Origin of the sequence: Histophilus somni (assembly GCF_014202395.1) — a bacterium.
In the GTDB taxonomy this organism is placed as follows: domain Bacteria; phylum Pseudomonadota; class Gammaproteobacteria; order Enterobacterales; family Pasteurellaceae; genus Histophilus; species Histophilus somni.
Window position 1 is genome coordinate 1 of record NZ_JACHGQ010000009.1, and the last position, 57671, is coordinate 57671.

The 57671-nt window shown below is 38.0% G+C and carries 47 protein-coding genes (1 of these 47 running past the window's edge); 25 read left to right on the forward strand and 22 right to left on the reverse strand.

The annotated features are described in order from the left end of the window. Nucleotides 1-48 precede the first annotated feature (48 nt). Nucleotides 49-12150, forward strand: coding sequence for a YadA-like family protein (locus HNR69_RS06870; RefSeq protein ID WP_183405659.1), 12102 nt, complete (start codon nucleotides 49-51; stop codon nucleotides 12148-12150). Nucleotides 12151-12271: 121 nt separating this feature from the next. Here HNR69_RS06870 and miaB read toward each other — a convergent pair whose 3' ends face one another. Further along, a complete protein-coding gene (gene miaB / locus HNR69_RS06875) occupies nucleotides 12272-13696 on the reverse strand; it encodes a tRNA (N6-isopentenyl adenosine(37)-C2)-methylthiotransferase MiaB (RefSeq protein WP_011609310.1) in 1425 nt (474 codons plus the stop codon). Between the two features lie 151 nt (nucleotides 13697-13847). On the opposite strand from miaB, the gene HNR69_RS06880 reads away from it, so the two are divergent. The 5 genes from HNR69_RS06880 (at nucleotide 13848) to HNR69_RS06900 (ending at nucleotide 19151) form a co-directional block, all read left to right on the forward strand. Then, nucleotides 13848-15014: an FAD-dependent monooxygenase gene (locus HNR69_RS06880; protein WP_075294515.1), complete on the forward strand. Its 1167-nt coding sequence runs from the start codon at nucleotides 13848-13850 to the stop codon at nucleotides 15012-15014. 158 nt (nucleotides 15015-15172) lie between these two features. Continuing rightward, the gene (gene potA / locus HNR69_RS06885) at nucleotides 15173-16291 is read left to right on the forward strand and encodes a spermidine/putrescine ABC transporter ATP-binding protein PotA (RefSeq protein ID WP_011609312.1); all 1119 of its coding nucleotides are present in this window, start codon (nucleotides 15173-15175) and stop codon (nucleotides 16289-16291) included. Further along, nucleotides 16275-17135, forward strand: a complete 861-nt coding sequence (gene potB, locus HNR69_RS06890) for a spermidine/putrescine ABC transporter permease PotB (protein WP_011609313.1) — start codon at nucleotides 16275-16277, stop codon at nucleotides 17133-17135. The genes potA and potB overlap by 17 nt, the downstream gene beginning before the upstream one ends. Then, complete coding sequence (gene potC, locus HNR69_RS06895) at nucleotides 17135-17902, forward strand: spermidine/putrescine ABC transporter permease PotC (protein ID WP_075294514.1); 768 nt, start codon at nucleotides 17135-17137, stop codon at nucleotides 17900-17902. Before potB ends, potC begins: the two co-directional genes overlap by 1 nt. 163 nt (nucleotides 17903-18065) lie before the next feature. Next, nucleotides 18066-19151: an extracellular solute-binding protein gene (locus tag HNR69_RS06900; protein WP_075294513.1), complete on the forward strand. Its 1086-nt coding sequence runs from the start codon at nucleotides 18066-18068 to the stop codon at nucleotides 19149-19151. 55 nt (nucleotides 19152-19206) lie between these two features. On the opposite strand, the gene mfd is transcribed toward HNR69_RS06900, so the two are convergent. Together mfd and ubiG are read right to left on the reverse strand one after the other, a co-directional pair. Continuing rightward, nucleotides 19207-22641, reverse strand: coding sequence for a transcription-repair coupling factor (gene mfd / locus HNR69_RS06905; RefSeq protein WP_075294512.1), 3435 nt, complete (start codon nucleotides 22639-22641; stop codon nucleotides 19207-19209). A gap of 2 nt (nucleotides 22642-22643) precedes the next feature. Continuing rightward, nucleotides 22644-23360 carry a bifunctional 2-polyprenyl-6-hydroxyphenol methylase/3-demethylubiquinol 3-O-methyltransferase UbiG gene (ubiG, locus tag HNR69_RS06910; RefSeq protein ID WP_012340716.1) on the reverse strand — a complete coding sequence of 239 codons (717 nt, stop codon included), beginning with the start codon at nucleotides 23358-23360 and terminating at the stop codon, nucleotides 22644-22646. A gap of 139 nt (nucleotides 23361-23499) precedes the next feature. On the opposite strand from ubiG, the gene gyrA reads away from it, so the two are divergent. The 3 genes from gyrA (at nucleotide 23500) to HNR69_RS06925 (ending at nucleotide 28087) form a co-directional block, all read left to right on the forward strand. Beyond that, nucleotides 23500-26145 (forward strand): DNA topoisomerase (ATP-hydrolyzing) subunit A, encoded by a 2646-nt coding sequence (gene gyrA / locus HNR69_RS06915; protein WP_075294511.1) that lies wholly within the window; start codon nucleotides 23500-23502, stop codon nucleotides 26143-26145. Between the two features lie 361 nt (nucleotides 26146-26506). Beyond that, nucleotides 26507-26833 (forward strand): zinc ribbon domain-containing protein YjdM, encoded by a 327-nt coding sequence (locus HNR69_RS06920; RefSeq protein ID WP_075294510.1) that lies wholly within the window; start codon nucleotides 26507-26509, stop codon nucleotides 26831-26833. 36 nt (nucleotides 26834-26869) lie between these two features. Next, nucleotides 26870-28087: an aromatic amino acid transport family protein gene (locus HNR69_RS06925; protein ID WP_012340720.1), complete on the forward strand. Its 1218-nt coding sequence runs from the start codon at nucleotides 26870-26872 to the stop codon at nucleotides 28085-28087. Between the two features lie 110 nt (nucleotides 28088-28197). On the opposite strand, the gene murA is transcribed toward HNR69_RS06925, so the two are convergent. Genes murA through mlaF form a run of 7 tightly spaced genes read right to left on the reverse strand, consistent with a single transcriptional unit; the run spans nucleotide 28198 to nucleotide 32871 of the window. Then, a complete protein-coding gene (gene murA / locus HNR69_RS06930) occupies nucleotides 28198-29472 on the reverse strand; it encodes a UDP-N-acetylglucosamine 1-carboxyvinyltransferase (protein ID WP_075294509.1) in 1275 nt (424 codons plus the stop codon). A 19-nt stretch (nucleotides 29473-29491) separates the two neighbouring features. After that, nucleotides 29492-29743, reverse strand: coding sequence for a BolA family protein (locus HNR69_RS06935; RefSeq protein ID WP_075294508.1), 252 nt, complete (start codon nucleotides 29741-29743; stop codon nucleotides 29492-29494). A gap of 12 nt (nucleotides 29744-29755) precedes the next feature. Further along, nucleotides 29756-30088, reverse strand: a complete 333-nt coding sequence (locus HNR69_RS06940) for an STAS domain-containing protein (RefSeq protein ID WP_075294507.1) — start codon at nucleotides 30086-30088, stop codon at nucleotides 29756-29758. A 3-nt stretch (nucleotides 30089-30091) separates the two neighbouring features. Then, nucleotides 30092-30721, reverse strand: coding sequence for a phospholipid-binding protein MlaC (gene mlaC / locus HNR69_RS06945; RefSeq protein ID WP_012340723.1), 630 nt, complete (start codon nucleotides 30719-30721; stop codon nucleotides 30092-30094). 35 nt (nucleotides 30722-30756) lie between these two features. Continuing rightward, nucleotides 30757-31263: an outer membrane lipid asymmetry maintenance protein MlaD gene (gene mlaD, locus HNR69_RS06950; protein ID WP_075294506.1), complete on the reverse strand. Its 507-nt coding sequence runs from the start codon at nucleotides 31261-31263 to the stop codon at nucleotides 30757-30759. Between the two features lie 31 nt (nucleotides 31264-31294). Further along, nucleotides 31295-32080, reverse strand: a complete 786-nt coding sequence (gene mlaE, locus HNR69_RS06955; RefSeq protein ID WP_075294505.1) for a lipid asymmetry maintenance ABC transporter permease subunit MlaE — start codon at nucleotides 32078-32080, stop codon at nucleotides 31295-31297. Further along, nucleotides 32077-32871, reverse strand: coding sequence for a phospholipid ABC transporter ATP-binding protein MlaF (gene mlaF, locus HNR69_RS06960; protein WP_011609328.1), 795 nt, complete (start codon nucleotides 32869-32871; stop codon nucleotides 32077-32079). Before mlaF ends, mlaE begins: the two co-directional genes overlap by 4 nt. A 231-nt stretch (nucleotides 32872-33102) precedes the next feature. Here mlaF and lptC point away from each other — a divergent pair, with 231 nt between their 5' ends. From lptC to rapZ, 5 genes are read left to right on the forward strand one after another with little or no spacing between them, the layout of a single operon-like run. Next, entirely contained in the window at nucleotides 33103-33678 is a 576-nt protein-coding gene (lptC, locus tag HNR69_RS06965) for an LPS export ABC transporter periplasmic protein LptC (RefSeq protein ID WP_075294504.1), read from the forward strand. After that, on the forward strand, nucleotides 33659-34177 hold the full coding sequence (gene lptA / locus HNR69_RS06970) for a lipopolysaccharide transport periplasmic protein LptA (protein WP_011609330.1): 519 nt from the start codon (nucleotides 33659-33661) through the stop codon (nucleotides 34175-34177). The genes lptC and lptA overlap by 20 nt, the downstream gene beginning before the upstream one ends. A 14-nt stretch (nucleotides 34178-34191) precedes the next feature. Further along, nucleotides 34192-34917 carry an LPS export ABC transporter ATP-binding protein gene (gene lptB / locus HNR69_RS06975; protein ID WP_012340728.1) on the forward strand — a complete coding sequence of 242 codons (726 nt, stop codon included), beginning with the start codon at nucleotides 34192-34194 and terminating at the stop codon, nucleotides 34915-34917. Between the two features lie 2 nt (nucleotides 34918-34919). Next, nucleotides 34920-35444: a PTS sugar transporter subunit IIA gene (locus HNR69_RS06980; RefSeq protein WP_075294503.1), complete on the forward strand. Its 525-nt coding sequence runs from the start codon at nucleotides 34920-34922 to the stop codon at nucleotides 35442-35444. Nucleotides 35445-35482: 38 nt separating this feature from the next. Next, nucleotides 35483-36343 carry an RNase adapter RapZ gene (gene rapZ / locus HNR69_RS06985; protein ID WP_075294502.1) on the forward strand — a complete coding sequence of 287 codons (861 nt, stop codon included), beginning with the start codon at nucleotides 35483-35485 and terminating at the stop codon, nucleotides 36341-36343. Nucleotides 36344-36378: 35 nt separating this feature from the next. Here the strand turns inward: rapZ and metG are convergent, their stop codons facing one another. Further along, on the reverse strand, nucleotides 36379-38430 hold the full coding sequence (metG, locus tag HNR69_RS06990) for a methionine--tRNA ligase (RefSeq protein WP_075294501.1): 2052 nt from the start codon (nucleotides 38428-38430) through the stop codon (nucleotides 36379-36381). Nucleotides 38431-38570: 140 nt separating this feature from the next. Between metG and apbC the strand changes: the two genes are divergently transcribed. Then, nucleotides 38571-39692, forward strand: a complete 1122-nt coding sequence (gene apbC, locus HNR69_RS06995; protein WP_012340731.1) for an iron-sulfur cluster carrier protein ApbC — start codon at nucleotides 38571-38573, stop codon at nucleotides 39690-39692. Here the strand turns inward: apbC and HNR69_RS09775 are convergent. From HNR69_RS09775 to HNR69_RS07030, 7 genes are all read right to left on the reverse strand, one after another. Further along, nucleotides 39676-39912: a recombinase family protein gene (locus HNR69_RS09775; protein ID WP_080514392.1), complete on the reverse strand. Its 237-nt coding sequence runs from the start codon at nucleotides 39910-39912 to the stop codon at nucleotides 39676-39678. The two genes, apbC and HNR69_RS09775, sit on opposite strands and share 17 nt — an antisense overlap. 220 nt (nucleotides 39913-40132) lie before the next feature. Continuing rightward, nucleotides 40133-40438, reverse strand: coding sequence for a YafQ family addiction module toxin (locus HNR69_RS07005; RefSeq protein WP_012340732.1), 306 nt, complete (start codon nucleotides 40436-40438; stop codon nucleotides 40133-40135). A gap of 3 nt (nucleotides 40439-40441) precedes the next feature. After that, the gene (locus tag HNR69_RS07010) at nucleotides 40442-40732 is read right to left on the reverse strand and encodes a type II toxin-antitoxin system RelB/DinJ family antitoxin (RefSeq protein ID WP_012340733.1); all 291 of its coding nucleotides are present in this window, start codon (nucleotides 40730-40732) and stop codon (nucleotides 40442-40444) included. Between the two features lie 171 nt (nucleotides 40733-40903). Beyond that, nucleotides 40904-41452: a TorD/DmsD family molecular chaperone gene (locus HNR69_RS07015; RefSeq protein WP_011608732.1), complete on the reverse strand. Its 549-nt coding sequence runs from the start codon at nucleotides 41450-41452 to the stop codon at nucleotides 40904-40906. Nucleotides 41453-41463: 11 nt separating this feature from the next. After that, nucleotides 41464-42084, reverse strand: a complete 621-nt coding sequence (locus HNR69_RS07020; RefSeq protein WP_011608731.1) for an NAD(P)H-dependent oxidoreductase — start codon at nucleotides 42082-42084, stop codon at nucleotides 41464-41466. A 9-nt stretch (nucleotides 42085-42093) separates the two neighbouring features. Further along, nucleotides 42094-42537 (reverse strand): NfeD family protein, encoded by a 444-nt coding sequence (locus tag HNR69_RS07025; protein WP_012340735.1) that lies wholly within the window; start codon nucleotides 42535-42537, stop codon nucleotides 42094-42096. A gap of 46 nt (nucleotides 42538-42583) precedes the next feature. Next, entirely contained in the window at nucleotides 42584-43504 is a 921-nt protein-coding gene (locus tag HNR69_RS07030; protein ID WP_011608729.1) for an SPFH domain-containing protein, read from the reverse strand. Between the two features lie 282 nt (nucleotides 43505-43786). On the opposite strand from HNR69_RS07030, the gene aroQ reads away from it, so the two are divergent. The 8 genes from aroQ to fis all read left to right on the forward strand — a co-directional run bounded on the left by aroQ (nucleotide 43787) and on the right by fis (nucleotide 50394). Beyond that, entirely contained in the window at nucleotides 43787-44239 is a 453-nt protein-coding gene (gene aroQ / locus HNR69_RS07035) for a type II 3-dehydroquinate dehydratase (RefSeq protein WP_011608728.1), read from the forward strand. Nucleotides 44240-44427: 188 nt separating this feature from the next. After that, on the forward strand, nucleotides 44428-44889 hold the full coding sequence (gene accB / locus HNR69_RS07040) for an acetyl-CoA carboxylase biotin carboxyl carrier protein (protein WP_012340736.1): 462 nt from the start codon (nucleotides 44428-44430) through the stop codon (nucleotides 44887-44889). Nucleotides 44890-44949: 60 nt separating this feature from the next. Beyond that, nucleotides 44950-46296: an acetyl-CoA carboxylase biotin carboxylase subunit gene (gene accC, locus HNR69_RS07045; RefSeq protein WP_012340737.1), complete on the forward strand. Its 1347-nt coding sequence runs from the start codon at nucleotides 44950-44952 to the stop codon at nucleotides 46294-46296. Between the two features lie 71 nt (nucleotides 46297-46367). Further along, entirely contained in the window at nucleotides 46368-46604 is a 237-nt protein-coding gene (locus HNR69_RS07050; RefSeq protein WP_041605123.1) for a YhdT family protein, read from the forward strand. Continuing rightward, nucleotides 46601-48043 (forward strand): sodium/pantothenate symporter, encoded by a 1443-nt coding sequence (panF, locus tag HNR69_RS07055; RefSeq protein ID WP_075294499.1) that lies wholly within the window; start codon nucleotides 46601-46603, stop codon nucleotides 48041-48043. Before HNR69_RS07050 ends, panF begins: the two co-directional genes overlap by 4 nt. Next, a complete protein-coding gene (gene prmA, locus HNR69_RS07060; RefSeq protein ID WP_075294498.1) occupies nucleotides 48044-48934 on the forward strand; it encodes a 50S ribosomal protein L11 methyltransferase in 891 nt (296 codons plus the stop codon). It begins immediately after the preceding gene. Nucleotides 48935-49120: 186 nt separating this feature from the next. Next, entirely contained in the window at nucleotides 49121-50104 is a 984-nt protein-coding gene (gene dusB / locus HNR69_RS07065; RefSeq protein WP_012340739.1) for a tRNA dihydrouridine synthase DusB, read from the forward strand. Further along, nucleotides 50098-50394: a DNA-binding transcriptional regulator Fis gene (gene fis / locus HNR69_RS07070; RefSeq protein ID WP_011608721.1), complete on the forward strand. Its 297-nt coding sequence runs from the start codon at nucleotides 50098-50100 to the stop codon at nucleotides 50392-50394. Before dusB ends, fis begins: the two co-directional genes overlap by 7 nt. A gap of 48 nt (nucleotides 50395-50442) precedes the next feature. On the opposite strand, the gene menC is transcribed toward fis, so the two are convergent. The 4 genes from menC to eno all read right to left on the reverse strand — a co-directional run bounded on the left by menC (nucleotide 50443) and on the right by eno (nucleotide 53968). Next, the gene (menC, locus tag HNR69_RS07075) at nucleotides 50443-51441 is read right to left on the reverse strand and encodes an o-succinylbenzoate synthase (RefSeq protein ID WP_075294497.1); all 999 of its coding nucleotides are present in this window, start codon (nucleotides 51439-51441) and stop codon (nucleotides 50443-50445) included. Further along, entirely contained in the window at nucleotides 51441-51581 is a 141-nt protein-coding gene (locus HNR69_RS07080) for a hypothetical protein (RefSeq protein ID WP_157665522.1), read from the reverse strand. The genes menC and HNR69_RS07080 overlap by 1 nt, the downstream gene beginning before the upstream one ends. A gap of 73 nt (nucleotides 51582-51654) precedes the next feature. After that, nucleotides 51655-52512 carry a 1,4-dihydroxy-2-naphthoyl-CoA synthase gene (menB, locus tag HNR69_RS07085; protein ID WP_075294496.1) on the reverse strand — a complete coding sequence of 286 codons (858 nt, stop codon included), beginning with the start codon at nucleotides 52510-52512 and terminating at the stop codon, nucleotides 51655-51657. Between the two features lie 154 nt (nucleotides 52513-52666). Then, on the reverse strand, nucleotides 52667-53968 hold the full coding sequence (eno, locus tag HNR69_RS07090; protein ID WP_011608718.1) for a phosphopyruvate hydratase: 1302 nt from the start codon (nucleotides 53966-53968) through the stop codon (nucleotides 52667-52669). A 239-nt stretch (nucleotides 53969-54207) separates the two neighbouring features. Between eno and HNR69_RS07095 the strand changes: the two genes are divergently transcribed. Both HNR69_RS07095 and HNR69_RS07100 read left to right on the forward strand, forming a co-directional pair. After that, nucleotides 54208-54786, forward strand: coding sequence for a restriction endonuclease subunit S (locus HNR69_RS07095; RefSeq protein WP_075294495.1), 579 nt, complete (start codon nucleotides 54208-54210; stop codon nucleotides 54784-54786). Next, on the forward strand, nucleotides 54779-57671 hold the 5' portion of the coding sequence (locus HNR69_RS07100) for a type I restriction endonuclease subunit R (RefSeq protein ID WP_081376606.1). Its footprint extends 308 nt past the window's final position; only the first 2893 of its 3201 coding nucleotides appear in the window; it begins with the start codon at nucleotides 54779-54781; its stop codon lies beyond the right edge, outside the window. The genes HNR69_RS07095 and HNR69_RS07100 overlap by 8 nt, the downstream gene beginning before the upstream one ends.

Here is a 57671-nt window from a genome sequence, read left to right on the forward strand (position 1 = left end):
ATAAATCAATAAAAAACCTAATTTTAAAAGCTTAAAGAGAGTGAATTTATGAACAAAATCTTCAAAACCAAATACGATGTAACAACCGGTCAAACCAAAGTTGTGTCTGAATTAGCGAATAACCGTCAGGTGGCGAGCCGTGTTGAGGGGTCGTCGGTCGGTGTGGGTCAACCGAAGTGCGGTGTGTTTTTAGGCGGTATGTTAGGGGCGTTTAAGGTCCTGCCGTTGGCGTTGGTGATGGCGGGGATTTTTGGGGTGTGCAGTGTTTCATATGCTGAGATAACATATATTGATATGGATCACAAAACTGGATCAGCAGGTGTGCAAGAAAAATGGAGTGAATCAGGTCAGTGGAAAAATGGCGGTAGAGAAAATATTTTGTTCGCACCAGTTGCCGGAGATGAAGCTACAAAACATGGCGGGGTAAATACTGATGTACAAAAATCCGTCATTATTGGACCTAAGGCGGCGGGTAGAAATAGAAAAAACAATGATGGTAGTATTGGCGTAGGGATGACTGTACTTGGACATAATGCCATTGGTTGGAATTCTCAAGCAACTGCAATCGGTAATAATGTCTATGCCGGCGAGCAAGGGACAGCCATTGGATCTGATATCATGGCGGCAGGGTATGGGTCAATTGCCCTCGGTAATGATGATATATACAAAAATGGTCAAGGATTTGATGATGCATTACCGGAAAATATCATTATGGAAATCTATGGGTATAGAGGTAATCATCAAGGAAAAACAACTTACAAGGATATCTTGGATGAAACTAGCTTTAAGCAAAAATATGGAATATATAACTTTACAGATAATAGACACTATTCTCCAACTTATTCAGCAGGAATGGGAGCAATCGCTATCGGGTCAAGATCTGTTGCCTATGGTGATACTTCACTTGCTTTAGGAACCTTATCATTTGCTTTGGCTAAAGGCTCAACCGCTGTTGGCGTTCGTGCATTTGTTGAAAAAGATGCAGAAGGCGGTGTTGCGATAGGGGACGCATCTAGGGTATTTGCTGCGAATTCATTTGCTGTAGGTAATTATGCAGAGGCAGCAAATAAAGGGGCTGTATCTTATGGCTCAAACGCAAAAGCAGTGGGTGACGGCTCGATCGCATTCGGTTCGAGTTCAACATCTAATGCGAAATTAACACAAAGGTCAGCTAGTAAATTCAGAGAAAAACTGATGTCTGAGTTAGGTATTGGTCAAATTACTGAAAGAGAGGATAACTCGCATGGTGTAACTCTAACATCAGCCGAAGTGAATAATCTTAAAGTTGGAGATGAAAATGCAGTTGTTCAATCCGGATTTTCTGCTCATTTAAAAGACGACATAATTAATAAAAAAATTGCAAACGTTATTAAAGATTTAAGTTTGGAATATGAGTATGAGAATAATACCTACTTAACAGTAGGTGGAAAAGACATAAAAAAAATTCAAAAAGAAGGAAATCATGCCGTAACTATAGGTTATTACACTGCAAATAGTGGAGATAATACTGTAGCCATAGGGACTGCTTCCTATGTCAAAGGTAAAAATGCAGTGGTTTTAGGTGCGTTAAATAACGTCGGACAATATGCGAGTAATACGGTAGCGATTGGGGTTGGGACAAATGTGCATAAAGAAAACTCAATCGCTATAGGAACGGGAACAACTGTAGCAGGAGCGGGTGTTGTCGCTATGGGTTTAGGCGTGGGAGTTACTAAAGATAACACAGTAGCTATAGGTTATGGAGCATTGGGAAAATCAAGCGAAAGTATCATTTTAGGAAATAGTGCAACAGTAACAGATCAAGCAAAAAAATCTATAGCTATTGGTAACGGTGCAAAAGTTGAAAACAAAAATATAACAACAAGTCTTACAGAACAGGAAATGTCCGCTATTGCTATAGGAACTAGTGCAACAGCTAACGCTCAAAATAGTGTAGCGTTCGGAAATGAAGCTCAAGTAAGCATGGAAAATTCGGTAGCATTAGGGAATAAATCACATACAAAATATTTCTATCAAAATGGTAACAAAAACACAGCCACGCTCATCGGAAACGGCACAAATGATGCGATTAATTTAGATCCCTATGTTCCAGAAGGTTCTAGCTATAACTTAAAAACCGATAAAGCGGCGGGTATTGTGTCCGTCGGTTGGACAAAAAATGGCAACGGCAAAACACAAGAACTGGGCTTAAGACGGATTGTCGGGGTGGCACCGGGTGCGTTGGACTCTGACGTGGCGACGATTGGACAATTAAAAGCCTTAGAATATGTAAAAAGAGAAGGCTTAGTCGTTTATTATACGCAAGAGGGTAATCAACTATATAAATTAGTTAAAAGTGCGGAGGATGGCAACTTCTATAAGGTAGATACAAAATATGGAACACCAATAAAAGAATTAGGTTCAGTATCACAAGACAAAGTATTAGTTGGTGCAAAAGGTGCTTTAGAAAAAGAATTTCAACTTAACGGACGTAAATTTGTAAATATCGGTCAAAAAATCCGCTTCGGGCATTTGAAAGATGGCGAGATTAAATCAGATTCCGATCAGGCGATTACGGGGAATCAGCTTAAAAATGTGGGTGATATTTTAGGGATATCTGTAAACACTGGTAATACAAAATTTGATAACCCTAGTTTTACCGCTGTGGAATCTATCGGTAGTGGAGCTGGTGGTCAAAATACTTTTAAAGGGGCAATAGATGCTCTTATTACTGCTGTAAATAAAGGGTATAAGTTTAGCGATGGCACAGCTAACCACCCGAATAAAGACACGCCATTCTATCTCGGTTCAACCATTGAAATTAAAGCGGGGGATATTAGCAAAAGTAATAAAAAAACACATTTAGGTAAGAACCTAAAAACCCAATTTAAACCGAAAGACAAAAAAAATGAAGTCGCTGAATTTACCATCGGTTTAACCGATACCCCAGAATTTACGAGTGTAAAACTTACAGCTGCACCTACAGAGAACACTCACGCCGTTAATAAAAAATACGTTGATGACAAACTCAAAGACGTGGCTTCAAATATCCACTTTATGTCAGTAAAAGCCCCGACAGACGCAAAATCAAAAGGCAACTATAGCAACGACGGTGCAAAAGCTGAGGGGGCGATTGCGATTGGTGTGGACGCAAGTGCCGCTTCTGAAAACTCCATCGCTATGGGTAAAGGCTCGAAAATTGAGGCGGAAATATCGAACGCCGTCGCTATCGGGGCGAATAATCATCTCAGAGCAAAGGCAGGAGATCAAAAGATTGATAATACGGTGGCTATTGGTTCAGACAATATCATCACCGGACGAAAAATCGTGAATTTAGGTTCGGGGAATAAGATAGGTAATACTGATAATAATTATCAACAAGTTAAAGGAGCAGGTGCGGTCAGCATACGAGTGATCGGGGACGATAATAAGGTTCATGGGGTATGGAATACCGTCATCGGCGAAGGGAATAAATTTACAGATTCCTCAGTCTATGTTCATTTGATGGGTGATAAAAATACCGTCACAGATTCCAAAAATACCATCATATTAGGCGATAACAATACTGTCTCAAAATTAGCAAACTCTATCATTATTGGTAAAAACATAACTGCTAAATCTAATGTTAAAAACAATAATAATTTAATCGTCATGGGTAACCAAGCCCAAGCAACAAATGCGAATAACAGTGTGGTGATCGGAGCGTCTGCAAAATCTACAGCAGTAAGTGCGGTCGTGATTGGACAAGGTTCCGAATCCAAAGCCGAAAGTGCGGTAGTTTTAGGTAAAGGGGCGACTGTTCAAGCTAACGCCGCAGGTGCGGTAGCGATTGGTGAAGGGGCGTCTGTATCTACAAATGCTGGTAATTCGATTGCGTTAGGGAAAGGATCGCAAGCGACGGCTAAAGCGAATGCAAAGGCAAATGCTACTGTAGAGGGCGTGAATTTTGCCTTTGCAGGTGGGACTGGAAATAATAAGACAGTATTAAGCATAGGTAAAGCTGGAACAGAGCGTGTCATTAAACACGTGGCAGCGGGCGAAGTGAGCAAAACCTCAACAGATGCTATTAACGGAAGTCAATTGTTCAGTGTGACAACGGAATTTGCAAAACTGGCAAAAGATGTCCTTGGGGCGGAGTTAGGCACAACTAATCAATTCAAAAAATCAAAATTTAAGACATTAAAAGCAAGTAGTAGTGGTGCGGATACACCATCAGAAAAAACATTTAGAGAAGCGATTAATGCAAATATAGACCAAATTAATAAAGGCTTGGTATTTAGCGACGGCACAACTACTAATGGCACTGGCACAAGACAGCTGGGCGAAAAGATCACCATACAAGCCGGCAATATTGACAGCGGTGATTTTGTCAGTGACAACATAAAGACGAATTACGGACCGAACACAGGAAAATTCCTGATTGGGATTAAAAAAGAGCCAACATTTGACAAAGTAAAAATTAACAATGCACCTACTGATGATAAAGATGCTGTCAACAAATCCTATTTAGATACGCAATTAGCCGGCAAAGCCGCAAGCTTCCAAAAAGGGAATATTACTGCTAATGGAGATATATCGGTTACTGGTTCTACAACAGGGGCTGTCATTGGTTCTGGAATTACGATTGATTTAAAAACAGAGACGAAGAATAAAATCAATAAAATCGGTACAGGGAAAATAGAAGCCGGCAATGAGGGTACTGTCACGGGTAAAACTGTACACGATTATATGAATAACTTCTCAAGTACACTGCGTTTATCGACGGACGGAAACGCTGACAGCGGAAGCGTGAATTTAAAAACCGGTAAATTACAGGTGACAGGCAATAATCCGATTTCTGTTGATATTGCAAATAGCAAAATCACGGTGAGTATGACTAAGGAGTATAAGGACAAAATAGACAATGCCTTAAGTAAAACCGATGCAGGGACAGCTTATGCGAAAGTAGATGCTTCTAATATTACAGATGAGACTAATAAGGGTAAATGGAGAACGGCACTAGACGTCTATTCTAAAACCGAAGCCAACGCTGAAATCGCCAAAGCGAAAGAAACAGTCACAAATGGTGAGGGAATTACGGTTAGTGCAACGCCGGACGGCACAGACGGACCGAAAACCTTTAAGGTAGCATTGGCAGACGAGTACAAAACCAAAATCAACAGTATCGGCTCGGGTTCTGTCGCAGATAACGATAAAAACACCGTCACCGGCGGCAAGGTGTATACAGCCATTGAAGAAGCAAAAACTGCTTTAACCTCTAAAATTAATGGTAAAGCGGACAAAAATTTAAGCAATATCGATGAAACGGGTAAAGCAAAAATTAAAACGCTTGCTACAGAAGCGATTGATGTACAAGGTAAAGATGGCGAGTTAACAGTTACCTCTAGCACGAGTAACAATAAAAAGTCATTTACGGTTGCATTAAATGATGACATTAAAACCAAAATTGATGGCATTGGTACTGGAACTGTATCAGATAAAAATGACAAAACCGTAACGGGCGGTGCTGTACATACTGCTATTGAGGCGGCAAAAACTGCATTGAAAGGGGATCTTTATGACAAGAATGCAACATTTGGCTTAAAAGGTAATGATAGTCAAGAAGTTAAAAAGACACTAAATAATAGTATAGAAATCAAAGGAAGTGAAACGGCTAGAACTAGTGGCACAAATATTTATGTATCAAAAAATGATGAAAACGGTCTAAAAATCGAATTGGGTGAAACGTTAAAAGGAATAACTTCGATTACTAAGGGCGATAATAAGTCTAAAATCGACTTTAAAGATGACAGTATTGATTTAATGCCAGTTAATGGAAAAACTGTCTCTATAACAAAAGACGGTAAAATCAGCGGCTTATCAGATGGTCAAATTGAGAACGCCTCAAAAGACGTGGTCACAGGAAATCAATTGCATGATCTAGCGGGTAAATTAGGCGTTAGTGTGGATACAAATTCTAAAACCGGTTTTACCGCACCGTCGTTTGTCGCCGTCAATTATCAAGGGCAAACAGAAACTAACGGAAAAACCACCTTTAAAGAAGCAATCAATGATTTGATCGTGGCTGTGAATAAGGGGTTTGTAATTAGTGATGGAACCGATAATGGAACGCTTAATCTAGGAGATACATTACAAATTAAAGCGGGTAATATCGATAAACCTGATGCACAAACCTTAGGATTTACCAGCGATAACATTAAAACAAAATATTTATCAAATAAAAAAGAAGTGTTAATCGGGATTAAAGAAAATCCGAATTTCAAAACGGTAACAGTAACTGACACAATTGATGAAAAAACGCCGGAAAATACGTTGATCACGAAAAAATATGTTGATGAAAAATTAGCCACTAAAGCAGGGACATTTAACGTGAGTTCGGATAAAGGTGACACAAACAATATCACCGGCACTTTATCTGTCAAAGGTAAAGAAGATGATGCTAATGGCAAACATCAAAATATTAAAACAGAAGCGACAGGATCGAATTTAACGATAGCACTTAATAGCGACTTAAAAGGTATATCGGCTATCGGTAAAGACGATAAGGCTAAGATTAGTTTTAATAAAGATACTGCTAAAAATGAGATCGAGTTTAGTTTGGGAGATAACACGAAATATAAATTCGATGAGAATGGATTAGACTTAGGAGGTAAAAAAATCACCACACTTGCGAGCGGTTTAGGGTTGACAGAGGCTAGCAATACTGACATAGGTAATAGCACCAATAAAGGCATTATTGATAAAGTTCTTGATGGGACGATTGTTACCCAAAATGGCACTAAAAACAACGCCATCAATGTCAAAGACCTGTCCGAAGTCGCTAAAGCCCTTGTGAAAAAAGGACTTTCATTTGAGGGGAACGGTGGCGATAAGGATAAAGTTACTCGCAAACTCGGTGAGACGTTGAAAATTGTGGGTAAAGGTGATCAGGCTAAAAATATCACTGTAGCGGATAACAATATTAAAGTGTCGAAGAAAGCGGAAACTAATGGAAGTACAACCGACACATTAGAAATTGGTTTGTCTGATACTTTAACAGCCATTAAATCTATTGCCAATGGCGAGAATGCGAAAATTACTTTAAGCGGAAGTAATGGAAGCAAGGACAAAATTACCTTCAAAGCAGGTAGTTCAGAGGTTACCCTAGCCGATGGTAAATTTAGCGGCGTGTCTGAAATTAATAAAGAATCAGGCAAAGCTGCGTTGAAACTTGAAGCCGACAAAGCGACCTTAGAAAGTGCTAGCGGTAATTCCAAAGTGGAATTAAAAGATAAAGCAGTAACAATTACAGCTAAAGAGGATAAAGGATCGTTAAAACTCACCGAAAACACTGCAACCTTAGAAAGTGCGAAAGACGGTTCAAACCTGGCATTGGATAATACCAGTGCAACGTTAAGTGCGGGTAAAAATAAGGGCAGTATTAAAGTTACCAATGGAGCGGATAACAAAATTGAGTTAAGTCCGGAAAACGGCTCAACCGTTACGTTGAAAAAAGACATGACAAATGGCGGAGTGCAAGCCACCGGCTTGTCTACCATCGGTAAAGATGAGAATAACGCTTTAGTGTTTAAAAACGGTACGAGTGGCACAAACACGGCAGAGTTAAAAGTGGGTGGTGCGACGTTAAAATTCACGCCAACGAATGGAACTGGAAATGCTAAGACCGTGAAAATCTCAAATGTGGCGGTTGGTAATATAACGACTGATTCAAAAGAAGCTATTACCGGCGGACAACTTCATGATTTAGCAGGTAAATTAGGGGTTGAGGTTGATAGCTCAGGTAAAACTGCGTTTACAGCACCATCATTTAATCCGATAAAAGGTGGTACAACTAATAGCAATACAGGTCCTACAACCTTTAAAGATGCTATTACTCAGTTAATCACCGCTGTGAATGGCGGCTTGACCTTTACAGGAAATGATACTTCCCAAAGTAAAACCACATTACAATTAGGTGGAACATTGACCATTGATAGCTCAGAAAGTAAAACAAAATTAGAGAACTCTAAAGAAACTAAAGAGAAAGACATCACTACAAAACTAGAACCATCGAATGGTAGCGACTCTAAAGCAGGTACACTCACGCTGACTTTAAATAAAGCAACATCTGTCGATGAAAATGATGAAAGGGTTGTTACATCTAGTGCGGTAGCAAATAAATTAAAAAACTATACAACAACAGCTGATTTAACCACAGGCTATCTCAAAGTTGATGGTTCGAACATAGGTGATAACAAATCTAAGTTTGGTAATAATGTCGGTATTGCTGAAATCAAACTCGGCGAAACTGACAAGAGCGACACTGAATTGGTACAAGCTAAAGCCTTAATCAACTATCTAAAAGGTACAGGTCAAAAATCCGTTAAAGTATCCGATAATCCAGAAACTAAGGCTGAAGGAGACTATTCTATTGCTCTTGGCGATAAAGCGGTAGCACAAAATGAAGGTGCAATTGCTATCGGTTATGGTGCTAATGCTAAAAATAGAAACGCACTTGCCATAGGGAGAGATAGTGATGTATTAGGCGAGCATGCTACGGCTATTGGTTACAAAAATAATGTATCGGGCAATCATTCCGGTGCATTCGGGAAACAAAACACGGTTAGCGGAAAGCATTCCTATGCTGTGGGTGCTTATAATGACATCAAAGGCGAACACACTTATGTCTTGGGTTCAAGTGTCACGACAGATGACAAGGTAAAAAATGCCGTCATTTTAGGCAACAAATCAACAGGAGAAGCAAATGCGGTATCTGTAGGTAGCAAAGATGAACAAAGAAGAATTGTTTATGTTGCTACACCAGAACACGAATTTGATGCCGTCAATAAGAAATATGTGGACGACTTGACGTTATCGTATAAAGCGAATAGCACAGAACCTGCGAAATCTATCAACCTCAAAACAGGGGCGTTGGACTTCGTGAAGTCGGAAAATATTTCTGTTGCTGTGGAAGCTGATGGAAAAATTACGCATACGTTGAATAATGAGCTTAAAGAGATTGGAAGTATTAGTGCTACCAAAGATGAAAAAGGTGCAAAAATCACTTTATCAAAACCTGATACAAGCCCTGATACAAGTAAAACATATGAAAAATATGTAAGTTTTAATGAGGCTAAAATAAAAGATATATTAGATGGTACAATATCAAGTGATTCAAAAGACGCCGTAACGGGTAAACAACTGGCGGATTTAGCGAAGCAATTAGGCATTGAGGTTGACGACAATAAAACCACCTTTAAAGCTCCAACATTTGATGACTTCAAATTAAAAGGGGTTGATGGAAAAGATGGAACTGCACCACAAAATATCGTGGGTGGTTTGAAAAATGTCGTAACCAAACTTAACGAGGGCTTGAAATTCGGCGGTGATGTTCCAACAGGTACAAATAACGGCACCCACTATCTCGGTTCGACCATTAATATTGTGCGTTTGGCAACGCCTGCGAACACTGGCACAACGACTACACAGCCAGCTACAACTACGCCAGCCATCACAGCGTATAGTGGGGAGAATTTAATCACGCAATATAGCAATACTGGTGGCAACGCCAAAATCGAAATCGGCTTTAAAGACGAACCGACATTTAGCAAAGTGACTTTATCAAAAGCACAAACGTATGGTAATAGTAGCAATGTTGGCGACAACGACCTGATTAGCAAATCCTACCTTGATGCCGCATTAAAAGACTTTAAGTTTAATGTGGAATATGGTGGTAAGAAAGTCCAAATCGGTCGCGGCGACACCTTGAAATTTAATGCCGGTTTGAATATTAAAGTAGAGTTAGCTCAAAATGGTACTACACAACCAAGTGCGGGTAGTTCTGCACTCGCAAGTGGTGCAAGTAGTTCAAATAGCGGAGATAGTACCGCCGGCGGTGGAAATGCTACAGCTTCGGTAGGTACGTCCGGTTCGTCAAATATGGCTTCACAAGGAACGGGGGCAACTGGCGGAAGCAGTGTACCACCGACAACAACCATATCAAATGGCGGTGCAGGGGCAGATAGTGCGGTCGCTTCAAGTACGACTTCGTCAAGTGGTGCAGGTACAAATGGCAAAAGTGGTACAAGCAGTACAGCTTCGTCAGGAGCTACTCCAAGTACGACAACAGCCGGCACAGCAAGCAGTACAACATCGAACACTACAGCGGTGGTGACGATTGGTACGACTGAGGACTTGACAGGTTTGAAATCTGCTGAGTTTAACGGCGAAAGCGGTAACACGACTAACATTACCGGCAATGAAATTGTGTTGAAAGATCAGGCAGGTAACGCTCATACACAAACGGCGACATCGCAAATCATCACGGATAATACAGATCCCGATAAGGAAAAAGCGGTTGTGACAACGGCTGAGGGCGTGACAATGTCTGTGGTCAGCGATGATCAGGTTTTGGTCAATGATCAAACAGCAGAAGCGAATGTTTTAAGCAATGGCAAGCACACGACAGAGGTGAAAGCCGGCGAGGTCGCTATTAAAGACAAGAGTGGTCAAGAAATCGTGAGCTTGAAAGTGGCAGAGGGTGAAAACGGTCAAGATGGCAAGGGAGCTACGCTGGCGTTTGCTAAAGGCACTGACGGTAAATCGGGCACTGGCGTAATCACGGGCTTGAAAGACCTAGATGCCACGGCTGACGGTTCAAGTGCGGCGAATAAAAACTATGTGGATGAAAAAGTGTCCGATTTGGACAGCAATCGACCGTTTGACTTCTATATCCAAGAGGGCGATGACTATACCAAAGTTGTCAAAGGACGTGATGGTAAGTTCTATGATCCTAAAGAGTTAGAGGGGGCGAAGTATGATGCAGAAAGTAAAAAATATACTTCTCAAGATGGACAAGAAGTTACACCGGAATCGGATAAAGTCATTATTCGTGCCGAACCGACTGCCGCACCTATCGGGATGAATAACGTGGCGAGTGGTTTGGGACTGGCAGATCCTGAAACTGATCCGGTTAAAGCAAAAGAGGCTCAAGAGAAAGCGACTGCACTCACCAAAGCTGTTGAGGAAAAAGTGAAAGCAATAGGCGATAAAGCGAAAGAACTTTCAACTACAGCCCAAAAAGTAACCGATTTAACTTTAGCCGTGAGCGGTTTAGAAATGGCGATGAGTGCCATGCCTGAGGGTGAGGATAAAAAGAAACTTCAAACTCAATTGGAGGAAAACAAGAAACAGCTTGAAAAAGCTAAAGAAGATCTAGGGAAAGCAAAAACTGCTTTAACCGAGGCTCAGACAGAATTAACAAAAGCCAATGCTGACTATGAAGCCAACTACAAGGGTTATGAAAAAGTTGCTGACTTAGTGAAACCTGATAGCCAAGCGGATTTAACCAACGTAGCCACCATTGCTGACGTGCAGGCGGTAGCGAAATCCGGCTTGAAGTTTAAGGGCAATGATGGTGTTGAAGTGCGTAAACAACTCAGCGAAACCTTAGCAATTAAAGGTGAAGGTGATACGTTTAACAGCAACCTCACCGCCGCCGGCAATATCAAGGTGGAAACAGACGGCAAGGGCTTAGTCGTCAAACTGTCCGACCAGTTGAAAAACATGACTTCGTTTGAAACTCGTGAAGTGGACGGTAAGAAATCCCGCTTGGACAGCAACGGTTTACAAGCGAGCAGTCTAGACAGCGAAACTTTTGTAAATGCACAGGGTACCCGTATTACGGGTAAAGGAAATCATGCCGGTCAATCGGCAAGTTACACCCTCGATGGCATGGCGATCACCGGTAATAATGGAAGCGTGCAGTTGAATACGACCGCTCTTTCCTTTGCAACCACTCGAGACCAAGCGGGTAAACCTGTCGGTACAGGGGTTATCCGAGGTCTGAAAGACTTGGACGCACAGGCTACCGGTGATATGGCGGCAAATAAAAACTATGTGGACGAAAAAGTGGGTGCTGCCGTCAATCGCTTGGATAATGTCATCAGTACCAACAACCGAACCTTACAGGCAGGTATTGCCGGTGCGAATGCGGCGGCGGCATTGCCTACAGTAACGATGCCGGGTAAATCGACCATTGCGTTGTCCGCAGGGACTTACAAAGGCAGAAATGCGGTAGCGATAGGCTATTCACGTCTAAGCGATAATGGTAAGATAACGCTGAAATTACAGGGCAACAGCAACTCTGCCGGCGATTTCGGCGGTGGCGTAGGTGTTGGTTGGACATGGTAGTCTAGTTTAACCGCTATAAAAAAGCAGTGAGTAATCACTGCTTTTTTTATGATAAAAGTTTCACCGCTCTTTTTAGTTTTTGACGTTCGACAAAATCGAAAAGAAAATCCTGTTAAATTAATTACCCTTGATAATGTCCGACGCCCAGCTCGTCTTCTTTACGAGTGCGGTTAATAACGACTTGCGGAGATTGAACAATACGTAACCCCATTTCATCTTCGGTACGAACTACCTCACCTCGCAGAGAATTGGTATAGACATCAGTAATTTTAATATCTACAAACTTACCGATCATGTTAGGCGTTCCTGCAAAATTAACTATACGATTTGTTTCCGTACGACCTGTTAATTCCATAATATCTTTTTTCGATGGACCTTCAACCAATACACGTTGCTCTGTCCCTAACATTGCTCGACTAAATTGTGCTGCTTGATTGTTAATGCGTTGTTGTAGCAAATATAGGCGTTGTTTTTTCTCTTCTTCCGTTACATCATCAGGCATATCTGCTGCCGGCGTTCCGGGACGAGCAGAATAAATAAAGCTAAAGCTCATATCAAAATTCACTTGAGCAATTAAATTCATCGTGTCTTCAAAATCCTGATCCGTTTCCCCCGGAAACCCAACAATAAAATCTGAACTAATCTGAATATTCGGCCGCACTTTTTTCAATTTGCGAATAATTGATTTATATTCAAGTGCGGTATGATTTCGCTTCATTAAATTCAATACACGATCTGAACCGCTTTGCACGGGTAAATGTAAGAAACTCACCAATTCAGGCGTATCCGCATATACATCAATAATATCATCAGTAAATTCAATTGGGTGGCTGGTGGTAAAACGTAATCGATCAATTCCATCAATAGAAGCGACTAAACGTAATAACTCAGCAAATGAACAAATACCGCCATCATGTGTTGGTCCACGATAAGCGTTCACATTCTGCCCCAATAAATTGACTTCACGCACCCCTTGCTCTGCAAGTTGTGCGATTTCGAATAAGACATCATCTACGGGACGACTTACCTCTTCACCTCGAGTATAAGGCACTACACAGAATGAACAATATTTATTACAGCCCTCCATGATAGAAACGAACGCTGTCGGTCCTTCCGCTCTCGGTTCCGGTAGGCGATCAAATTTCTCAATTTCAGGAAAACTTACATCAACCACCGCACTTTTTCCACCACGAATTTGATTAATCATTTCAGGTAGGCGATGCAATGTTTGTGGTCCAAATACAATATCAACATAAGGTGCACGTGAACGAATATGCTCCCCTTCCTGTGAAGCAACACAACCGCCCACACCAATTACCAAGCTCGGATTTTGTTTCTTTAATTCTTTCCAACGACCTAACTGATGAAACACTTTTTCTTGTGCTTTTTCACGAATAGAACAGGTATTTAATAACAATACGTCCGCCTCTTCAGGCACATCAGTCAGTTCTAAACCATGGGTATTTAAAAGCAAATCTGCCATTTTTGAACTATCATATTCGTTCATTTGACAGCCCCAAGTTTTAATATGCAATTTTTGTGTCATGTCAGTATTTAAAATTCATTCATAAGTAAAAAATCAGTCGGTCATTTTACAGAGTTGTTGCACCTGTTACCAGCTAAAAATCAGATTTTATTTTTTAAATTTAGCCAACAGAGCTAAAATAGAGAGAAATTAGTTTGTGGAGAAAATAAATATGCAAAAAGACATTATTGTTGTTGGCGGCGGCATGATTGGTGCGGCTTGTGCGACAGGATTAGCTCAATTAGGATTACAGATCCACGTCATTGAACATCATTCTCTACCTGAATTTGATCCGACATCGGATTATGACATTCGCATTTCTGCAATTAGTGTTGCATCAGTTAATTTATTAAAAACCCTTAACGCATGGCAACATATCGAAAAAATGCGTATTTGTCCTTATCGAGGACTGGAAACTTGGGAAATTGAGGGATTTGCCACAAAATTTCATAGTCAAGATTTACAACTGCCGGAGCTTGGATTTATGGTAGAAAATAATCTTATTCAACTGGGATTATGGCAAACATTTTCTTCATACCCCAATATTACTACCAGTGTGCAAAATTCTATTGAACATGTTGAAAAGTGCGGTAAAAATTGGCGTATTTTTTTATCTAACGGAGAAAGTTATCAAGCAACTCTCATCATTGCAGCTGATGGTGCCAATTCACAATTACGCCAAATTGCAGGTATAGGTTTGACAGGCTGGCAATATCGGCAAGATTGTATGCTTATTTTAGTGAACACAGAACAAGATCAACAAGATATTACTTGGCAACAATTTTATCCCAGCGGACCTAGAGCCTTGTTGCCGTTACAAAATAAGCAAGCTTGTTTAGTTTGGTATGACAGCCCACAAAAAATACGTGAATTAAAACAGCTACCAAATGAAAAACTTGCGGAAGAAATTCATCAATCGTTTACCCCTAGACTGGGCAAAATAAACGTACAAAAATTTGCGACTTTTGCACTAACACGTCGTCATGCACAAGATTATTTCAAACAAGGTATTGTTTTAGTTGGCGATGCCGCACACACGATTAATCCTCTTGCCGGACAAGGTGTCAATTTAGGTTTTAAAGACGTCAAAGTCCTGCTTAGTGTAATTGAAAGTGCGGTAAAAAATAATGAAGATTTTTCAGCGGATCATGTTTTACAACGTTATCAAAACCGACGGAAGCCTGATAATTTACTGATGCAATCGGGTATGGATCTGTTTTATAAAGCCTTCAAAGAAGATAGCATGCCATTAAAAATAGCTCGTAACTTGGCATTACTGGGTGCAAACAAAATAACGCCTCTTAAAAAACAAGCGTTGAAATACGCACTTGGTTTGTAAAAAATCACCTAAAAATGAAATCATCACTTTCAATTATGAGCTAATCGCTATATCATTAGCCATTCAAAACTAAGGGCGCTTGCAATTTTATTGTGGGCTTTTTATTTCTACTCAATACCTGAACAAACGCAGGTTCATTAGGGAGAAAACCAAAGCTAGTGGAAAATACAGTTCAAAACAAGCCTATTATTGAGCTTCGTTCTCTTACTAAGTCTTATGATACAAAAACCATTATCAATAACTTCAATTTAACTATTAATAACGGTGAATTTTTAACAATTCTAGGTCCGTCAGGTTGCGGTAAAACAACAGTGTTACGTTTGATTGCCGGTTTTGAAGAGTTAAATGAAGGTCGTATTATTCTTGATGGTGAAGATGTGACGGATATACCGGCAGAGCGTCGTCACATAAACACCGTATTCCAAAGTTATGCCCTGTTCCCACATATGACGATTTTTGAAAATGTGGCCTTTGGTTTACGCATGCAAAAAGTACCGAATGCAGACATTAAACCTCGTGTAATGGAAGCATTACGCATGGTGCGTCTAGAAGAAATGGCGGATCGTAAGCCAACTCAGCTTTCCGGCGGTCAACAACAACGTGTCGCCATTGCAAGAGCGGTAGTAAATAAACCTAAAGTTTTATTGCTTGATGAATCTTTATCCGCTCTTGATTATAAATTACGTAAAGAAATGCAAAATGAGTTGAAAGCATTGCAACGTCAGTTGGGAATTACCTTTATTTTCGTTACTCACGATCAGGAAGAGGCATTAACTATGTCAGATCGTATTATCGTAATGAACAAAGGCACTATCCAACAAGATGGTTCACCACGTGATATTTACGAGGATCCTAAAAATCTATTTGTGGCAAAATTTATCGGTGAAATCAATATTTTTGATGCGATAGTTATTGAGCGTACAGACGAAAAAACTGTTAAAGCCAATGTAGAAGGTCGTGTTTGCGATATTCATACAGAGTTGACTGTCCAACCAAATCAGAAATTAAAAATCTTGTTACGTCCGGAAGATATTATAATTGAAGAACTTGATGAAAATGAAAGTTCCAAAGCAATTATTGGACATGTTGTTGATCGTAGCTATAAAGGCATGACATTAGAGTCAAGCATCATTCTTGATCATAATAAAATGAAAGTATTGGTGAGTGAATTCTTTAATGAAGATGATCCGCATATCGATCATTCAGTGGGTCAAAAAGTGGCACTAACGTGGCATGAAGGCTGGGAGGTTGTACTGGACGATGAAGATGAACAGTAATAAATTTCAAAACTTAACTGTTAGTGTCATTTTCGGCTGGTTACTCTTCTTTGTTTTAGTACCAAACCTGCTAGTCTTAACAGTTAGTTTTCTATCAAAAGATAGCAGTAATTTTTATGCTTTGCCTTTTAGCTTGGAAAGTTACGCAAACTTAGTTGACTCACATTACGCCAAAGTAATGTGGAATTCACTCCGTATGTCTGCGATTGCAACTGTTATCTGTTTACTTGTAGGTTATCCTTTTGCATTTTTCATTGCCAAAATAAAACCCTCATACCGTCCATTTTTGCTATTCCTCGTTGTTTTACCTTTTTGGACGAATTCGTTAATTCGTATTTACGGAATGAAAATCTTTCTTGGTATGAAAGGTATTTTAAACAATACCCTAATTGCAATCGGTATTATTGACACACCAATTCGTATCTTGAATACCGAAACTGCGGTAATCATTGGATTAGTTTACATCTTACTGCCTTTTATGATTTTACCGCTTTACGCTGCCATTGAAAAACTGGATCTTCGTTTATTGGAAGCTGCAAAGGATTTGGGAGCAAATTCATTTCAACGTTTTATTAGAATCATTATTCCATTAACAATGCCGGGAATTATCGCAGGTTGTTTGTTAGTTCTATTACCCGCAATGGGAATGTTCTATGTGTCAGATTTGCTTGGCGGAGCGAAAGCAGCCCTAGTAGGTAATGAAATTTACGTCCAATTCTTAAAAATAAGAAACTGGCCTATGGGTTCAGCAATTAGTATAGCACTTACTCTACTAATGGCTTTATTAATTTTTATTTACTATAAAACAAGTAAATTATTAAATAAAAAAATGGAGTTGGAATAATGAGTCGTTTACTACGTAATATCTTTTTGTTTGTGGTATACGCTTATCTGTATATCCCGATTATTATTCTAATCAGTAATTCATTTAACAATGATCGTTTCGGTAATACTTGGAAAGGTTTCGGTTTCCAATGGTATGAGCGTTTATTCAACAACGATACTCTCATTCAAGCCGCTATTCATTCCATCACTATTGCATTTTTTGCAGCATCATTAGCAACAATTATTGGGACATTAACTGCTATCGCACTTTATCGTTATCGCTTCCGTGGTAAACAAGCGATAAGCGGAATGTTGTTTATTGTGATGATGTCGCCTGATATTGTTATGGCGGTATCCCTACTTGCATTATTTATGATGGTGGGTATATCTCTAGGATTTTGGTCATTGCTTTTAGCACATGTTACATTCTGTTTACCTTATGTTGTAGTCAGTGTTTTCTCTCGTCTAAAAGGTTTTGATAACAAAATGTTGGAAGCGGCAAAAGATTTAGGTGCCGGTGAAGTAACAATATTACGCAAGATCATTTTACCGTTAGCGTTGCCTGCCATTGTTTCAGGTTGGCTACTTAGCTTTACCATTTCATTAGATGATGTAGTTGTGTCCTCATTTGTCAGTGGTGTAAGTTATGAAATTTTACCATTAAAGATTTTCTCCTTAGTGAAAACCGGGGTAACCCCTGAAGTCAATGCACTGGCAACACTAATGATTATTTTCTCTTTAATCTTGGTAATACTCAGTCAACTTGTTGCCAAAAAAGGGAAATAATAATATTCCAAAACTGTGAAATAATATTTCACAAATGATCCTATATCACATAAAATAACACGCCCTACTTTCGGTAAGGCGTTTTTATTCCTTCAACACCGAAGTATATTCCGCATGTTAAAAGTGCGGTCGTTTTTTACTCTTATATTGGAGAACAATAGAAATGAAAAAATTTTCAGGTCTTTTCACACTGGGAATGATCGCTGTAGCTCTAGCGGCTTGTAATGATAAAGATACTCAAAAAGCAGAGACTCAAGCACCTGCTGCTTCTGCAGGTGATACTGTTTATCTTTATACTTGGACAGAATATGTTCCTGATGGATTATTAGAAGGCTTCACTCAAGAAACAGGCATTAAAGTCAACCGTTCAAGTCTAGAATCTAACGAAACAATGTATGCAAAAATTAAAACTCAAGGTGCTGCCGGCGGTTATGATGTTATTGCTCCATCAAACTACTTTGTTTCAAAAATGGCTCGTGAAGGTATGCTAATGGAATTAGACCACAGCAAATTACCTGTCATCAAAGAATTAAACCCAGATTGGTTAGACAAACCTTACGATAAAGGTAACAAATACTCTTTACCTCAATTGTTAGGAGCACCGGGCATTGCATTTAATACAAATGAATATAAAGGTTCTGACTTCACATCGTGGGCTGATTTATGGAAACCTGAATTTGCCGGTAAAGTTCAATTATTGGATGACGCACGAGAAGTATTCAATATCGCATTGTTAAAATTAGGACAGGATCCAAATACACAAGATCCTAAAATTATCGAACAAGCGTATGAAGAGTTATTAAAATTACGTCCAAACGTACTATCTTTCAACTCAGATAACCCTGCTAATTCTTTTATTTCAGGGGAAGTGAGTATTGGTCAATTATGGAACGGTTCTGTACGTATCGCTAAAAAAGAAAAAGCACCTTTAGATATGGTATTCCCGAAAGAGGGGCCTGTTCTTTGGGTTGATACGTTAGCCATTCCATCAACATCTAAAAATCCGGATGCTGCACATAAGTTAATTAACTACATGCTAGGTGCAAAAACAGCAGCACAACTCACCTTGGAAATTGGTTATCCAACCTCTAATATCAAGGCGTTAGAATTACTTCCGGCTGAAATTACTCAAGATCCGGCAATCTACCCTACAGCTGAAGTTTTACAAAACAGTTACTGGCAAGATGATGTCGGTGATGCAGTTCAGTATTACGAAGAATTCTATCAAAAATTAAAAGCGGCAAAATAATCTTTGCGCACAAAAGAAATGCTCCCATCGGAGCATTTCTGTTTTGAAAATAAGCTTAAGCTAAATTCCCAACTAAATTTTTCACAAATTCCAACCGCTCTTTATGTGACGTCAATGACTTACTAAACCTAAACTTAGTCGGTCCGTCAAATTTAAATACAGTAGGCTGAGACTGAATTAATTGCACAAATTTCATCGGATCAAGTTCTGCATTTTCAGAAAACTCAATAAATCCCCCATTAATTGTGCTATCAATTTTGACAATTTTTAAGGTTTTTGCCAGCAAACGTAACTCAGCAATTTGCATTAAATTCTTACCTGCCTCCGGTAATAAGCCAAAACGATCAATCAACTCTACTTTCAATTCATCTAACTCTGCCTGATTTTCCGCTCCGGCAATCCGTTTATAAAAAGATAATCTCATATTCACATCACCAAGATATTCTTCCGGTAATAATGCAGGTACACGTAAATCAATCTCTACTTGCTGTTGTGTTAAAGTATCCAAAGAAGGTTCTCGCCCTTCTTTTAATACAGCGACAGCATTTTCCAATAATTCCATATAAAGCGAAAAACCGATACTTTCAATTTGACCGCTTTGCTCATTTCCGAGCAATTCACCGGCTCCCCTAATTTCTAAATCATGGGTAGCCAAAATAAATCCGGCACCTAAATTATCTAAACTTTCCAGTGCCTCTAAACGCTTAACGGCATCTTTGGTCATTGCTTTTGGATGAGGTGTCAACAAATAAGCATATGCCTGATGATGAGAACGTCCAACTCTTCCTCTCAGCTGATGTAATTGGGCTAATCCAAAATTATCCGCCCGTTCAATAATAATCGTGTTAGCCGTTGGGACATCAATCCCTGTTTCAATAATAGTAGAGCAAACCAGTACATTAAAACGCTGATGATAAAAATCGGACATTACACGCTCCAACTCTCTTTCTCGCATTTGCCCATGCCCAACAACCACTCTCGCTTCCGGCACAAGTGCGGTCAGTTTTTCTGCACAATTTTCAATACTTGCCACATCATTATGTAAATAATAAACCTGTCCTCCCCGTAAAATTTCACGCAACACAGCTTCTCGAATAATCAAATCGTCTACCTGTCTTACAAAGGTCTTTATGCTCAATCGTCGTGCCGGCGGTGTGGAAATAATTGATAAATCACGGATGCCACTCATCGCCATATTTAATGTTCGAGGAATAGGTGTTGCTGTTAGGGTTAAAATATCAATATTGGTTCGTAGCTGTTTGATTTTCTCTTTTTGGCTCACTCCGAAACGATGTTCTTCATCAATAATGAGCAACCCGAGATCGCTGAATTTTACTTCTGACTGAATTAATTTATGCGTACCGATTAAAATATCAATTTTACCTTCATTCAAGTGTTGTAAAATTTGTTTCTGCTCTTTTGCCGTTCTAAAACGTGACAACATTTCGACATTAACCGGCAGATTGGCAAATCGATCTTTAAAATTTTCATAATGTTGCTGTGCCAATAAAGTCGTAGGAACCAAAACCGCTACTTGTTTATGGTTCATCACGGCTAAAAATGCCGCTCTCATTGCTACTTCCGTTTTACCAAACCCCACATCACCACAAACTAAACGATCCATAGCTTTTTCTTGGCACATATCAGAAATAACCGCATTAATTGCCATTTTTTGATCTGGTGTTTCTTCAAAAGGAAACGTGGCAGTAAATTGTTTAAATTCTTCTTTATCATATTGAAATGCAAAGCCTTTTTTAACTTCACGTTGAGCATAAACATCCAGCAGTTCAGCAGCAACATCACGAATTTTTTCTATCGCCTTATGTCGAGCCTTTGCCCAACTATCATTACCCAGTTTATGTAAAGGTGCATTTTCATCAGATCCGCCAACATAGCGACTAATTAAATGCAAAGAGGTAACGGGTACATAAAGTTTTGAATTATTCGCATATTCCAATAATAAAAACTCAGCTTTAATTCCACCATTTTCTAAACTCACCAATCCACCATAGCGTCCAACACCATGCTCTAAATGCACAACAGGTTGTCCTATTTTTAATTCAGCAAGATTGCGAATGAGTGTATCGGGATTGGCAACTCTACGTTTATTACGCTCACGTTGTTGCACTCGCTCTCCCAATAATTCAGTTTCACAAATAATGGCAACCTTATCCTCATTATCAATAATAAATCCATGTTCTAAACTACTGATGAGCAGGCTTTTAGCTGGCTTATCTTTTTCACCCAAATCCTGAATTTGCGTTGGTTTGAGCTTTAAAGGTAAGAGTAAATCCAATAATGTTTCCCGACGCCCTTCTGTTTCTACTGAAAAAATAACAGTTCCGTCAAATTCCTCAATAAACTGACGCAATTTTTGCAAAGGTTCTTTTTGTTGTACTTGAACGGTTAATTCCGGCAACGGCTGCACAGGTAAATTTTTTTGACGAACAGAAGTGCGGTCCAATTTTTTACTTTTTAAACTCAATCTTGGATAATTTTTTAACTGCCGATTAACTTCATCAATGCGTAACCACAATTTTTCCGGCATCAGCAACGGACGCATCGGATCAACACGACGGCTTTCATAACGTTGCTCAATATCCTGATAAAAACGTTCCGCTTGCGGCATAATTTGTTCAAAATCCACAAACAACGTATTGTCAGGTATGTAATCAAATAAAGTCGCCATTTGATTAAAAAAGAGCGGTTGCCAATATTCGATTCCGGAAACTAGAGTTCCTTTACTGATTTGTTGATAAATATGTTCAGGATCTCGTCTAATTTCCGCAAAAGTTTCTCTAAATTGACTACGAAAAAAGTCAATACCTTTTCTATCTGTTGGGAACTCTTGTGCAGGTAATAAATTAATACGTTGAATTTCCTCTAATGTACGCTGCGTATCTACATCAAAAGTACGAATACTATCAATTTCATCATCAAAAAAATCCAATCGAAAAGGCACCGCACTTCCCATCGGAAATAAATCCAATAAAGCACCTCGTACTGCAAATTCGCCATGTTCCAGTACTTGTTCGACTGCTCGATAACCGGCATTTTCCAACTGTAAACGAAATCTTTCGATATTTAATCGATCACCTCGTTTTATCAATAATACATTGTGTTGTAAAAATTCTGCCGGACAAACTCGTTGCATTACAGTCGTAATTGGTGCAATAAAGATACCTTTGTTGCTATGTTGCAACTGAAACAAGGCACTTAAGCGAGCTGAAATAATTTCTTGATGTGGCGAAAAATTATCGTAGGGTAAAGTTTCCCAATCAGGAAAAAATGTAACAGGTTGTTGAGTGAATTCAGTTAAAATTTTTTCTAAACAGACCGCACTTTTAACATCAGGGGTCATCACAAAAATCAACCCATCATATCGCCGTACAATTTCTGCAATCACAAGACTATCAGCCCCCTGTAATACATTACCTAGAAGTTTATGCTCATTGGGCTGGGTAGGTATGTCAAAATTAAAATACATCATATTCAAATGGATTTATGTTGAAAAGTTGCCATGTAATTTGCACTGACATCTTGATTTAACCAAAATTTTCCGGTTAAAAGATTGTAATGATAACCACAAATATTTTTACAAACTAAATTTGCTTGGTCAGTCCAATGCAGTAACTCAGCCGGTTTGATAAATTTATCATAATCATGTGTTCCTTTCGGTAACATTTTAAGTATGTATTCTGCACCTAAGACCACTAATGCCCATGCTTTAAATGTGCGATTAATAGTCGAAAAAAATAAGACACCATTCGGTTTTAATAAAGCTCGGCAAGACTGAATGATGGATAAGGGGTCAGGAACATGCTCCAGCATTTCCATACAAGTAATCACATCAAATTTTTCAGCGTAAAGTGCGGTTTGTTTTTGTAAAAATTCTTCAACAGTAATTTGCTGATAATCTATGACCAGTCCTTGTTCCTTGGCATGTAAACGAGCGACTTCAAGAGGAGCAACGGTCATATCAATTCCTGTTACTATTGCCCCTTGCTTTGCCATAGCCTCAGACAAAATACCGCCACCACACCCCACATCAAGCACTTTTTTTTCCGTTAGTCCGTTAGCTTGCTGTTGGATATATTGTAATCGTGTCGGATTAAGTTGATGAATAGGTTTAAAATCTCCATTCGGATCCCACCAACTTTTTGCCATTTTTTCAAATTTTTCTAATTCTTGCGGATCAAGATTTTGCATTTTTATCAGTCCGTATAGCAGTAAAAAACAATTACGCTATTATTCCTTAACTGCGTTAAAAATTCACTACAAAATTTCGAGAAAATCAGAAGTTATGCTATAATCTCGCCAATTTTTCGTACCTAATTAGGAAATCTCAATGACTGATTTTACCCCCAACGTTACTCCTGTGAGTATAGAAGAAGAGCTTAAATCTTCGTATCTTGATTATGCGATGTCTGTAATTGTCGGGCGAGCTTTGCCTGATGTACGTGACGGTTTAAAACCGGTGCATCGGCGTGTGCTTTTTTCTATGGATCAAAGTAGCAATACTTACAATAAAGCCTACGTAAAATCTGCTCGTGTTGTAGGGGACGTTATCGGTAAATATCATCCTCACGGTGATAGTGCGGTGTACGATACTATTGTTCGTATGGCACAACCTTTCTCGTTACGCTATATGTTGGTTGATGGTCAAGGTAACTTCGGTTCGGTAGATGGTGATGCACCGGCTGCAATGCGTTACACCGAAGTGCGTATGCAAAAAATCACCCAAGAATTACTCACCGACTTAGATAAAGAAACAGTGGATTTTTCGCCAAACTATGATGGAAAAGAAATGATCCCTGATGTCTTGCCAACCAAAATTCCAACATTATTGGTCAATGGTTCTTCTGGTATCGCTGTGGGTATGGCAACCAATATTCCGCCACATAATTTAAATGAAGTATTGGATGGCTGTTTAGCCTATGTGGATAACGAAGAAATCAGTATTGATGAACTAATGCAGTATATTCCTGGTCCTGACTTCCCTACTGCCGCTTTAATCAATGGACGTAAAGGAATTGAAGAAGCATACAAAACAGGACGAGGAAAAATCTATGTTCGTGCAAAAGCGGAAATTGAAACTAACGATAAAGGTCGAGAAACCATTGTTGTTACTGAAATTCCGTATCAAGTCAATAAAGCAAAATTAGTAGAAAAAATTGCGGAACTCGTGCGTGAAAAGAAAATTGAAGGCATCAGTAATGTACGAGATGTGTCAAATAAAGAGGGTAACCGTGTTGAAGTAGAAGTTAAACGTGATGCAGTCGGTGAAGTCGTACTTAATAATCTGTATGCCTTAACCCAAATGCAAGTGACGTTTGGGATCAATATGGTTGCCTTGGATCATGGTCAACCAAAGCTATTAAATTTAAAACAAATCATTGAAGCATTTGTTCGCCATCGCCGTGAAGTTATTACTCGTCGCACTGTATTTGAACTTCGAAAAGCTCGTGAGCGTGCACATATTTTGGAAGGCTTGGCAATTGCCTTAGCGAATATTGATCCTGTTATTGAATTAATTCGTGCCTCTAAAACCGCTGATGAAGCTCGTATCGGTTTATTATCTCAAGCTTGGGAATTAGGTAATGTAGCAACAATGCTCAGTGCAACAGGCGTAGATAGTTCTCGTCCGGATAATTTGGCTGATAACTTAGGTATCATCGACGGTAAATACTATCTTTCCGATGAACAAGCTCGTGCAATCTTAGATTTACGTTTACAACGCTTAACGGGGCTTGAACACGAAAAAATTGTTACTGAATATCAAGAAATATTAATTGAAATTGGCAAACTTTTACATATTCTAAACAGTGCGGATCGTTTGAAAGAAGTCTTGTGTGAAGAACTGGAAAAAGTAAAAGAAGAATTTGGTGATGCACGTCGCACTGAAATTACATCGGCATCCGGCGATATTAATTTAGAAGATCTTATTACCCAAGAAGATGTCATTGTTACACTTTCTCATGCAGGTTATGTAAAATATCAACCGCTTACAGACTATGAGGCACAACGCCGTGGCGGTAAAGGTAAATCTGCAACTAAAATGAAAGATGAAGATTTTATTGAGCGTTTATTAGTTGCCAATACTCATGACACTATTCTTTGCTTTTCAAGTCGAGGCAGATTATATTGGTTAAAAGTATATCAACTACCGCAAGCAAATCGAGGGGCTCGTGGTCGTCCTATTGTTAATATTCTCCCATTACAAGAAAATGAACGTATTACAGCAATTCTACCAGTGGCTGCCTATGAAGAGGATAAATTTATCGTCATGGCAACTGCCGGAGGGCTTGTGAAAAAAATTGCGTTAACCGAATTTAGTCGCCCTCGTTCAAGCGGTATTATTGCACTTAATTTACGTGATGAAGATGAATTAATCGGCGTTGATATTACAGATGGTACCAATGAAATCATGCTCTTCTCATCACAAGGTCGAGTAGTTCGTTTTGAGGAAAATGCAGTTCGAGCAATGGGACGTTTAGCGACAGGGGTACGAGGTATTAAACTGGCATTAACAAATGATATTTCCGATGATGAAAGTGCGGTAGAAATTGAGGATATTTCTGATGAGGATACAAAAGAACCTCTTGATCTGAATGTAGATAAAGTGGTGTCATTGGTTATTCCAAAAAATGACGGTGCAATTCTAACCGCTACACAAAATGGTTATGGAAAACGTACCGCACTTTCCGAGTATCCAACCAAATCTCGTAATACTAAAGGGGTCATCTCAATTAAAGTCAGTGACAGAAATGGTAAAGTGGTCGCTGCAACGCAAGTAGAGGAAAATGATCAAATTATGCTGATTACCGATGCTGGTACATTGGTTCGTACGAGAGTGAGTGAAATCAGCATTGTCGGACGCAATACTCAAGGTGTTCGACTCATTCGAACAGCGGAAACAGAGCAAGTCGTTAGCTTAGAACGAGTTTGTGATACTGATGAAGATGAAGAAAATATCGATAACGATTTTGAATAGAGAACAGACTAAATCATCATAATTTCAAGGGCGATTATCGCCCTTTCTTTATGTCAAAAAAATATGACTCTCTACCTTATTTATACCCACTTAATATGTGCTTTTTTAGCTTGGCATTACTGATTATTCGAGGGCTGATACAAATGGATAATAAATCAGCAAAAATACTCAATCCGCTATTTTTTCCTGATTTACTCTGTCTAAGTGCGGTCGTTTTTTCTCGGATTTTTTCATAATTGAAAAATCAATAAAATATGTCATTATTTAATCCCTCATTTCTCTACAAAAAAGCTATTTTCCCTTTTTGGTAAAGCGAATTTTTTTGCTATACTCGAGCACTGCTTTTATTAGGAGAAACAATATGGAACAAATGCCGAATTGCCCAAAATGTCAGGGTGAATACGTATATCACGACACAATTAATTTTATTTGTCCTGACTGTGGAAATGAATGGACTGACAATGAAATTGAACAACAAGACGAAGATCAACTCATCGTAAAAGATAGCAATGGAAATATATTAACTAATGGCGATGATGTGCTTTTAATTAAGGATTTAAAATTAAAAGGATCTTCAGAAGTACTAAAAAAAGGCACAAAGTACAAAAATATTCGTTTAGTAACAGGTGATCATAATGTTGACTGCGGCAAATTATTACTAAAATCTGAATTTTTAAAGAAAGCTTAAATTATAACTATCATGTTTATCTAAATTGGAGTTGTTATGAAAAATAAAATTCTCGGCAGTGCATTAATGATCGCCGGCACAACTATAGGTGCAGGTATGTTAGCTATGCCATTAACCTCAGCCGGCATGGGGTTTTCCATGACGTTAGTTCTACTCGCAGGATTATGGTTATTATTAACCTATACCGGCTTGTTGTTTATGGAAGTTTATCAAACTGCAAAAGAAAAAGATGTCGGCGTTGCAACTCTTGCAGAACAATATTTCGGTTTAACCGGACGTTTTTTGGCAACTATTAGCTTGCTTGTTCTGCTCTATGCTTTACTTGCCGCTTATATTACCGGTGGCGGCTCTCTTTTATCAGGCCTTTTAACGGGTATTGGTGATGAAAAACAAACTTCTCAAATCTCAATATTACTCTTTACCCTAATTTTAGGTGCATTTGTTGTGATTGGTATTAAAGGGGTTGACGGCTTAACCCGTCTCTTATTTATCGGAAAAATCATTGGCTTTATTGCGGTCTTATTAATGATGTTACCAAAGGCAAAATTAGAAAACCTAGGGGCAATTCCTTTAGATAATCTATTGGTTATTTCTGCAATTCCAATTTTCTTTACCTCTTTTGGCTTCCACGTCATTATGGGGAGTATCAATAGCTACCTTGATGCAGATATTCGTAAAATCCGTTTAGCCATTATTATTGGAACGTTAATTCCATTATTTGCCTATTTATTATGGCAATTCGCAACACATGGCGTATTAAGTCAAACTCAATTTGTTAGCCTATTAAAACAAGATCCGACCCTAAATGGATTAGTAAAAGCGACTAGTCAAATTACTGGAAGTAGCCTATTAGGTGAGGTAGTTCGCCTATTCTCATCTCTTGCATTAATTACTTCTTTCTTAGGTGTTGCAATGGGAATTTTTGAAGGGGTTGGTGATCTATTAAAACGTATTAATCTGCCGACCAATCGCCCGATACTGGCACTCTTAACTTTTATTCCGCCACTAGCCTTTGCTCTATTCTATCCAAACGGTTTTATCACCGCACTAGGTTATGCCGGCATTTTATTTGCCTTCTATGGGCTACTTCTTCCCGTTGCTTTAGCTTGGAAAGCTCGTCAGTTGCATCCCAACCTACCTTATAGAGTCGCTGGCGGTAATCTTGCATTAGTCATCGCATTTATTATGGGCATCGTTATTATCGTTATCCCGTTCTTAATGCAAGAAGGTATCCTTCCTACTGTTGCCGGATAAATTAAAAAGAGCGGTTAAATTTTTATAAATTCAACCGCTCTTTCTATTAAATTTTAAAAATAATGCCTCACAATTCATATTATGAAGTGTTACGTTTATCTAAAAGCAATTTAGTCTACTATTTTTTCGGTAAAACGTTCAATTTTCGCACCCAATCCACGTAATTTTTTTTCAATATGCTCATAACCACGATCAATGTGATAAATGCGATCAACGATGGTTTCACCTATGGCAATACAACCGGCTAAGACAAGACTGATAGAAGCACGTAAATCCGTTGCCATAACTTCTGCTCCGGATAAATATTCAACACCATGACAAAATGCTGTGTTACCTTCAATCTCAGCCTTTCCTCCCATACGAATTAATTCAGGAATATGCATAAAACGATTTTCAAAAATAGTCTCGGTAATTTTACTTGAACCCTCTGCAACCATATTTAATAAAGTAAATTGAGCTTGCATATCAGTTGGAAAACCGGGATAAGGTTCAGTACGTATATTTACCGCTTTTGGTCTATTACCTTGCATATCCAATGTAATCGTATTTTCCGTGACTTCAATTTTAGCACCGGCATCACGTAATTTATCAATTACTGCATCTAAAGTTGATGCTTTAGTATTTTTACAAATGATACGTCCGCCGGAAATAGCCGCTGCAACTAAAAAAGTACCGGTTTCAATACGATCCGGCACAATACTATGCTCACAACCGCCTAGGCGTTCAACACCTTCTATCGTGATAATATCTGAACCCGCACCGCTAATTTTTGCTCCCATCTTATTTAAAAATACAGCAGTATCAGTGATCTCAGGTTCACGAGCTGCATTTTCAATTACTGTTATGCCTTTCGCTAGAGTTGCTGCTATCATAATAGATAAAGTCGCACCAACACTTACTTTCTCAATAACAATTCGTTTACCGATTAATTGACCATCAACAAAAGCCTTAACATAACCCTCTTCCAATACAATTTTTGCTCCAAGTCGCTCCAGCCCGCTGATATGTAAATCAACAGGTCTTGCACCAATAGAACAACCTCCCGGTAATGAAACTTGCCCTTGTTTAAAACGAGATACTAAAGGAGCCAATGCCCAAATAGACGCACGCATCATCTTAACCAACTCATAAGGAGCTACAAAATGATTAATATTTGAAGCGTCTAAATGCACCGCACCTTGTTCATCTCGATAAGTTACCACACCTAATTGTTGCAGAATTTTTAACGTGGTATCAATATCTTTTAACTCAGGTACATTAGTTAATTTGACAGGCTCTTCAGCTAGAATGGCCGCAAACAAAATAGGTAAGGCGGCATTTTTAGCACCGGAAATATTCACTTCTCCATTTAAACGAGACTGCCCATAAACACGAAATTTTTGCATATGTTACTTCCTACTTATGCTACATATTCAATAAACGATCACGCTTCCACCGTTCAGTACTGAATGTTTTTATTGTTAACGCATGAATCGCACCGGATTTAAAATGTGCCATTAAAGGTGCATAAATAGTTTGCTGTTGTTTTAGTCTGGACAGTTGTGCAATTTCATCGTTTACAACAATGACACCAAAATGTGCATTTTCGCCCTGAACATATACTTCATCGAGATTCAATGCTTCCTTTAAAATTTGCTCAATTTGCTGAGTTTCCATTAATATTTTCCACTATTGTAAAAAAGGCTTAAGCCAATCAGATAAGCCAAAAAGATCTGCCAAAATTTCCAATTGAATTGGGGCATTATGAATTTTTTGTGAACTTACTTGTTTTTCAAGCTCATTAATAAAATCACCTAGCAAAGCAAAACCAGCACTATCAATGCGATTAACTTCACTGAGCTCCCAAACAAGTTGCTGACCAACAAGCTCCGCACTTGATAAAAGTTCATCACGTTGTTGCAAAAAAGGAAGCAATGTATCTCGTGATAACGCTCCCATAATTCGGAGCGTTATCTTATCACTATTTTTTTCTAATGCCCAATTCAGATTGTTCTTTTTCATACGTTATTTACTACTAATAATAATTGGTTGTTTAGAAAATTCTTCCATCTCATCAATCAAAGTTTCTATACCTTTTTTGCGTAAAATAGGTAACCATTCCTGTCTTGTTGAGTGAACCGTACTCACGCCGTTAGCGGACATATCATACACTTGCCACTTACCTGATTTACTGTTCTTACGCCAATAAAACTCTAAATCAATAGGTGCAACATTGCCGCTTTGCAGTATTTTAACCGGCACATTCATTTGATCTGCCGTTACATTAATCGGCTTTAATACACTAATTTTCTGATTACTATAAAGCGTCAATGCTTTGGCATATTGATATTCGATAAATTTATCAAATACCGCAAAGAATTTTGCACGTTGTTCCGGTGATGTTGATTTAAAATAAGGCCCTAACACTAAAGATCCTGCATAATTTACATGAGCATAGGGCATGAGTCCTTGACGTACGATAGTACGCAAATAATTAGGATCTTGTTTAATCTTACTTTGGTTAGTATCAATGGCTTTAAATAAACGCTCAGATACATCAAGCGTTAGTTCATAAGGTGTTTCTTCCGCCATGGCTTGTACAGCAAAAAGTGCGGTCATTGCCACAATTATTTTAAAAAATAGTTTTTTTAACATAAATATTAGCTCCTAAATCTACAGTGTATGAAAAATTATTGAACATCCGGTTCCAATTGCTTTTGAGTACTTTTATTCTCTTTGCTGCCATATAAGAATTGCCCGACAAGATCCTCCAATACCATAGCTGATTTAGTATCTACAATACGACTTCCCTCTTTTAACATGGAAGTTTCACCATCATCAAATCCAACGCTAAGGGAAATATACTGCTCACCCAACAAACCTGAGGTTTTAATTGATAATGAACTGTTATCCGGAATTTCATTGTACTTTTCATCTATGGCAATTTTAACCAACGGTAAATAGGTTTGATGATCAAGTTCAATTGATGATACTCTGCCTATTACAACACCACCAACTTTCAAAGGTGCTCTTACTTTAAGTCCGCCGATGTTATCAAAAACAGCATAAACTTGATAAGATTTTGCTTGATTAAACCCTTGTATATTCGCAACTCTTAATCCAAGAAAAACCAATGCCCCAATACCAATTAATAAAAATAATCCCACCCAAAATTCATGTTTAACTGTTTGTCTCATAAAAAATCCTTAATTTTCTACCGCACTTTATTTATGAACCTGCACCAAACATCAACGCTGTTAGTACAAAATCCAATCCTAAAACAACAAGAGAAGCATGCACCACCGTTTTCGTTGTCGCTTTACTAATTCCCTCTGATGTCGGAATACAATCATAGCCGTTGAATAATGCAATCCAAACAACAGCGATGGCAAAACATAAACTCTTAATAAAACCGTTTAATAAATCATATCCCCAGCTAACGGAGTTTTGCATCACAGACCAAAAACTCCCTGCATCCACACCTTTCCAATCCACACCGACTAAAGAACCGCCCCAAATACCGATTGCGGTAAAAATAACGGCAAGAATGGGCATAGAAATCACACCTGCCCAAAAACGAGGTGAAATAACTCGACGCAAAGGATCAACTGCCATCATTTCTAAGCTGGATAACTGCTCTGTTGCTTTCATTAAACCTATTTCAGCCGTAAGAGCTGAACCGGCTCGACCAGCGAATAAAAGTGCGGTTACAACAGGGCCTAATTCTCGTAACAATGATAATGCAACTAATTGTCCAAGACTTGTTTCTGCGGAAAAATCCACTAACACCACATACCCTTGCAACCCCAACACCATGCCAATAAATAAACCCGATAACATGATGATTAACAAAGATTGTACACCTAATACATAAAGTTGTTTAATGAGTAAAGGGAAATGCTTCCTCATCTGTTGTTTCCCAACCAATGCACCAAAAAGCATAAAACCGGCTCGCCCTAAAGAACGACAAAAATCCATTCCCCATCTACCTAAAGATGAAATAACTCGGATCATGAAAACAACTCCTGTACATAGTCTTGTGCAGGAAAATGAAAATGAACAGGTCCATCTTCCTTACCTTGAATAAATTGCACAACTTGCGGATCTCGGCTTTGTAAAAGTTGCTCCGCACTTCCTTCAGCGATCACTCTTTTATCTGCAATAATATACGCATAATCCGCAATACTTAATACTTCCTGCACATCATGAGAAACCACAATTGAAGTTAATCGCAACGCTTCATTTAAACGTTTAATTAAGCTAATAATCACTCCCATACTAATGGGATCTTGCCCTGCAAAAGGCTCATCGTACATGATTAACTCCGGATCAAGTGCAATGGTGCGAGCTAATGCGGCTCGTCTTGCCATACCGCCTGACAATTCCGACGGCATTAAATTTGCCGCACCACGCAACCCCACAGCTTCCAATTTCATCAACACAATTTGACGAATAAGTTTTTCCGGTAAATGTGTATGCTCTCGAATAGGAAAAGCGACATTATCAAAAGTTGATAAATCGGTAAATAATGCGCCGGACTGAAATAACATTCCTATGCGTTGACGAACTCGATATAACTCACTATTGGACATTTTACAAATATCTTGCTCATCAAACAAAATTTCGCCTTTTTCAGGTTGAAGTTGTCCTCCAATCAGTTTTAGCAACGTGGTTTTACCAATGCCTGACGGCCCCATAATTGCAGTAATTTTGCCTTGCTGTACCTGCAAATTGAGATTGTCATAAATAATTCGATTACCTCGCTTAAAAGTTAGGTTTCTGACTTCTATTAAAGGTCTTGTCATAGTTTCTTCATTACTCTACTTATATTTGTACAAAATGAGATCGGATATTCCACGAATTTCCGGTCATTGTCAAATTAAATTATGATGATTTTCAACCGCACAATCCAACGCACAATCCAAACGAGATGTCTAAGTTAACACCCCAGACTTTAATAGATTATTACATGCTTTTTTAAAAACTATGCTATGATTACGCAATTTTTGTCAAACACAAAACAATATAAGGATTTTATGCATATTCGCTGGAATATTATTTTATCGGTGATAGCTCTTGTTTTACTCGCTTGGTTTTATACTTTACAGCCAAATGATAATGAACTCAGTCAGCTTATAAAGTCAAATACACAGCCGGAATACATAGGAGAAAAGATGTCAACCTCTGTTTTTTCGCCAACAGGAAAAAAACAATATTTAGCGACAGCAGATAAAATTGAACACTACAATGAGGATAGACGCACAGAATTTCACCAACCACTGGTCTATTTATTTGATATTGATGATGAAAAATTCGGTAAGCAAAGTTGGAAATTAAGTGCTAAAAAAGCTAAATTAACAAAAAATAATATGCTTTATCTTGATGGTAACGTTATTGCAGAAACTTTATTGGATAATGCTAAATTACAACGAGTTATGACTGAAAGTGCGGTAGTAAATTTAACTACTCAAGACATCACCTCTGACACGATGGTTACTATAAAAGGTCAAAATTTCAGCTCCACAGGCTTAAAACTGACCGGAAATTTACAACAACAAATTGCAACCTTAAAAGAACAGGTAAAAACCCATTATGAAATCAACAACAAATAAGTATTTATTAATTACCGCACTTATGATGACTTCAATATCAGCTTTAGCCCTAAAAGATGATACAAATCAACCGATAGATATCGTATCTGACCATCAATCCCTTGATATGGAAAACTCTGTGGTAACTTTTACAAATAACGTAGTCATTAAACAAGGGTCAATTTTAATTAAAGCGAATAAAGTCGTTATTACTCGCCCAACAGAAAAATCCAATAAAAAAGAAACTGTTGAGGCTTTCGGTAATCCGGTTCTCTTTAATCAATTACTTGATAATGGAAAACCTGTTCAGGGCAAGGCGAATAAAATCCACTATGATCTCAGTGCCGAATTTTTAACTTTAACGGGTAATGCGGAATTAAAGCAACTGGATAGCAAAATTAACGGTGAAAAGATCACCTATGATGTCAAGAAACAACAACTCAAAGCAAATGGAGCCGGAACATCCAGAGTAAAAACAGTATTAATTCCGACTCAATTCAATAATCAACACAAGAAGTAACCGGGTAAATTAATATGTCTATACTGCATGCAGAACATCTCGCTAAAAGCTATAAAAACCGTCAAGTGGTTTCTGATGTAAGTTTAACAGTGAACTCTAATGAAATTGTAGGTTTACTGGGACCGAATGGTGCGGGAAAAACCACAACATTTTATATGATCGTCGGTTTAATACGCCATGATCAAGGAAAAATTCACATTGATAACGAAGATATCAGTTTGTTGCCTATGCACAAACGAGCACAGCGAGGAATGGGTTATCTGCCACAAGAAGCCTCTATTTTCCGACGATTGAGTGTTTATGAAAATTTAATGGCAGTCTTGGAAATTCGTAAAGATTTAAATATGCAACAACGCCGTACTCGAGCTGATGAGCTGATTGAAGAATTTAATATCGGTCATATCTGTGATAATTTGGGACAATCTTTATCGGGCGGTGAACGTCGTCGTGTAGAAATTGCACGTGCCTTAGCTGCAAACCCTAAATTTATTTTATTGGATGAACCTTTTGCCGGTGTTGATCCCATTTCCGTAATTGATATAAAGAAAATTATCCAAGATTTACGCAATCGTGGATTGGGTGTGTTAATCACTGATCATAATGTGCGAGAAACACTGGACGTTTGTGAACGAGCTTACATTGTCAGCTCAGGAAAAATGATAGCAACGGGTACACCTGCTGAAGTCATGAATAACGAACAAGTTAAACAAGTTTATCTTGGTAAAGAATTTAAATTGTAATTATGCTTAAATTTACTGAATTACTCTCTCCTGAAAATATCCGTCAAGGGTTAACTTGTACAAGCAAAAAAAGAGCTTTTGAAATCATATCCAGCTTAATTGCTAAACAACTTTCAGAACAAATTGATGGCTTAGAAGCAGATGAAGTTAGTCTTCAGGAAAAAGAAACTCTTTGTACCGATTCTTTACTCAACCGAGAAAAATTAGGCAATTCCAGTTTGGGAAACGGTATGGCTATGCCTAAAGGAAGATTACCCCTAGGTAATACACCTATCGCAGTCTTTTTACAACTGAGTGCACCTTTAAAATATGATGCACTTGATCATCGTGAAGTCGATCTTATTTTTGCCTTATTATCCCCGACAGAACATTGTTCCAATCTCGTTCAAGAATTGCCCCATTTAGTAGAGCGTTTAAAAGACAAATCTCTAATTAAACAATTAAGAAACGCACAAAGTGCGGAGGAAATTTGGCAAATTTTTCAATTTTCAGATAGACAGGCGGAAACATTACCAACTACTGAATAACACCATGCTGAAACAAAATATCCCGAGGAAGAATAAAAATGGAGATTATCATTATTAGTGGACGCTCAGGTGCAGGAAAATCCGTAGCATTGCGAGCATTGGAAGATATTGGCTATTATTGTGTTGATAATCTCACGATGGATTTAGTTCCTCAACTTGTTGATATGTTGGAAAACAAACAGCATTTAGTAGCAATCAGTTTAGATATTCGTAACTTACCTCAAGAACCTGAAACATTGGATCACATCTTAAATTTGCTGCAAGAAAAATATCCGGTAAAAATTATTTTCTTGGATACGGATAGAAATACCCTAATTCGCCGTTATAGCGACTCTCGTCGTTTACACCCGTTATCGGTCCAAAATCTGTCTCTTGAAGCGGCAATTGCTGCAGAAAAAGAGCATCTTGAACCTTTAGTACAACATGCCAATGTAATTATTGATACCACACCGCTTTCTCCCCATGAACTTGCTGAACGTTTACGTGAATTTTTGCGTGGCAATACGGAAAAAGAATTACAAATTATTGTCGAATCTTTTGGATTTAAATATGGTATTCCTTTAGATGCTGATTATGTTTTTGATGTGCGTTTTTTACCAAATCCACATTGGAATCAGGAATTACGCCCAATGACAGGATTAGAAAAACCGGTTATCGAATTTATGCAAAAACATATTGAAGTTGACAACTTTATTTATCAGACACGTAACTATATTGAAAACTGGTTGCCAATGTTAGAAAAAAATAACCGCAGTTATTTAACCATTGCAATTGGTTGCACAGGCGGTAAACATCGTTCTGTTTATATCGCTCAACAAATTGGTGAATATTTCCGAGCGAAGGGAAAGAAAGTGCAAATCCAACATAAATCATTGGAAAAACATGCACAAAATAAATAACCCCAAACTTAAATTCGGGGTTATTTTGTCAGTAATTATTTAACTCGTTGTCCCGCTTTTGCACCTGCATCAACATCAAGTAAATATAAATCCGCACCACCGTTGCCTGCACTTAAAATCATACCTTCAGACATTCCAAACTTCATTTTTCTTGGTGCTAAGTTTGCGACCATAATCACAAAACGCCCCTCCAAATCTTCCGGCTTACCATACGCCGCTTTAATTCCGGAAAATACTTGACGAGTTTCATTGCCTATATCCAGTATAAATTTCAGCAACTTATTACTTTCTGGCACGGCTTCACATTTCAAAACTTTCGCTACCCGTAAATCCACTTTGCAAAAATCATCGATAGTAATGTTTTCTTCAATTGGCTCAAACTCGGAAAATGCTTTATTTTCTACCGCACTTTTCCCTGCGGTTTGGTTAGCTTTCGCATTTTCTATTTTTGAAGCCTCGATCATTTCTTCAATTTTTTTCATATCTAAGCGTGAAAATAGAGGTTTAAACGGTGCAATTTGATGATCTAACAAAGGGCTTGCTACATTTTCCCAAGTCAATTGCGTATTTAAAAATGCTTCTGCACGTGCTGCTAGATTTGGTAGGACAGGTTTCAAGTAACCTATTAATACACGGAATAATTCAATCCCCATTGAACACACTTGTTGTAGTTCATCTGTGCGACTTTCGTCTTTGGCAATAACCCAAGGTGCTTTTTCATCAACATATTTATTGGCTTTATCAGTAAGTGCCATAATTTCACGAATCGCTTTTCCAAACTCACGATTTTCATAGTAGTCGGCAATTAACTCTGACTGTGCAATAAATTCATCGAACAACATTTTATCATCTAATTTATCCGCCAATTTCCCGTCAAAACGTTTTTGAATAAAACTTGCATTTCTTGAAGCTAAATTAACTAATTTATTCACCAAATCCGTATTTACACGCTGTACAAAATCGTCCAAATTTAAATCCAAATCATCGATACGGCTGCCTAATTTAGCAGCATAGTAATAACGTAAGCATTCAGGATCTAAATATTTCAAGTAAGTGGCGGCTTGAATAAACGTCCCTCGAGATTTTGACATTTTCTCACCGTTGACAGTAACGTAGCCATGTACAAAAATATTATTCGGTTTGCGTAAACTGGCTCCATCCAACATCGCCGGCCAAAATAAACTGTGGAAATACATAATGTCTTTACCAATAAAATGATAAAGCTCGGCATGACTCTCTTTGCTCCAGAAACTATCAAAATCAATACCGCTCTTTTTGCCACAGAGATTTTTAAACGATGCCATATAACCAATCGGTGCATCTAACCACACATAAAAATATTTATTGTCAGTATTAGGAATTTTAAAGCCAAAATAAGGTGCATCACGAGAAATATCCCATTGTTGTAATCCAGCCTCAAACCATTCCTGCATTTTATTTGCGACTTCTTGTTGTAAAGACCCTGAACGTATCCATTCTGTCAACATTGACTCAAAAGCAGGTAAATCAAAGAAAAAATGTTCACTTTCTTTTAATACCGGCGTTGCACCTGATACTGTTGAACGTGGTGAAATAAGTTCTGTCGGACTATAAGTTGCAGAACAAACCTCACAGTTATCGCCATATTGATCTTCCGCCTTACATTTCGGGCAAGTTCCTTTCACAAAACGATCAGGCAAAAACATCGCTTTTTCAGGATCGAAAAGCTGAGAAATAGTACGAGTTTTAATAAAACCATTTTGCTTTAATTTATGATAAATTGCTTCAACTAACTCTCTATTTTCATCACTGTGAGTGGAATGATAATTATCAAAACTAATGTTAAAACCACTAAAATCAGCCATATGTTTTTGTTGCACATCTGCAATTAATTGCTCAGGTTTTACGCCCATTTGATCTGCTTTAAGCATGATTGGTGTACCATGAGCATCATCTGCACAAACAAAATAAATTTCATTGCCACGCATTCGTTGGAAGCGAACCCAAATATCCGCTTGAATATGTTCTAGCATATGGCCTAAATGAATAGGTCCGTTTGCATAGGGTAAGGCACAAGTAACTAAAATTTGACGTGAATTCGTTGACATTAATTTAACCTTTAAATATGAAAATTTTGTTGTTCATCTTACCTTATTAGTGGTATTTTTTCCAGCTCTCGATACTTTACAATCGTAGTTATGCTATGATGACCGTAGCAATTTAACTTGTTTCTTTAGGAAAAAAGAATATGACAATCCATTTTTCACATAACCTCTCTGAATCACAAAAACAACAGTTACAAGAATGTTTCCGACAATTTAGTCATACTACTTTACAAAAAGATTTAATTAGCTTAGGTGCGGTCAAAAAAATCGAACTTGGCGGCAATATGTTACGGATAGAGCTAGTGATGCCTTTTGCGTGGAACACCGGTTTTGCACAATTAAAGACCGCACTTAGCGATAAATTAGAAGCAATCACACGAGCAACAGAAATCAAATGGTTACTTAGCTATCAAATTGCCACTCTAAAACGAGCAAATAACCTGCCTGCTGTAAAAGGTATTAAAAATATTATTGCGGTAAGTTCCGGCAAAGGCGGGGTAGGAAAATCAACAATCTCCGTCAATCTTGCACTGGCATTACAAACTCAGGGAGCAAAAGTAGGTATCTTAGATGCAGATATTTACGGACCTTCCATACCGCATATGCTAGGCGTTAGTCAGAACCGCCCTACTTCTCCGGATAATCAACATATCGATCCAATTCAGGCACATGGCTTAGCTGCCAGTTCCATCGGTTTTTTAATGGAGCCGGACAGTGCCACAATTTGGCGTGGCCCAATGGCAAGTAGTGCTTTAAGCCAGTTATTACAAGAAACACTTTGGGCAAATCATGGTGAATTGGATTATTTGGTGATTGATATGCCTCCCGGAACCGGTGATATTCAATTAACGTTATCACAAAAAATTCCTGTTACCGGTGCTATCGTCGTAACTACTCCACAAGATATTGCATTACTTGATGCAATCAAAGGAATTTCAATGTTCCAAAGTGTACAAGTTCCCGTTCTTGGTATTGTTGAAAATATGTCTGTTCATATTTGTAGTCAATGTGGTCATCATGAAACGATTTTCGGAACAGGCGGGGCTAAAAAAATGGCACAAAAATATCAAATTAAACTCTTGGCTCAACTACCGTTACATATTCAATTACGTGAAGATATGGATAACGGTATACCAACTGTCATTTCTGCTCCAGAAAGCGAAATATCGCAATCTTTCTTACAATTAGCAGAAAAAGTAGCTTCTGAACTTTATTGGCAAGGTGAAATTATTCCCGGAGAAATTTTATTCAAAGAAGTAAATTAATATCCAAGAAATTTCTAGCGTCGGGTTTGTCCTCTCTTGTTCGGGCTATGATAGCATTTCTCTCTAATTCAGCAAGGACGCTTAATAGTTGAGTTAATGCTATAGAAAGAGGGGTATTCCGTGCTGTTGTATCGAACATTCCGTCTAGTGTTTTAAAGTCGATTTTTCTATCGTGAAATTCAGTTATAACACCTATAACTTGTAATGCACCCTGACCTATCTAGGCTAGCAACAACATCCCCCCTCTCGGATATAATTCAGTAATTCTAGCCTTTCTGCATTATTTTCCCTAGTTCCCTGAATTTTGCAGCCTGCTTTTTTAATTGGTTTATTTGGTCTTTTAAGTCCTGCTTATGAGTTGATACTCCAGCAAATCCAACAAGAGCTATTTTTACCTCTATTCAAAAGTTACATAATAAAAACAAATATATTGATTACTTCTATTTTGAAGCTGTTTGCGAGTAGGTATTTAAACGAGAAAATTTCAACGCATCAAATTCATCGTGTATAACGTATTGGTAAATCAGCACCAAATCCCCTTGAATATGGCAATCTCGATAACCTTTCCATTCTCCAACTAATGTGTGATCTTGATAGCTTTCAGGCAATGGCAAGCGGTTTAACAAGCAGTGCATTGCTGTAATATATTTCGTTCCTACTAGCACATTTGGGTAACGTTTTGCCAAATCAGTCAAATCTCTAGCAAATTGTTTAGAGTAACTGACCTTTAATTGTTTACCAGACATTAGTTACCCGTTAAGAATGCGTTTTGTAAACTCTTCGACAGAATAATTTTCTCCAGCTTCAATAAAAAAGCTCTCTGCATTACCGCTATCTAATTCGTCCATAGCTGCTAAGGTTTCTTTATTTGGGCGAAGATAATTCAAATCAACAGGGATAGAGCGAGTCTTGGCAATTTGAGCCAAAAACATATTAAATACTTGTGATGGTGTAAGACCATATTGTTCAATGACCTGATAGGCTTCGGATTTAGTTTGCTCAACTGTTCTAAAGCTGATAGACGCATTTGTAAGTGCCATAAGTTTTCTCCATAGTATTACATTGAAAGACTATTATAGTAAGAATGAAGTTAAAAATCTACATTTTTAATGAGATTAGGGATTTTCATTTTTAATTGCTATTCAAAAGTTTTCAATGTATATTTTTGAATATAGTCAAAAATAAAAACGGAGCGTTACGCCCCGTTTAATTTATTTTTCACTTTCTTCCAATTCGTCTGCCATCGCTGATAAAATTTCTCTAGAAAGCAAAACTAAAGCACGATAAAAGGGTAAATTTGCATGCTTTTCTACTTGGTTAAAAAACTGACTAGCACAAGGTAACAAAAAAATTTCAAATAGTTCTCGCTGGGCTTGAATGGAATTTAAATTATCTTCAATCCAAGAGGCAGTTAAAAAAACCAACGCAAAATGATCCGCACTTTCTACCACTGGGCATCCTCGCTCTTGTCTAAACGAAGAAAATTCATCCGGATTAATTCCATAATCAGAGATTTTCATTGAAATAAGTGGCGTATCAGTCATAAATAAACGCTGATATTCTATTTCCAGTGCGTTTAAATCCATTGGTATTTGCAAACTATCTAACGCCTCTTTACTTTGTTTATCTGTTTCCAAACACCAAACCTGTTCCAAACCTTTTTGTTGTAACCAAGAAAATACGTCTGTCATTATAGGATCTGTCGGTTGACGATAAAATAAATTACCGAACAATCGGCTTATTAAGGAAAAATTATTCATTTGAGCTACAATCACGCAATACCTTCCTTTTGTAACGCTAAAAGAGCGGTGAGATTTTTCACTGTTTTTTCTCTTACTTCTTGCAAGATATGTTGCTTAGCTTGTTCATCTAAAATGTGAATATCACCGAAAAAACTATGATCAATATCAGTAACTCCACAATAATTAAACAGACCATCAACTAAGCAATTTTGTAATGATTGTGCAAATCCACGTTCTTGATATTTCTGTAAATTATTACCCATAGTAATAAATTGTTGTATTTTTTTACCATGTAAAAGCCCCTCTGAAACACCATTTTCCGTTTTGTAGGCAACCCCATGGCTTAAAATACGATCTAAATAGCCTTTTAAGATTGCAGGAAATCCCATCCACCACAATGGATAAATAAGTGTAATAAGATCAGATTGATCGATTAATTCTTGTTCATAACGAATTTCTGCCGGTGTGATTTTTTGTTGTGCTGCCTGTAATTCTTCCCAAGATAAAATTGGATTGAAATCAAGAGCATACAAATCCCTAACTCGTGTTTCAACCCCCAGTTTTTGACCCGTCTTTACAGTTTGCTCTAATATTGCTTGGTTAAAACTCGTCTGATTATTAGGATGAGTAAAAATAATTAAGTGTTTCATTTCTTTCTCTTATTTTTTTTGAACGATCAACGTAATTCCATTCACAGCTTGAACTTCAATAATATCCCCTTGTTGCAACCCTTTACCTTGAATACGCCAAGTGGTATCGCCAAAAACACCTCGACCAATGCCATTTTCGGCTATCACTTCAACCTTACCTAGACATCCCAACATGGCGTGATCTCGCCGGTTTAAAGAAGAATTTGCCTGATCTTTTTCATCTTTAGTATGTTGATATTTCCACCATGCGACACTCAACACTATTGCTAAGATGCCATAAATAACGCACTGTATAGTCAGAGATAAATCAATAATGATGGTGATCATTGAAACAATAATAGCGGCTAAACCCCACCATAATAAAAAAACGCCTGGAACAATTATCTCTGCAATCAATAATAAAAAACCTAAAATCAGCCAATGCCAAAATGTCCAAGCGTCAAACCATTCCATTTTACATGTTTCCTCTCAATAGAGGACGCCTAAGCGTCCATTGATATTACTGTTTATTGCCTTTTAACAATTCAGCAATGCCTGCAACAGAACCAATTAAATTTCCGGCTTCAAGTGGCATAAGTACAATCTTACTATTATTTGCACTACCAATCTCTTTTAATGCTTCAGTGTATTTTTGAGCAATAAAGTAATTGATTGCTTTAGTATCTCCACTTGAAATTGCGTCTGACACCATTTGTGTTGCTTTCGCCTCGGCTTCAGCAGCCCGTTCACGAGCTTCAGCCTGTAAAAACGCTTCTTGACGTTCACCTTCAGCTTTTAAAATTCGAGACTGTTTTTCACCCTCGGCACGTAAAATTTCAGCTTGACGCACACCTTCAGCCTCTAAAATATCAGCACGTTTATTACGTTCAGCTTTCATTTGTGCATTCATCGCTGCAATCAGCTCTTGCGGTGGACGAACATCACGAATCTCAATACGTGTTACTTTAATTCCCCAAGGATTCGTTGCTTCATCTACAATAGCTAATAAACGGCTGTTGATATTATCACGTTGAGAAAGCATTTCGTCTAATTCCATAGAACCTAATACCGTACGAATATTTGTCATGGTTAAATTAATGATGGCTTGTTCAAGGTGATTGACTTCATAAGCTGCACAACGAGCATCAATAACTTGCACAAAACAAACCGCATCGATAGACACATTAGCATTATCTTTAGAAATAACTTCTTGCGATGGAATATCTAAGACTTGCTCCATCATATTAATACGACGACCGACACGATCCACGAAAGGTACGACAAAATTCAATCCCGGTGTTAAAGTGCGGATATAACGCCCGAAGCGTTCTATTGTCCAATGATAGCCTTGAGGAACGGTTTTTAAAGTTGAATATAAAATAAATACAATTAATAAAATAAAAATAATCGTAGCAATTGGTAACCCATCAAATAGTTCCATTTCATACTCCTTGCAAAATAAAACAAACACAATATAAAAATACTACCAGCATATAGTAGCTTATTTTAGTTTATTTATCTAACTAAAGTGCGGTCTGACCAAGAATATAAGATACTTATTTTTTAGTTAAATTCGTGACAATTTTAGTTAATTATTTCTTTATTTGACTTTTATTACCACTTAATCCGGTCTGTTTCATTGGTTTGACCACAACCATCACTACGTTTTTATAAAAAGCAGTATACGGTATAATAGTTTATCCATCATAAAAAGGTAAATACCATGTCTAGATATGCAAAAATTTTATTGTTAAACGGTCCTAACTTAAATATGTTAGGAAAACGTGAGCCTACACATTATGGCAATCTCTCTTTAGAAGATATTGAACAACGCATGCAAGAATTAGCTCAACAACATCAACTTGAGCTAAGTTGCTTTCAAGCAAATAGTGAAGAAAAATTAATAGATAAAATTCACCAAAGCTTTCATCTAATCGATTTTATTATTATCAATCCTGCGGCTTATACTCATACCAGTGTTGCATTACGTGATGCTTTGCTATCAGTATCTATTCCTTTTGTAGAAGTTCACTTATCCAATATCCATAGACGAGAACCTTTTCGTCACCACTCTTATCTTAGTGATATTGCCGAAGGTGTTATTTGCGGATTAGGTGCTCAAGGTTATGAATTTGCATTACAATATGCCTCGAACTATCTAAAGAAAATAAAATAATTTGCATAAATTTTACCGAATTTCACAGAAATTTATCGCAAAAATTTATTTTTTCAGGTAATCTCTCGGGCGAAATAATTCATTTTAAATTAACCGCACTTTTTTATCCTCAATTTTGTCTAAATTGGGGATTTTAATGGCGATTTATTTATGAACAGTATTAATTTTAGTTATTTTAGGAAATCATTATGGACGTTCGTAAAATTAAAAAACTTATCGAATTAGTTGAAGAATCAGGCATTATGGAGCTTGAAATTTCTGAAGGAGAAGAGACCATTCGCATTAATCGTGGCTCCCCTGTTTCCAATCCTATTCAATATAATGTTCCTGTTACAGCACCTACACCAGTAGTTGCTCCGCCTACAGTGTCGGAAGCAACCGGTACGCCAGTAACACAAGTAAATGAAGAACCGTCAGGTCATATTATTCGCTCACCAATGGTCGGTACTTTCTATCGTAGCCCAAGCCCAGAAGCCAAAGCTTTTATTGAAATAGGACAACATGTCAAAGTTGGTGATACACTTTGTATTGTCGAGGCTATGAAAATGATGAATAAAATTGAAGCTGATAAAGCGGGAATCATCAAAGCAATTTTAGTCAATGATGGCGAACCTGTTGAATTTGATGAATCTCTGATTGTAATCGAATAATTATTTTACTTTTATAGGACTTTTACCGTCCTACAACATTATTCCAAGAGATAGATTCTTATGTTAGAAAAAGTTGTTATTGCCAATCGTGGTGAAATTGCATTACGTATTCTGCGTGCTTGTAAAGAGCTTGGTATAAAAACTGTTGCAGTACATTCAACAGCCGATCGTGAGTTAAAACATGTTTTATTGGCTGATGAAACTGTTTGTATTGGTCCCGCACCTTCCGCCAAAAGCTATTTGAATATTCCTGCTATTATTGCGGCTGCTGAAGTTACTGGTACAGATGCGATTCACCCCGGCTATGGTTTCTTATCCGAAAATGCGGACTTTGCTGAACAAGTTGAACGCTCAGGTTTTATTTTTATCGGTCCAACAGCGGATGTTATTCGTTTAATGGGTGATAAAGTTTCTGCAATTAATGCTATGAAAAAAGCCGGTGTTCCTTGTGTACCCGGATCAGACGGTCCTTTAGGTGCCGATATTAATAAAAATAAAGAAATCGCCAAGCGTATCGGCTATCCAATTATTATTAAAGCCTCCGGTGGAGGTGGTGGTCGTGGAATGCGTGTTGTACGTGATGAAAAATCATTGGAAGAATCTATCGCTATGACTAAAGCTGAAGCGAAAGCGGCTTTTAATAATGATATGGTTTACATGGAAAAATATCTGGAAAATCCACGTCATATTGAAATCCAAGTTTTAGCGGATACACATGGAAATGCCATTTACTTAGCTGAACGTGATTGCTCGATGCAACGTCGCCACCAAAAAGTTGTTGAAGAAGCTCCGGCACCGGGTATTTCAGAAGAAACAAGACGTGATATTGGTACTCGTTGTGCTAATGCCTGTCTTGAAATTGGCTATCGTGGTGCCGGTACATTTGAGTTCTTATACGAAAATGGTGAATTTTACTTCATCGAAATGAATACTCGCATTCAAGTAGAACATCCTGTAACCGAGATGATTACCGGTGTTGACCTAGTTAAAGAGCAACTTCGAATCGCAGCAGGATTTCCGCTTTCAATTAAACAAGAAGACATAAAAGTTAAAGGTCATGCCATCGAATGCCGTATTAATGCAGAAGATCCTAAGACCTTTTTACCATCCCCCGGTAAAGTAACACACTTACATTCTCCGGGTGGTTTCGGTATTCGTTGGGATTCTCATGTTTATGGTGGATATACAGTGCCACCACATTATGATTCGATGATTGCTAAATTAATTACTTATGGTGATACTCGTGAAGTAGCGATTCGTCGTATGCAAAATGCATTATCCGAAACTATTATCAATGGTATAAAAACCAATATACCTTTGCATAATTTAATTCTTTCCGATGAAAATTTCCAAAAAGGTGGAACAAACATTCACTATCTTGAGAAAAAATTGGGTATGAGAGATTAATATCACTCTCATTGAGTTATAAAAATAAAAGCAAAAGTGGATAATAGTATCCACTTTTTTATGGATAAAAAATGAAAGTACATTACAAACAATCAGCTAAAGAATCTCGCTATGCCTTGTGCTTAACAGTGCTATATCTTATCGGCTGGTGCATTTTTGCCTATTTACCTGATGAGGCAAGAGGTCCGCTTGGTTTTCCTCTTTGGTTTGAATTGTCTTGCATATACTTTCCCATAGTGTTTATTATCATCGTGTATTTGTGTATTAAGTTCTTTTTTAAGAATCTATCATTAGGAGAGGAAAAATGAACATTAATATCATTTTACCTTTGGTTCTCTACTTGCTCTTTGTATTCGGCATTGCTTACTATTCCTATCGTCAAAGAAGTCAAGGCAATTTCTTAAGCGAATATTATATTGGTAACCGCTCTATGTCAGGCTTTGTATTAGCGATGACGACAGCCGCCACTTATGTTGGAGCAGGATCTTTTATAGGCGGACCGGGTGCCGCATATAAATTCGGTTTAGGTTGGGTATTGTTAGCCATGATCCAAGTTCCGGTAGTCTTGTTTACTTTAGGGGTACTGGGTAAAAAATTAGCCATGCTGGCACGAAAAAATCAAAGTTTAACTGTTAATGATATTTTATTCTCTCGTTATAAAAATCCCTATATTATCCTACTGGCAAGCCTTTCATTGCTGTTTTCGTTCTTTATAATGATGTCCGTGCAATTTATCGGCATAGGTCGTTTATTAGAAACTACATTACATATCGACTACCACATTTCAGTACTCATTTTTGCTACCACTGTTGGTATTTACACTTTTATAGGAGGCTTTAGAGCGGTAGTACTGACCGATACTATCCAAGGCCTCATCATGGTTTTGGGAACCTTTTTATTACTGGGCGGTGTCATTTATGCAGGAGGCGGGATTAGCCAACTTATTGATCACTTAGCTAAAATTGATCCGCACTTAATCACGCCTTATGGCACTGATGACAGACCGCTTGATTTTACATTTATGGCTTCGTTTTGGGTATTAGTCTGCTTTGGGTTACTAGGTTTACCTCATACAGTTGTGCGTGCTATTGCCTATAAGAATAGTAAGGCATTACATAGCGGTATTATTATCGGTACAATCGTCATCGCTGTACTAATGCTCGGAATACATTTAGCCGGTGCTTTAGGGCGTGCTGTAATTCCAACCTTAGATGTAAGTGATAAAATTATTCCTACTTTGATGATACAAGTATTACCACCTGTAGTTGCTGGTATTTTTCTTGCCGCACCAATGGCGGCAATTATGTCATCTGTTGACTCTACATTAATCCAAATGTCCTCTACTTTGATTAAAGATCTATATTTACGTTTTTACCCCGCTCAAATACACAATGAAACCGGAATAAAACGCCTATCAATATTAACAACTTTATTTCTAACCTTACTCGTTACCATAGCAACCTTAAATCCGCCTGATATGTTGATCTGGTTAAATTTATTTGCTTTAGGTGGACTGGAAACCACATTTCTATGGGTTATGTTATTTGGCCTATATTGGAAAAAAGCTAACGCTTATGGTGCTATTAGTTCAATGTTAGTCGGGCTAATAAGTTACATATTACTTACCGCTCTTGACATAAAATTATTTAATTTCCACGCTATTATTCCCGCTTTATTATTTGGCTTAATTGCATTCTTATTGGGAAATCAAGTAGGAAATAAATTGATTAAAAATAAGGAAAAATAAATGGCTTGGGTACAACTTCGTTTAAACAGTACAAATGAAAAAGCAGAAAAAATCAGTGAATATTTAGATCATCTAGGTGCGGTGTCCGTTACGTTTATGGACAGCCAAGACACACCGATTTTTGAACCGCTACCGGGGGAAACCCGTCTGTGGGGAAATACCGATGTGATTGCCTTGTTTGATGCAAAAACCAATATGCAACAAATTGTCCGCCTATTGCAACAAAAAAATCATCTTGATGAAAATACTGCTTATAAAATCGAACAAATTGAAGATAAAGATTGGGAAAGAGAATGGATGGATAATTTCCATCCAATGAAATTTGGAAAACGCCTATGGATTTGTCCTAGCTGGCGTGAAATACCTGACGAAAATGCGATAAATGTCATGCTTGATCCCGGTTTGGCTTTTGGTACAGGCACACATCCGACGACCGCACTTTGTTTAGAATGGTTAGACAGCTTAGATTTAACAGGAAAAACTGTGATTGATTTCGGTTGTGGTTCAGGTATTTTAGCCATTGCTGCCCTTAAATTAGGTGCAAAAAGTGCGGTCGGAATTGACATTGATCCACAAGCTATTCTCGCCAGTTATAACAATGCTGAACAAAATGGTGTAGCAGAGCGTTTACAATTATTTTTATCAGAAGAAAAACCAACCGATTTACAAGCAGATGTGGTGATTGCCAATATTCTTGCCGGTCCGTTGAAAGAGCTTTACCCGATAATCAGCAATTTAGTCAAACCACAAGGTGATTTGGGCTTATCCGGTATTCTATCTACACAAGCAGACTCCGTTTGTGAAGCCTATCAAGGGAAATTTACTCTTGATCCGATAACTGAACGAGAGGAATGGTGCCGAATTACCGGAAAATTAAACTCATTTGTCTAATTCATTTATATGATTTTATACAAAAAATAAAAGTAAATGATATAAAATTTAACCAATATCAAAAAAATGTAATTTGTATAAAAAATATTCTTTGCAAATGACTTAAAAGTGCGTATCATAACGCACCTTGTCGCCTTGACTAGCGAAAGCAATAAATCTGATATAGCATAATTTGGAGAAGCAGAAGTGCAAATTGGTTCTTATCAATTAAAAAGTAATGTACTTTTAGCTCCTATGGCAGGCATAACAGATCAGCCTTTTAGAAGGCTTTGTTCTTTTTATGGAGCAGGTTTGACTTGCTCTGAAATGATGTCAGCCAATCCACAAGTTTGGCATACAGAAAAATCAAGATTGCGTCTTGCCCATCATCAAGATGCGGGAATTAACGCTGTGCAAATTGCTGGTTCCGATCCGGTTGAGATGGCTCAAGCCGCACAAGTGAATGTAGAATATGGTGCACAGATTATTGACATTAATATGGGGTGCCCAGCTAAAAAAGTGAACCGTAAATTAGCAGGATCTGCTCTTTTACAATATCCTGACTTAGTTAAAAAAATTCTATATTCGGTAGTCAAAGCGGTAAATGTACCGGTAACATTGAAGATTAGAACAGGCTGGAATCAAGAGCATCGTAATTGTATCGACATTGCAAAAATTGCTGAACAAGCAGGAATTCAAGCATTAAGCATACATGGACGTACACGTGAATGTTTATTTAATGGAAATGCTGAATATGACAGCATTAAAAAAGTTAAAGAACAAATTTCGATTCCTGTTATTGCTAATGGTGATATAACAACCGCAAAACAAGCACAAGAAGTTCTCAGTTATACGGGAACAGATGGAATAATGATTGGACGTGGGGCATTAGGTAAACCTTGGCTATTTCAGTCAATAGTAAGCTTAATCGAAACAGGTATCACTATTCCAGAGCCAAGTTTAGATGAAAAGTGCAGCGTGATTTTGCAACATATTCGTGATCTGCATCAGTTTTATGGTGAAGATAAAGGATATCGCATAGCTCGTAAGCACGTATCTTGGTATTTAGAGGGAATTCAACCTAATTCCGATTTTAGACAGACTTTTAATGCAATTACGAATGCTAAAGCACAACTAATTGCACTAGAAGATTTTTTTAATTTTATTTTATTGGATAAAGAAACATGTTAGAACAACGTAATCCGGCTGAAGCATTAACTGTTTCAGTATTAAATTCACAATCTCAAGTAACAAATAAACCACTTCGTGATTCAGTTAAACAAGCATTAAGAAACTATTTATCACAATTAGACGGTCAAGATGTGAACGATCTTTATGAATTAGTTTTAGCAGAGGTTGAACACCCTATGTTAGATATGATCATGCAATATACACGTGGTAACCAAACACGTGCGGCAACAATGCTGGGCATTAACCGTGGCACTTTACGTAAAAAATTAAAAAAATATGGTATGGGTTAATTTCCCTTGCTGAAAAAATAAGGTCGCTAATTTGGCGACCTTTTTTAATTACTCTATTTCAATTTTTTTAATAAATTCCGAACTCAAATCTAACAAAGGTAAATCCGAGCCTTGCCAAGAACGTAAAATTTGATAATCCATTAAACTTAATGTATCCAACCCCGGAGTAACATTTGGCGTATATTGTTTTGCGATACGAGCTAATTGGGTCAATCCTAAACTGCTTTCAATAGACGAGCTGATCACTGCTTTTAAGCCCAATTGATGTGCTTTTTCGATTAATTTAACACAGTCTTGCAACGAACCAATCAAAGTAGGCTTAATTACAATTGCTGCTAAGTGCGGTTCTTTTTCTAATTTAAATCCTTGTTCTCGAATACTTTCGTCCCAAGCTAACGCTATACCCGTATCCTGTGCAAATTGACGACTATCGTCTTGCGTTTTACAAGGCTCTTCTAAGAACTGAATACGCTTGCGATGTTCAGGCTTTACATATTTGGCAAACAACTGTGCTTTCGACAACGTCCAACTACGATTAGCATCAAGACGCAAATAAAGATCAGGAATTGCTTCTAACAACATATCAGCAATCATACCATCACGATTTGCTTCATACATGCCAACCTTAATTTTAGCTACCTTCTCCCCCGGAATTTGATTTAATACATCATAAAGCTCATCAGGATCGCCGTAACATAACGGGGCGACTTGATAGTTTCCTTCTTGCACCAATTCTCCTTCCATTTCAGCCAAAGCACAACTTAAGCCAAAAGCAACAGACGGATATAGCCCTTGCAATGAAAATTTTTGATTTGCAGATCTTGCCTGCACCCACTTTTTTAACCATTGAACAGTTTGCTCTTTCGCCTGTTCTAGAGTTTCTTGGCTAAATTCAGGCAAAGGGGCAATTTCCCCCCAACCTTCATGCTCACCACATTTTATTTGCACAAACAACCCTTCACGTTTCTTCAAAAAGCGATTGCGCAAAATAAGCTGGCTATCCACAGGAATAGCATATTGGTATAAATGAAAAATTCGATTTGTCATTACTGTTCACATTGTTGTGTATTGTCATTATAACGACCACCATAATCTAAACAGTGATCTTTTGCATCAAAAATAACGAAAGTGGCAAAAATACCTAGCACCACTAAAATCACTAAAAGAAACAACCATTTTTTCAACATTATTTTTTCCTCAAACAAGACAAAAGTGCGGTCAAATTTTCCACTATTCTTACCGCACTTTTACTGATTAAATTTATGGATTTCGCTTAAATTTACTGAAGTCAGGTGCACGTTTTTCATTAAACGCATTGCGTCCTTCCTGCCCTTCTTCCGTCATATAAAATAACATAGTTGCATTACCTGCCAGCTCCTGTAAACCTGCTTGACCATCACAGTCCGCATTCAAAGCTGCTTTCAAACAACGCAAGGCAATCGGGCTGTTGCGTAACATTTCACGACACCAACGCACCGTTTCTTTTTCTAAATCAGCGTAAGGTACAACTGTATTGACCAATCCCATTTCCAATGCTTCTTGGGCATTATATTGACGACATAAAAACCAAATTTCACGTGCTTTTTTCTGTCCAACGATACGAGCCATATAGCTTGCCCCCCAACCACCATCGAATGAGCCGACTTTGGGACCTGTTTGCCCAAAAATCGCATTTTCCGCTGCAATAGTTAAGTCGCATAACATGTGTAAAACATGTCCACCTCCAATCGCATAACCGGCTACCATTGCCACCACAGGTTTTGGACAACTGCGAATATCACGTTGGAAATCCAACACATTTAAATGATGCACACCGCTTTCATCTTTATAGCCACCGTAATCACCCCGCACTTTTTGGTCTCCTCCGGAACAGAAAGCTTTTTCCCCTTGACCGGTAAGTATAATTACACCAATTTTTTCATCAAAACGTGCATCGGAAAAGGCTCGAATCATCTCTTTAACTGTTTGTGGGCGAAAGGCATTACGAACCTCAGGGCGATTAATAGTAATTTTTGCGATACCGTCAGTAGATTTATGATACAAAATATCTGTATAACCTGAACTGAAATCCTGCCATTCAACAGGCACATAAAGCACATCATCGTTTGGATTTTGCATTATTTATTCCTTTTTTATTAAGTCAATTTGTGGTTGGTATTATAACTTAAATGCCAATAAAAAGTGCGGTCTGTTTTAGTGGAATTTTTATTCTACATAATAAAAAAACGCCACAGTTCTATCCGTGGCGTTTCCAAATTTGAGCAAAAATAAATTATGCTTGACCCTTAACCGCTTTTAAACCTAAAAACGGTGCTTTCTCACCTAATGCTTCTTCAATGCGAATTAATTGGTTATATTTTGCAATACGATCAGAACGGCTCATAGAACCGGTTTTAATTTGACCGGCTGCTGTACCGACTGCCAAATCTGCAATTGTTGCATCTTCAGTTTCACCGGAACGATGTGAAATAACTGCAGTATAACCTGCATCTTTAGCCATTTTAATGGCGGCTAACGTTTCAGTTAATGAACCGATTTGGTTAAATTTGATCAAGATTGAATTTGCAATCCCTTTTTCGATACCTTCTTTTAAGATCTTCGTATTGGTTACAAATAGATCGTCTCCCACTAATTGAACTTTATCGCCTAATACTTTGGTTTGATATGCAAAACCGTCCCAATCAGATTCATCTTGACCATCTTCAATAGACACGATTGGATATTCTTTGCATAACCCTTCTAAGTAGTGAGTAAATTCTTGAGAAGTGAAAGATTTACCTTCGCCTTTCATTTCATACATACCGTTTTCTTTGTTATAGAATTCGGAAGAAGCACAGTCCATTGCCAATGTTACGTCTTTACCTAATACATAACCTGCTTTTTCTACCGCTTCTTTAATGCAAGCAAGTGCGGCGGCGTTAGACTCAAGATTAGGTGCGAAACCGCCCTCATCACCTACTGCGGTGCTTAATCCTTTTCCTTTTAACACTTTCGCAAGATTATGGAACACTTCAGCCCCAATACGTAAAGCTTCTTTTAATGTTTTCGCACCGACCGGTTGAATCATAAATTCTTGAATATCCACATTGTTGTCAGCATGTTCACCACCGTTGATGATATTCATCATCGGCAACGGCATAGAATATACACCCGGTGTACCGTTCAACTCTGCAATCCAAGCATAAAGAGGCATACCTTTAGAGGCAGCTGCCGCTTTAGCATTTGCTAAAGAAACCGCTAAAATAGCATTTGCTCCAAATTTTGATTTATTTTCCGTACCGTCCAATTCAATCATGATTTGGTCGATTTCAGCTTGGTTGCTTGCCTCTTTTCCAACTAGTGCGGTAGCAATTTCGTTATTTACTGCTGAAACAGCTTTTAATACACCTTTACCTAAGAAACGAGCTTTGTCCCCATCACGCAATTCTAATGCTTCACGTGAGCCTGTTGACGCTCCTGATGGCGCCGCTGCCAATCCAACGAAACCACCCTCAAGATGAACTTCAGCTTCAACAGTTGGATTGCCACGAGAGTCGATGATTTCACGACCAATTACTTTAACGATTTTTGCCATTTTGTTTTCCTTCTATAGTTAATCTAAAATAAGTATAAAAACTGGCGATATAGTAAAGCTATTTCGTATGTTTGTCTTGTAAAAAAGCACTTTTTTTGATTTTAATCCATATAAATTGAAAGAAAAAATACTCTTACATATTTATTTTTGTAATTTTATAAAATTACAATTATTTATATTGCCAGTATGGAGAATATTTATTAAAATTCTGCTATGTCATTTAAATAAGGTATAGTTTTATGTTGTTAAGTAATATTGTGGAGATCAGTAGCGGACAGGCACAGTTTCGTCTTTCCGAAGTCAGTGATCCAATTGCACCTGTTTATACTTATTATGGTCAGGCAAACTTAGAACAAGATCTCTATTTATCTGATGGTTCAGCAGTACTTCCTAAAGAAATAAAAACTTTTGATAAAATAACCAGTTTACTTTCCACTGGTGATGTGATTTTTAGTCTGATTTCAGGTAAGGCAACGATTGTCAGCAAACAACACCAAGGTTTTTTATATACTCAAAATTACGTTAAGTTAATACCTAAAAATCAGATAGATGCCAATTATTTAGTCTATTTATTAAACGAAAATGCGGTGGTTAAAAAGCAGTTAAGTCGTGGTTTGCAAGGATCTCAAGTATTGAAATATACGACTAATCAGTTGAAATCATTGAGATTACCCAAATTACCCCACTTATCGGAACAACGTTTAATGGGAGAGATTTACCTAAAACAACAAAAATTAGCTTATCTCAAACAACGCATAGCGAATTTAGAAAAATTACTTGTGTTACACCAATTGCAAAAGCGAGTACAGCATGACTAAGAAAATACCCGAATTAAAATTTGAAAAAACCTTAATTGAATATCTTTGTACAGGAACGATTACAGCAACGGATAATATGATCGGCGAACCGCCTGCGGATTATGTAGTGCGTACCAAATTGTGGCAATATGAGCCAAGCATTAAAACGACGGAAGATTTATGGGAAAATTTTAAAAGAATTTTAGAAAAGCTCAATCAAAAAACCTTAGATCGTCCTTTAAGTGCGGTGGAATTTGCACAAGTTAAACGTACTATTTCTAATTTATCCACGCCTTATGCCGCAGGGCAGTTTCTTTATGGCACAAACGGTGTGTCACAAATTGAAATTGATTTAGATGATGATCGTCATGTGTTTTTAACCGTATTTGACCAAAAACAAATCGGAGCGGGCGATACGGTGTACCAAATTGTGAATCAAATTAAACGACCGGCGATTATTGCAGGAAAAGAAAATCGACAATTTGATACTACGTTGTTGATTAATGGCTTGCCCATTATTCAAATTGAAGAAAAGAAAGAAACGCATGATATTAACGAAGCCTTAAATCAAATGCACCAATATATCGCGGAAAATCAATACAGCGATATTTTTTCTACGTTACAACTTCTGATTGCGATTACGCCAAACAATGTGAAATATATGGCGAATACCACAGCAGATCGCTTTAATAAAGATTTTGCCTTCAACTGGCAACGTCAATCGGACAATAAACCGGTTTATCACTGGAAAGCCTTTGCCGATTCCATGTTGAGTATTCCCATGGCACATCAAATGGCGACTAACTATATGATTTTAGATGGTACGCCGAATAAGCAAACCCTAAAAGTAATGCGACCTTATCAAGTTTATGCTACGCGTTGTGTGATGGATAAACTCAAACGGGCGGATTTCGATCAAGCGTTGAATAAACTCGGTTATATTTGGCATACCACAGGTTCAGGCAAAACTATTACGAGCTTTAAAACCGCTTGGCTGGCAAGTCGTTCGCCGAAAGTGGATAAAGTGGTTTTTTTAGTGGATCGTATTGCACTGACTAACCAAACTACCGAAAACTATCGAGCTTATGATCCTGATGCCACGGAAGATAGCCTAGGTAGTGTACTGGATACCAACAACACCACAGATTTGAACCGCAAATTACACAGCAAAGGCAGCCAAATTATTATTACCTCTGTGCAAAAACTGGATACCTTGGTTAAACGCACTTCTTTCAAAGCTCCCGAAAAAAACATTGTGTTTATTGTGGACGAAGCTCATCGTTCTACAGGCAGTGATAATTTTGCTGCGATTCAAAAAAAATTTAAACATTCTGCGTGGATTGGTTACACCGGCACGCCAATGTTTGATGACACTACCAAAGGCTTACGAACTGAAGATATTTTCGGTGAACTCTTGCACGCCTATACCATTCGAGAAGCAATTGCTGATCGTAATGTGTTGGGTTTTAAAGTGGATTTTGAAACCACGATTAGCGAAAAAAGTATGAAAGAAGCGCATCTACCGAAATTCTATCGCCTTAAATATCCTCATTGGACGGAAGAACAAATTGCCTTGAAGATTGCCAATCTCACGCAACAAGATATGGACGACAGCATCGAACCGAGTTTTTATGACGAAAATGAAGAACACGTCAGATTAGTGGTGGAAGATATTTTCAAACATTGGAAAAATCGCTCCAATTGGGATAACAAACGTAATCGTGGACGATATAACGCCTTGCTGACCACGCACGTGGGTGGCGGCAAAGCCAGTACACCAATGGCAATGATGTATTTCCGTGAATTCCAACGTATCAATAAAGTGCGGTCAGAAAAGGGGGAGTTTTTGCTAAAAGTTGCTGTGACCTTTAGCCAAAATACCAGCAATAACGACACCATGCTTGAAACCAACCAAGGATTATTCGAGGCAATTCAACATTACAACAGCGAATTTGGCACTAACTTCACTATGTCTGATGTATCGGCTTATACTCAAGATGTCACCAGCCGTTTAAATCGCACCGCTGTGGACAAACAATATTTAGACCTCGTGATTGTCGTAGATCAGTTACTAACAGGATTTGACGCCCCTGAATTAAATACGCTTTATGTTGACCGCACTTTAAAAGGTGCAGGACTCATTCAAGCCTATTCTAGAACCAATCGTGTAGCGGATATGCGTGAAAAACCTTGGGGGCGAATTATCAATTACCGCTGGCCTGCCCATAATGAAAAGTTAATGAATGAGGCGTTGTCCGTTTACGCCAACAAAGATTCCGCCAAATTATCCGATGAAGAGCGAAAAGTGAATAATACCAAGGATAAGATTACTGCACCAAAATACGAAGAATTGCTCGATGACACCAAACAGATTGTGGAAAATCTGCGAGAAATAACGGATAACTTTAGCCAATTGCCACCGTCTGAAGCGAAAAAATGGGAAATGTTGGAACAATTACGCACCTATACCGCCAATATTGCCAAAATCAAGCAATATTCTGCGGAAGATGAAAATGGTGAAATTATCGGTTTTGATTATGAAAATCCGGATAAATTGATTCAAGAACTCGGCATGACCAGTGAAGAAGAAAGTATGCTCACCAACACATTGTCCAACGAACTCAAACTGCATTTAGCAAAAAGCCGAAATGTGCCAGTGATACAAATTGAGCTACAAATGACCCACATTAAAGACGTGGAAATTAATTACGATTACTTAACTGAATTAATTTCCAGCTTGTTGGCACAAGTAGAGGCAGGTGAAACGGAAAAAGCCAAAGAAACGGAAAAAGAATTGGAAAAATTTGCCAACGGCTTGGAAGATCGCAGTTTTGCACAACGCATTAACCGTGCGGCAAAAGCGATTATGAAAGGTGTGTTCAAATTAAAAGATGGGTTTAAAAAAG

Coding starts and splice junctions, on each gene's coding strand:
- HNR69_RS06870 (WP_183405659.1), top strand. CDS start 49: ATGAACAAAATCTTCAAAACCAAATACGATGTAACAACCGGTCAAACC.
- miaB (WP_011609310.1), bottom strand. CDS start 13,696: ATGACACAAAAATTGCATATTAAAACTTGGGGCTGTCAAATGAACGAA.
- HNR69_RS06880 (WP_075294515.1), top strand. CDS start 13,848: ATGCAAAAAGACATTATTGTTGTTGGCGGCGGCATGATTGGTGCGGCT.
- potB (WP_011609313.1), top strand. CDS start 16,275: ATGAAGATGAACAGTAATAAATTTCAAAACTTAACTGTTAGTGTCATT.
- potC (WP_075294514.1), top strand. CDS start 17,135: ATGAGTCGTTTACTACGTAATATCTTTTTGTTTGTGGTATACGCTTAT.
- HNR69_RS06900 (WP_075294513.1), top strand. CDS start 18,066: ATGAAAAAATTTTCAGGTCTTTTCACACTGGGAATGATCGCTGTAGCT.
- mfd (WP_075294512.1), bottom strand. CDS start 22,641: ATGATGTATTTTAATTTTGACATACCTACCCAGCCCAATGAGCATAAA.
- ubiG (WP_012340716.1), bottom strand. CDS start 23,360: ATGCAAAATCTTGATCCGCAAGAATTAGAAAAATTTGAAAAAATGGCA.
- gyrA (WP_075294511.1), top strand. CDS start 23,500: ATGACTGATTTTACCCCCAACGTTACTCCTGTGAGTATAGAAGAAGAG.
- HNR69_RS06920 (WP_075294510.1), top strand. CDS start 26,507: ATGGAACAAATGCCGAATTGCCCAAAATGTCAGGGTGAATACGTATAT.
- HNR69_RS06925 (WP_012340720.1), top strand. CDS start 26,870: ATGAAAAATAAAATTCTCGGCAGTGCATTAATGATCGCCGGCACAACT.
- murA (WP_075294509.1), bottom strand. CDS start 29,472: ATGCAAAAATTTCGTGTTTATGGGCAGTCTCGTTTAAATGGAGAAGTG.
- HNR69_RS06935 (WP_075294508.1), bottom strand. CDS start 29,743: ATGGAAACTCAGCAAATTGAGCAAATTTTAAAGGAAGCATTGAATCTC.
- HNR69_RS06940 (WP_075294507.1), bottom strand. CDS start 30,088: ATGAAAAAGAACAATCTGAATTGGGCATTAGAAAAAAATAGTGATAAG.
- mlaC (WP_012340723.1), bottom strand. CDS start 30,721: ATGTTAAAAAAACTATTTTTTAAAATAATTGTGGCAATGACCGCACTT.
- mlaD (WP_075294506.1), bottom strand. CDS start 31,263: ATGAGACAAACAGTTAAACATGAATTTTGGGTGGGATTATTTTTATTA.
- mlaE (WP_075294505.1), bottom strand. CDS start 32,080: ATGATCCGAGTTATTTCATCTTTAGGTAGATGGGGAATGGATTTTTGT.
- mlaF (WP_011609328.1), bottom strand. CDS start 32,871: ATGACAAGACCTTTAATAGAAGTCAGAAACCTAACTTTTAAGCGAGGT.
- lptC (WP_075294504.1), top strand. CDS start 33,103: ATGCATATTCGCTGGAATATTATTTTATCGGTGATAGCTCTTGTTTTA.
- lptA (WP_011609330.1), top strand. CDS start 33,659: ATGAAATCAACAACAAATAAGTATTTATTAATTACCGCACTTATGATG.
- lptB (WP_012340728.1), top strand. CDS start 34,192: ATGTCTATACTGCATGCAGAACATCTCGCTAAAAGCTATAAAAACCGT.
- HNR69_RS06980 (WP_075294503.1), top strand. CDS start 34,920: ATGCTTAAATTTACTGAATTACTCTCTCCTGAAAATATCCGTCAAGGG.
- rapZ (WP_075294502.1), top strand. CDS start 35,483: ATGGAGATTATCATTATTAGTGGACGCTCAGGTGCAGGAAAATCCGTA.
- metG (WP_075294501.1), bottom strand. CDS start 38,430: ATGTCAACGAATTCACGTCAAATTTTAGTTACTTGTGCCTTACCCTAT.
- apbC (WP_012340731.1), top strand. CDS start 38,571: ATGACAATCCATTTTTCACATAACCTCTCTGAATCACAAAAACAACAG.
- HNR69_RS07005 (WP_012340732.1), bottom strand. CDS start 40,438: ATGTCTGGTAAACAATTAAAGGTCAGTTACTCTAAACAATTTGCTAGA.
- HNR69_RS07010 (WP_012340733.1), bottom strand. CDS start 40,732: ATGGCACTTACAAATGCGTCTATCAGCTTTAGAACAGTTGAGCAAACT.
- HNR69_RS07015 (WP_011608732.1), bottom strand. CDS start 41,452: ATGAATAATTTTTCCTTAATAAGCCGATTGTTCGGTAATTTATTTTAT.
- HNR69_RS07020 (WP_011608731.1), bottom strand. CDS start 42,084: ATGAAACACTTAATTATTTTTACTCATCCTAATAATCAGACGAGTTTT.
- HNR69_RS07025 (WP_012340735.1), bottom strand. CDS start 42,537: ATGGAATGGTTTGACGCTTGGACATTTTGGCATTGGCTGATTTTAGGT.
- HNR69_RS07030 (WP_011608729.1), bottom strand. CDS start 43,504: ATGGAACTATTTGATGGGTTACCAATTGCTACGATTATTTTTATTTTA.
- aroQ (WP_011608728.1), top strand. CDS start 43,787: ATGTCTAGATATGCAAAAATTTTATTGTTAAACGGTCCTAACTTAAAT.
- accB (WP_012340736.1), top strand. CDS start 44,428: ATGGACGTTCGTAAAATTAAAAAACTTATCGAATTAGTTGAAGAATCA.
- accC (WP_012340737.1), top strand. CDS start 44,950: ATGTTAGAAAAAGTTGTTATTGCCAATCGTGGTGAAATTGCATTACGT.
- HNR69_RS07050 (WP_041605123.1), top strand. CDS start 46,368: ATGAAAGTACATTACAAACAATCAGCTAAAGAATCTCGCTATGCCTTG.
- panF (WP_075294499.1), top strand. CDS start 46,601: ATGAACATTAATATCATTTTACCTTTGGTTCTCTACTTGCTCTTTGTA.
- prmA (WP_075294498.1), top strand. CDS start 48,044: ATGGCTTGGGTACAACTTCGTTTAAACAGTACAAATGAAAAAGCAGAA.
- fis (WP_011608721.1), top strand. CDS start 50,098: ATGTTAGAACAACGTAATCCGGCTGAAGCATTAACTGTTTCAGTATTA.
- menC (WP_075294497.1), bottom strand. CDS start 51,441: ATGACAAATCGAATTTTTCATTTATACCAATATGCTATTCCTGTGGAT.
- HNR69_RS07080 (WP_157665522.1), bottom strand. CDS start 51,581: ATGTTGAAAAAATGGTTGTTTCTTTTAGTGATTTTAGTGGTGCTAGGT.
- menB (WP_075294496.1), bottom strand. CDS start 52,512: ATGCAAAATCCAAACGATGATGTGCTTTATGTGCCTGTTGAATGGCAG.
- eno (WP_011608718.1), bottom strand. CDS start 53,968: ATGGCAAAAATCGTTAAAGTAATTGGTCGTGAAATCATCGACTCTCGT.
- HNR69_RS07095 (WP_075294495.1), top strand. CDS start 54,208: ATGTTGTTAAGTAATATTGTGGAGATCAGTAGCGGACAGGCACAGTTT.